We start from the raw sequence: 57,671 nt of genomic DNA, 5'->3' as shown, positions 1-57,671 counted from the left end.
GAATTTTTTTTAAGATTTTAGAGCCGATTGTCGTCGGTTTGTCCCTTAAATTCAATTCCATTCCTGCAATATTGCTGCCGTAGATTCCTACAGGATATATGACAGGTTTTACAGGTAAATAAGCGTTCGGATCACCTGAAGATGAAGGTTGGTTTGCATATTTCGGTACATCGTATACCAATACGAAGTTATCTACTAATTTGTAAAGCTGCTCGATTCTCGCTGTTTGTTTTACAGCCCATCCTATATCTGTCGCGTATTGATGGTCGCCTGGCTTTGCCGGATTCCAGCGCATTTTATATAATGTATCCTGTCCCTGGACAATATAGTCCTGGATAAAATCTGCGCCTCCGATGATAGCCGCTTCAGGCGTAAACCATTTTTTTTCAAAAGCTTTTTTGGCTCCGCAAGATTCCGGACATTTGTCTGTTGCCCCGATGCCGTACATATTATAGACGATATGGTCCGCATTTTTTGTGCTTACTATTTTCCCTTTATCGTCTACAGGAATACCAGTTGCTAGTTTGGAGCGGCCATTTCCGGTTTCTAGCAATGCATGCGCGATTAAGTATGCTTCGTTGACCTTATACTTTTTTCCTGCATTTATAAATGATTGAGCTTTTCCAGTTAAGATCCCATGGTTATATAAAACTTTCTGGTTCACTTCTTTTGCGTTGAGGCCTGCCGGCTTCGACAATACTAAAAATTGATAATAGTTTGTGCTATTTTTCTTAAAGTTTGACGGGTTTGCATAGTATTCTACTTGTTTTCTTGAAGCATCCATCCAGCCTCCCGTTTTTCCTGAAACTTGAGGATGAGCAAACAAGTTCAGCTGGGCATCTACAACTTTCTTGAAATCCGTTTGATATGAGACTGTTTTTGTGGAGATGCGATCTTCGCTTACATCGCCGTTATGGACATACGCCACAACTTCTTTACCGGAAATTTTAATTTTTACGGTATACCAATTGCGAGACAGTTTTTTGATTTCAAGCTGATCAGGTTTCGAGTAGGTCTTCAGCACTTTTGCGTTCTTGGATGCCAACGCATAAATTTTTGTCGGCGTTTTCAAGGCCACGCCTTTTACCGATTTGCTTGCAGCACTGAGTTTTTCAATATGGCTCGTATGTATATACCCTGTAGTTTTCTTGCCATTAATAGAAACAGTCGTTTCGTACCATTTGCTTGTAAGAGTTTTATAGCTAAGGATGGCGCCTTGCGCGTAAGTTTTTAATGTTTTGGAATTGGCAGAGGCACGCGAATAGATAGCAGTAGGGCTTTTTAAGCCAATGCCTTTTGACTCAATTTGCTTGTCTACCGCATTTTCGACATGCGCTTTGTAGATATAGCCTTTTGTTGCTTTGCCGTTTACACTAACGGTCGCTTCATGCCAATTTTTGCTGAAGGTTTTGTATTTCAATACGGTTCCTTCACTATACGCTTTTAAACTTTTTGAAGTTGTGGCGGGTTGAGAATAAACAACCGTCGACGATTTTAATGCTACACCTTTTAAGTTCTTTTGCTCCGTATAGCGATTTTCTACATCTTTCTTTGGTAAATACACCGTCGTCTTTTTCCCTTTAAGGTCAATTACGGCTGTATTCCAGTTTTTACTGAACGTTTTATACTTTAAAATTGTCCCTTTGCTATACGTCTTCAGCTTTTTGGAGCTAGTGGAAGCCAAAGAATAGACAGCTGTAGGAGATTTCACTGTAATTCCGCTTAAGCTTTGTTGAGTATTGTCTTGATTTTCAACATCTGATTTACTAATAAAGCCATTTCGGCTTTTTCCATTCACCACGACTGTCGTATTGTACCATTCACTTGAATAAGAAGTGTATTTCAAGTTTGTTCCTTGCGGATAAGATATAAGAACAGTCGATTTACTTGATGCAGCACTGTAGATTTTAGTCGAATTTTTTATAGCGATCCCCTTGTAAGACTCTGCTGCATAACTGGTCTCAGCCATAAAAGAAATACTTGTTAAAACAAGCAGCAGTAAAAAAATCACTGCAATACCTTTTTGTCTTCTATACAAATGTTTCAAACTTACCTTCTCCTTCTTGTTCCTTTTTCAATGAAGAACCTATCTTTTTTCCAATAATAGGTACTATTATTATGAACAAGAAATGGGCACATGTAAATAGATGGAAAAGAATTTCTGATTATTTATTATCAATAATTTGGTTTTTTTTGGTTATTAGCATCTTTTCAGCATCTGCTAATCTTCTAAACAAGTTCGGTTATGTGAATTTGACGGGCTATTCCACAGCCTTTTCTATGTTGAAAATAAAAAAGACGCGCTCTTCAGCACCTCAGACTACGAACAAACTTTCACTGACTTAGCGCATGTTACGTTCAATGCCTTTAAACAACTAAAGATCAATTAAAAAACATGAATCCAAGAAATCCTGGATTCATGTCTACAAGCAGCTAAACTTTTTGTTCAACTTCTTTGATCAATTTACAATAGATGTTTTTATGGTATTCGTTTGTTTGTTCATTCCTTCTCTGCTTCCTTCGTTATCGAAAATTCCACTTCAGTCGTATTTCCAGCTAAATCGGTCGCAATGAGTTTGTAATCGTTCGCCCCTTCCTCAAGCACCGGAATTTTGGCGGTTACTTCTTCATCGAAATTCTTCACTTCATATGGAGTGGAGAGTTTATGGGCATAGATTTCACTGTCGTAGACATATACCCGAATCTCATCAAAATTGTCTTTGACGTTAAAGGTGATTTCGGCTTCGTTCTGATCTTTTGGCACACTCTTTGGCACATCGACCAGCGTCAGTTCCGCTGCTGTCGTATCGACGAAGATTTGCCGCCGGATTTGCAGATCGTTGCCGCTGTCGTCGACTGCTGCCACGTTAATTTCTTGGACACCATCTTCGAGTGCCAGCGTGTGATTGAAGTTCCGGCCGTCGAATTGCAGCGCCGGTTCGCCGTTCACTGTAACCGATGCTACTTTCGATTCATCTTCCACATGCCCCGACACAATGATTTTGTCCGTGTTATGGATGGACAGAGCGGTTGGCGAATCGATAAAAATAGTCGGTTCCGAAGCGGCGGCGCTTGCAGCGGCATTAAGTTCAACTTGCTGGCGGTTGCCGGCGACGTCATAGAAGATGGCGACAAGTTCGTCTCCCGCTTTTAATGCCGCCGGAAGTTTGAAGTTCCGGGTTGCCGGCGCCAGAGATTCATCGGCTGGCGTCGTGGCATCTTCCGTCAGTTCGGTGCCGTTCAGGAACACTTCCCAGCGGTCGGGTCCAGCGCCTTCTTCAGTGTCGGTGAAACTTGCGACTTCCACTGTGGCAGTGTCCGCATTATAGGCTGCCTGCGCTTGCGGCGCCACGGTATCAACAATGACCGGAAATTCGATGGATTGCCATTCTGCGTCCGGATAGTCAATGACAGCGCGCAGCTGGATTTGGTAATCGCCATCCTCCACAAGTTTGCCGAGCACTTGGCCGTTCCAGCCATAAGCCGGATTCGCGATATAAGCTGCGAGCGGGCTAAAGTTTTTCGTCAGTTTTTTATCGCTTCGGATCGTCCGCAGTTTTTTGCCGCCGGCATCCAAAACGTTCACTTCCAGCGCTTTTGCATTGCGCAAAAGTGAAAAATACGGATAAATCATGTCCCACATGCCGTCGCCGTTTGGCGAGAAGGCAAATTGCTCCGGCACAAAATTCGCTTCATGGGTGCCGCCTTTCATGATCATCCCTTGGTTGTTCACAAGGACGGTAGTGCCGTAGAAAGTCATTGGATCCCAAGCAAATTCGTCAAAAATATCGGCATCGTTCCAATTGCCGTTAAAGCCGAAATACGGGACGACCAGTGCCGGATTGCCCGTCACTTCTTCGCTCGCATCGGTCAACGTAACAAAGCCGTCCACGAAAAAGCCGTTGGTAAATACGGTTCTTAACTGAGGGCTGACAGCAGACAAATCAATCGACACCGGTATTTCCATTTCGCCGTTCGCCGGAATGGTCACCGCTTGCGGCGCTGTTATGGAAACCGCTCCGGTGATGTTGTCCGAACCAAGTGTATTCGGATCGGTGACGAACCGGGTGCCGCCTCCATTCATTGTCTTGTCTACTTGGACATTAAGCGCCACGTTGTAAGTGGCGGCATCCGCCGAGAAGTTTTTGGCGGTCAGCGTGAATGCCAATTTGTCGCCAGTGATTTCTTTTAGCGCCACTTTCGCTTCGGCGGTTGCTTTGTCGGTAACCATGGCTTTGGCCGACAGCGCATCGTGCAGCTGCATGAGCCCTGCACCTTGCCGGCGCGGCGAGACGAACTGCCCTTGGGCGAATTCAATCGGATTGGCTGTATTCATCAGTAAGTTTTTAGCGAATTGGACACGGTCCACTCCATCTATCTTCAGTTCATCCTGCAAACGCTGGAACAATAATGCCGCGCCTCCGGAAACGTGCGGCGCTGCCATCGATGTCCCGCTCATGAGCCCATACTGGTCATCGTTGAAGGTCGAGAAAATATTGCCGCCAGGTGCGGTCACTTCCGGTTTGAAATCCAAGTTCGGTGTTGGGCCCCAAGACGTGAAATCGCTCATTTTGCCGGCTGTCGGACTGGCTACATCCAAGTACTCGCCGTCAAAAGCAACTGCCACTTCACTTCCTGCAGCTAATGCTTCTTTCATTTCCAAACCGTCACTCTGCAAAATCGACAGGAACGGAATCCGGATTGCCGGGTCGCCGGCCATGTTGATGATCCCTGGAACGTTGTTGTAAATGATGACGCCGACTGCACCAGCCGCTTGCGCGTTCAACGCTTTTTGCGCGAATGTGATTTCGCCGCGTGCGATAAGTGCGAATTTATTGACGAAATCTTTTCCTTCAAACTCTTCTGGTTTGCCAAGGCCCGCATCCAAAACCGGATACGTGTCTTGCGGCAACTCGACAGGATCGACATCGTTGGCAAGGAAATAAATGCTGCGTCCGGCATCAGCGCCGTTTATGTTTTTTGCAAAGCTTTTGGCGGTGATGCGGCTGTTTTCAAACGACGCTACGCCGAATGAATCATAAGAGACGCTTGGCGAGCCGGTCAAGCCGTAATCCTGGTTGATTGCAAGAGGCGGCGCAAATCCGGAGCCAAGCAAATTCGAGTTTCCCGCAGAGACGGAAACGAGAATCCCGTTGTCCGTTGCACGCTCGACCGCTTGCTGTTCCGGGTCCGACGAATCGACAAATCCGGCTGTTGCACCAATCGACATATTGATAACGTCGGCGCCAAGCTTGATTGCGTCATCGATTGCTTTAACATAAATGTCGCCGTATGTGGACGGGTTTAACGGATCGTTCGAAAAGACTTTCAGCGCGAGCAGCTGTGTTTCTGGCGCTACGCCTTTGACGCCGCCCGTTTCTTCGTTGCCGTTCGCTCCGACTGTTCCGGCGACGTGCATGCCGTGCATGGTGGCACCCGCTCCAATATCACGGATTTCATTATTGCCATCCATATAGTTATAGCCGAACGGCACTTTTTCCGTAAAGAACTTGCCGTTCAAAAGCGCCCTGTCAGCCACGAGCGCTTCCACTTCCGCTTTTGTCAGCTCTGCTGTCGTGTTGTCGCTCAGGACCATGTCTTTATGCGACGGATCGATGCCGGTATCGATGATGCCGACAACCGTCCCTTCCCCCCGCAAGCCGTAGTCGTTCCATACTTGCTGGGCTTGGACAAGCTCCTTGGAGTGAATCATCTCAGGATTAGCGGCCGGCCGTTCGTATTCGGTCGCCTTGAAAATCGCTTTGATCCCTTCTTGCTCCGCAATTTTTTCTACTTGTTTCGCTTCGAGTTCTGCTGAAAATCCATTAAAGACTGCCGAGAAACTTTCTAAATAAGTGGTATCCGGCGCTGTTTTCGAGATAGCGGCTTTGACGGTTTTTTGGCTTTCGGCTATGGCCGCTTCCAGACTTTCTTTTGTGGATTCAGGCATGGCCTTGTAAAGCATCCCTTTTTCGGTGGCATTGCTGATCGCCGGTGCGCCTTCGAGCTCGACGATGATCCGGACTTTCTCGTTCGGGTCTTCCGGTTTCAGCAATTCCGCCGAAATTTCCGCTTTCGGGTTTTCCGGATCAGGCGCCGCCGCGCTTTTGACCGAAATTCCGGCCAGCCCTGAACCTAGTGCAAGTAAAAATACCAATGTTATCAATAAAACCGTACGCCACTCTTTCACTGTGAGACCCCCTCAAGATTATGGAATGCTATGAGCAGAAAAGTATCATTACCCGCATAATAACATAAAATAAGGGAAGTTATTACTAATTATTTGATAATTTCGAATTTATTCTTTACGGAATGGCGGAGTACAGATAAAGAGGCTAATTTAACATGATAGCACGGAGAAAGTTCATGAAAGGAAAGCAACGTTGTCTGATAGAAGTTGAATAGTTCATCAAAGGAAGCGAAAACTTCATGAAGCAAATTTTCCCAGTCTTCCTTACATAAAAAACGGTGCAACATCAAATTAATGATGTTGCACCGTTTTTTCTCTTCGCTTTGGCCGGTAACTGATTTTCGTATACAGGTTCCAAAGGCTGAGCGCGATAAAGGCGCCGATGGAATCGAGTAAAACGTCTTGGCCGGTTGGCGTGCGGCCGCCAGTCAAAGATTGATGGAATTCGTCCAATACCGCAAGCCCGACGGTGATGGCGAATGCCATCCAAAATTTCGGTTTTGGCATTAACACGACTACTGCAATTGCGACAGCTCCGAACATGAACAGATGAGCGCCTTTTCGCAGCAAAAACTCGATAAATGCAAAATAGCCCCTTTCTTCAATCGATACCAATGTTCCATAGTACGGGATGTGCAGGTAGCTGAGCAGGCCTTCCAGCGGTTTGGCCGCCAAGTATTTCTCCAATGTCGGAATGAGAGTTTGCTGTTCGTACGTTTGGCCGGAGGAAATAAATAAAATACTGAGCAATAGTAGGAGCAGGATTATGTTTTTCATATGGAAATCATACCATAAGACCTACCTTTTCTGCACCATGAAGGTGAGCAAGAAAAAACCCCTTTTGCAGTTTTGCAAAAGGGGCAGGAATTAATCTCGATTGGTTTCTTCCCAACATTCGGCGTTTTTCAAGCCTGGGATGTCTTTCGCATAGAAAACAGGATTTTTGCCCGCTTTGCGTTGGGACGTGTAATTTGAAAGCACCTGGAACGCTGTTTTGCCGAGTATGGCAATGACCACCAAGTTGAGGATCGCCATAAAGCCCATGAACAAATCGGCCAAACTCCAAACAAGCGCTACTTGGGCAAGCGAACCGAACATGACCATAGCCAGTACGCCCAAACGGTAAGCTGTCAGCCATGAGCGGTGCGTATTGATAAATTCGATATTCGTTTCACCGTAATAGTAATTCCCGATAACCGAACTGAACGCGAAGAACAAAATCGCGATCGCCAGGAAATACGGAGCCCAGTCGCCGACGTGGACGTTCAGGGATGCTTGTGTCAGCAAGACGCCTTCCGCTTCCGATGTGCTGTAGATGTCAGCCAGGATGATGATGAAAGCAGTTGCTGAACAAATGATGATTGTGTCGAAGAATACGCCCAAGCTTTGCACAAGGCCTTGCTTGGCTGGATGCGAGATGTTTGCTGTCGCAGCGGCGTTCGGGACAGAACCCATCCCCGCTTCGTTCGAGAACAATCCGCGGCGCACACCTTGCATGATAGCGGCACCGATGCCCCCGCCCACTGCTTCTTCAAGGCCGAATGCGCTCTTGAAGATCAATGAAAAGACTGCCGGAATTTCGCTGAAGTTCATGATGACAACATAAAGAGCAACCGCAATATACATGATTGCCATGACGGGCACAAGAATTTGTGTGACGTGGGCAATCCGGCGGACGCCTCCAAAAATGACCATCGCAGTCACAATTACAAGTGCGACACCCACGGTCCAGTCCGGAATATTGAATGTTTCCCCGAACGATTGTGCAATTGTGTTTGACTGTACGGCATTAAAGATGAATCCGAAAACGATCGTCAATAGGATCGCGAAAATGATGCCGAGCGTCCGGTTGCCGAGCGCTTTTTCCATGTAATACGCCGGGCCACCACGGAACTGGTCGCCGTCGCGCACTTTATAGACTTGTGCGAGCGTGCTTTCGATAAACGCCGTCGACATTCCGATCAGCGCCACCATCCACATCCAGAAAACCGCACCCGGACCACCGATTGCGATGGCCAGCGCCACGCCGGTAATGTTCCCGGTACCGACACGCGATGCAGTGGAAATTGTAAATGCCTGGAACGCTGAAACCCCGCTTGTTCCATCTTTCCTTTCAGTGATGACGCGGAACATCTCACCGAACAATCGTACTTGCACAAATTTCGTGCGGATGGTGAAATAAACACCGAGCCCCAGAAGTAATGCGATTAAAATATAAGACCATAATAAGTTATTTCCTTCGTTGACAAGTGTTGTCAACCCTTCTAAAAATCCACTCATGTCCTTTGCCCCTCTACGCTTATTTTTTCTGTTTTCCTATACCCTATTGAACGGGAAGAAGAAACTTCCGCCCATCCTGCTAATGAACTATTAATCACTTTATTTTTCCTCCTTTGTTCATGTCGTCTTAAGCGTTTCAGCCAACACCCGAGCGCCAATGTCGAGCGCGTCGTGATTGAATGCCATATCGGGATGGTGGAGCCCCGGAGCGAGATCTGCGCCGACGCCGATCATCGCGGCTTTCAATTCCGGTTTTTCAATCGTGTAAAAATGAAAATCGTCCGCTCCCGTCGTTTCAACGGCAGGAGCGGCATTGGCATCCCCGATGACCGAGCGGATAGCCGCATCCGCAATCGCGAGCGCAGCGCCTGAAACTTCTGCGGCTGGCGTAAAGTCATGCCATTCCCACTCAATGGTTACGCCGTAAACAGTTTGAAGGGAAGCCAATCCTTCTTCTACGCGCTGCTGCAATTCTTTCATCAGCGCATTCGACTGTGACCGGAGATCCAGCGCAAACGTTGCGTTTCCTGGAATGATGTTCAAGCTCTCGCCGCCTGCCTGAATATTCGTAAGCTTGGCCGAATAAGACTCGAATGGAGAAAAGTAAATCGACTTGACGAACTGGTGGATCGCCGCGATCACATCGATGGCGTTTTTCCCTTGCTGCGGCCGCGCGCCGTGTGCATCAACGCCGATGATTTTCCCTTTCAGGAAAACGGCAGAGCCATGGTAAATCGCCGGCGCCACTTTGCCGAACGGCATTTCTTCAATCGGACGCAAATGGACGCCGTACAGGTGCGTCACATCTTCCGCCGCTCCCCGTTCAATCATGGCGAGCGCGCCGTTGCCTTTTTCCTCTGCCGGCTGAAAGATGAAACGGATGCGTTTCGACAGCGGTTCGCCCTTCAAGTAAAGAAGCGCCCCGAGCACCATCGCCATATTGGCATCATGCCCGCACGAATGGTTCGCCTGGAACTTGCCATTCACTTCCTGCCAAAGCGCGTCCATATCGGCACGGACCGCAACCACTTCCGGCCCTTCCCCGATTTCGGCAATCACCCCGGTAACATCATCAAATGTACGGTACGGAACTTGAAGTTCATCCATGATGCCCGCCAGTTTTTTTGTTGTTTCAACTTCCTGCCAGCTCACTTCCGCGTTTGAATGAAAGTGGTCAAAAAATTCCTGGATCTTCTCTTTATGGTCCATCTTGTTGTTCGCTCCCATCAAGCTTTGCTGATTTTCTGGTGAGTTTAGCCAACTGGGCTTCGTCCACTGTGATGCCGAGCCCCGGTTTGCCTGACAAGTGGACATGCGGCGGCTTGAATTCCAAGTCGCCGATTTCTTCTTTGAACAGAAGCGGTCCGGTCAATTCCGCCGACTGGATGTTGCGGCGCGACATGACAGCGTGGTAGCCGGCAGCGGAGCCAATGGACGATTCGACCATCGAACCGATCTGTGCAATGATGCCTGCACTTTCCGCCGCCTTTGCCATCTGCACGGCAGGGTAAATGCCGCCTGATTTCATCAGTTTGATGTTAATGAAATCCGCAGCCTCCAGCCGGATGATTTCAAGCACATCTTCCATCGAGTGGACACTTTCATCCGCCATGACAGGAATGGAGGTTTTTTGGCGAATTTCCGCCAAGCCGCGCAAATCACCCATGCGGATCGGCTGCTCAACCCAAGTCAAGTTCGCGTCTTGCAATTGATTGATTGTGTGGATGGCTTGGCCCGCCGTTTTCCAGCCTTGGTTGACATCAATCCGTATTGGCATCGCTTCACCGACCGCTTCCCGCACCGCGTAAACGCGCGCAATGTCCATAGCCGGTTCATCAAGGCCAAGCTTCAGCTTTAAGCTGCTGAAGCCCAAGTTTTTAGCAGCCACCGCTTTTTCCGCCATAACAGCTGGCGCTTCAATGCTCAGCACTTTGGCGTATTGGAGGGTTTCATGCGCCCGTCCGCCGATCAGGTTATAGACAGGCTGGTTGGCCGCTTTCCCCATCAAGTCATAGCACGCAATGTCAACTGCCGCTTTCGCAGCTGGATTGCGGGCAATCGAAGTGTCCATAAGAAAATGGATTTTTTCAATATCAAACGGATTTTGGTTCATAATTCGCGGCAGGAGCACATGCTTCAAGATTTCAAACGTCCCGGACACATGCTCTCCCGTGACGTGTTCATCAGGAACCGCTTCCCCGTAGCCTGTGATTCCGGTATCAGTTTCTAATTTCAAGATGACGGCCGGCATTGTGGGATAAGAAGCATACGAAATGATAAACGGTTCTTTTAACGGAAATTCCACTATGTAAAGGCTAGCTTTCGTGATTCTCATCCAGCTGCCCCCTTCCCCTTTGCTTATGTATAAATTTCATTGTACCTTAGTTGGCCGACGGGGTGAAGGGGTTCAATTTACTAGCTTTCTCATTGAATTGAAAACTGACAAAATCTCATTTCCGCCAATTTGCTTTATGAAGTATTGCGGCTCTTTCCCGGAGTGTAGCGGTTTCCGGATGAATTCATTGATTTTCAACCTGATGCATCAAGGTTGCTGCATGAAGATTTCGCTTTTTATCAGGAACTTTTAAAAATTCATCGCTATTAATAAAAAACCGCTTTGAAATCCACTTTACTGGTTTAGTTTTCACTGAAACAACACTTGCCAAAATTTTCTTCATGAAGTTTTGTGGTTCTTTCATGAACTACCCAAGTTTTTTCATAAACTTTTTAGTTGTTATCATGATGGATCGCGATCCTTACAGGAAGTTTTCACAATTCAACATGAAGCACTGAATTATCGCCTCATCAGAAAAAGGCTTTCGCTTACGCCAAAAGCCTTTTTCTCAGCAAGATTTTATTGTTTCGCGTATTGCCGGTGCCGCCTTCCCCCTCTTTCCTCAAGCCCCATCCGTTTCAATAGACGCTTGGCGGTGTCGCGGTCGGGAAGGTCCAGGAATTCTTGGCATTCGGCGGTTGTTATCGTGGATTTGTAAATCATAAACCATTCTTCAAGTGCTTCGAAATGCGCATCGCCGATTAAGAGAAAACAACTTTTGCACTCCCATTTCCGCAGGAAGCGGTCCATTTTTTTCAATCGGCAACGCGGGCAGAAGACACCATTCTCAATTTCATCTGGTGAAATATTGAATTTTGGTGCGAGTGGAAATGGATTGTAGTGGTCTTGGATGGAGAGAAGGTGATCACCCAGCGCTTTCATTTGGCCAGGAGAAATTGAGGCAGCAGCCATTTGCAGACGATCCAATTGGATAAGGACTTCATCGGCGCTCCACACCTTTATGCCAGAAGGGACGGCTTCAACGATTTGCGAAGGATAGGCGATGACAAGTGCGCTTTTCACGCGCAGCGGGCAATCCAGGTGTTTCAGTAATTTGGTGATTTTCATTTCAGCCGTTTCCATCTGGGTGATCGGGCTTTTGTACCCTTTTGTTTCTCCAGTAGGCGTCAGCTGGTGCAATGCGCTCGGGTTTTCGGTAAACCGCAACCGCCCTGCAATGTTTTTTACTTCCAGCAACATGATCCAACTTGGCGTAATCAGCATCAGGTCGATCTGGCATTTGCCCGGCAGCTCCACGCCTTGCAGCAATAAATACGGATACGGCGGATCAAACGATTCCAGCAGCTGGTCCAGGCGTTCTTCTCCACCAAGCCCTGCCCTCGCTCCGTTCAATTTTTCTTGTATCAGCCCCCGTTTCCCATGGTGGGCCGGCAACCTTTTTAATAGCGCTTCATAGCCGGCAATTTTTGCCGGCTTGTCTCGGTATTTGATAATCAAATCAACACCCCTCTTCCATAGTATCAGAGAGAAAATGCATATTCCATAAATATCCAAATTTGTTTTTTGAAGCTCCCATACGGGGCAAAAATGAGATTTGGAGTGGTTTTGAAAGCACGGGTCTTTAAAATAGAGGGGGGTCCACAATGTTCTATATGACGTATTTGTATTCTTTTATGCATTGTTCACGTTTTTACATGAACTTTTGGAGCCCTAACACGAAAAACCGGGTTTCCTACATGAAGTCTGCGCACTTTAAAAAGCCTTTCTAAAAATCTAACTCCAATTTAATTGCATGCTTTCGCTTCAGCGAAAAGCGCCAAACCCTTCAAACCTACACATTTCTTCATGGACTCCACTCACTCTTAGATGAAGTTTTGGCATTTTAACATGAACTTCCTTAGTTTTAACATGAACTTCCTTAGTTTTAACATGACGAAGCACGCTGCTTACATGAACTTCCCCTTCCCACCCCAACAAAAAAAAGCCGCATCAGCTGCGGCTTTTTACGGCTATCGAGAGAATCATGTCCTCCAGCAACACCGGCATTTCTTCGAAAGTGTTTTTGATGTGCAGGCGCTCGGTGCGCTTGTGTGCGTCTTTGCCGAACGGACCGACGTTCAGCACGGGCGCTTTCAGCAGTTTCATCGCTTCGAATGGGATGCTGTAGGAATCGCCGTAGATCGGCGTGTTGTTTTCATACACTTGAAAGCTGTCGCTGTTGTCGTCGTAGTTGACATAGCTCAAATCGGATATGCCGTTAAAGTAATGGACTTGTTTGATTTCCAAACCGAATCTGTCCTTTGCGTTTTCGGTCACTGCACCGACGCATCTTTGAACCAGCTCGTCTTGCGATGAATTGACGGCCGGATAATACGGCGGCGCGTACATGATGACGATGGCCGGTGTCAGTTCCTGGCAATTGATGAGCAGGATGTCGGTGATGTGCAGCGATTTTTCGCGCACGTCCCATTCCGGGTGCATCATCGTTTCGCGCAGCGATTCATTGACATATTCGACCCCGAACTTTTCGATGGCATAGCGCAGCAGTTCCTCGTAGCGCAGCACGCGTATGTCACCGACCGGCTCGACGTTTTCGCGTTCGCACATTGCCCGGTAATCGCGTGTACAATGGGCGGCCGCATCAATCGCCACTTGCTCGAAAATGTCAAACACCTCTGCAGCGCTGCGTTCCATCAAGAAGACGTTATACATCGCGGACGTCCGGTATGGCGTCTGCGCTGAGTATTCAAGCTTGATGTCACGCTGCGTAAGCGTCACCGGCAGCGGCGTTTTTTCGCCGTGAACCGTTTCTGTAAATTCCGTATTCCATTCCATGCGATGCGTTAAATACGTTGAGATATAACTCGACGTGATACCGGACAATGGTTCCCCGACATGAGTTTCCTTGCCGTAGAAAAAAGCGGTCGGCATGATTTTCCCGATGCTGCCAGTGTAAAGATAATGCGATTGATCGCCAGGCTTTTGCGCAAAAACCGGCTCCCCGTTCAAAAATAAAATAAAGTTCAACTCATGCTCGCGCTCCAAATCGAGCAGCTTCGAAACACCATAGCGCATGCCGGCAGAGTTGACTTCCTCATCCGGCACGGTCATGAGCAGAAGATTGATCGGCCAATTGTCCGTTGATGCCTTTTCAAGGAGCGCCATATGTAGGGCTAGCCCCGCTTTCATATCCATGGTTCCGCGTCCAAACAAATAATCGCCAGATTCAAGATCTGCCCGCGCTTCGGGATCCAGCTCATCGCTGACCGCTTTGAACGCCTCCGTCAGTTCGCGCGGCAAACAACTTAGCGGCTCCAAGTCCCCGTACTCTTCGGTCTGCACCGTATCAAAATGGCTGATCAAGACAATTGTGTCGGTTGCTTCAGGATGCTTGTAGAGCGCCGTCACATACTGCCGCCCCCAATTGACTTCCCCAAGTGATACGTATTCCGGATGTTCTTGGAAATATGGCAATATATTCAGTTTTTCCTGTAAGTTATAAGCGAAATCCACTTCGCCTTCGGATAATGTGATGCTGTTCCAGCTGACAAGTTCGCAGAGAAGTTCTTCTAATTTTTCTGGGGTGCCCCATAATGTTGTCACTTGTTAGCCCTCCTTTTAACCTTCTAATGTCTTGATCCATTCACCCATGCGCTCCATCGCCAGTTCAAGCGTCGGCATCGAATACGCGTAGGAAATGCGGAGGAACCCTTCGCCAAATTCGGTGAACGCCGAACCCGGTACAGCTGCGACACCGCCTTCTTTCAATAGACGCGTAGCAAATTCAAATGAGGTCATGCCGTATTTTGCGACTGACGGGAAAATGTAGAACGCCCCTCGCGGCTTGACGACATCCAGTCCCATTTCAGTCAATTTGCCATAGACAAAATCGCGCCGCTCTTTATATGCCCGGTTCATTTCCTCCGGTGCATCACGGTTGTTTTTCAGCGCTTCAATCGCTGCGTGCTGACTCGGCAATGACGCGCAGACCGAATTGTACATATGGACTTTCAAAATTTGTGCCATGTACTGCTCGGGACCGAGTAAGAAGCCCATGCGCCATCCTGTCATTGAATGGGACTTCGACAAGCCTTGCACCAGGAATGTCCGGTCTTTGATTTCCTCATAACCTGCAAACGATTCGTGTTTGCTTTCAAAAGAGTTCTCGCTGTAGATTTCATCAGACACAATAAAAATATCGTGCTGCTTCAATTCCTCTACAAGCGGCGCCATTTGTTCTTTCGTAATGGTGACACCGGTCGGGTTGGATGGGAAATTAAGCAAGATCGCTTTGGTTTTATTCGTGATCAGCGTTCTTAAACGCTCAGCTGTCGGCACAAGTCCGGTGTCCGATGTATTAAGGAGCACAGCTTTCCCCCCATTCAAACCGACGAGCGGCACATAGCCGGTATAGCAAGGCGCGGGAATGATCACTTCATCGCCCGCTTCCAAAATTGTCCGAAAGACCGAATCGAGCGCTTCGCTGGCGCCGTTCGTCACGATGATTTCTGTTTTCGGTTCATATGTAAGCCCGTAGCGGTCGCTGAAAAACGCCGCAACTTCCTGGCGCAATTCGATCAATCCCGCATTATGGGAATAGCTGGTCAAGTCTGCCGCGATGGCGTCCATGCCCGCTCGTTTCACTTTATCCGGCGTCGGAAAATCCGGCTGGCCGATCGTTAAATTGATCGCATCTGGATAGTCGACCAACTGGTTGAAAAATTGGCGGATTCCCGATACAGCGAGCCCCTCGGCCCGTGGATTTAATGTCAATGGCATAAATGGTCCCCGTTTCGTATTGTGACTTTCTTCTATTATATTCATATTTTTTTCAAAAGGAACAATTGCGGGTTATTTTAATAAAGAGAAACTTCACTCAGTGGATTTCTTCATCCCATCTGAGTGTTAGTTGATCCAATCGGGCTTTTACGGTCAGTTGATCTCCACTTATCGAAGCGGGATCATACTGACCGTTGAAGCGGGATAAAAAATGGCTTATGTGCTGAGCCGCTTTTTGCGCTTTCTTATGATGTCATCCGCTGCGCCAGAGCCAAAAACAACACCAATAACAATCAGGACAAGGCCGAAAAAATGGCGTGATGTGATTTGTTCGCCCAAGATGACACTGGCTCCGACAAGCGAGAAAAAGGTATTGAAGTTCATGAAAATAGCGGCCTTCGTCGGTCCGGCCTGGCCAATCGAATAATTGTAAAGCATATGGCCGACTGCTGTTCCAAGCATTGCCGAAAAACAGAACGCCAGCCAAAAAATCGGCGGCACCTCAGCAAAGGCGCGAATTTCGCCAGGTTCCTGAATGAGGGAAATGGCGAACAAAACCACGGAGCCGATTACGAACATATATCCAGTCAACAATCGCGGATCGAGCGTGTGCGCCATTCTAGCAATGATCAAATAACTGAACACTTGCGACAAGATTGACAGGAAAACAAAAACATCCCCGATATTCATGCCGTTCGCTCCCCCGTTGCCGACGAGCACCGTCGCCGACACCCCAATCATGCCGACCACTACGCCTATCCACTGCAGTTTCGACGGATAATTGCGCATGATGAGCGATACCAATACTGCTGTCAGCATCGGCCCGGTTCCAAGCACAAGTCCCGCGTTCGTTCCGCTGGTCAGCGCCAAACCGCTCGACAGGAAATAATGGTGGCCCACCACATTAAGCAGCGAGGCAAGCAAGATGTCCTTCCATTCGCTTTTTGCCGGCCAGCGAAACAGCTTGAAAACCGCAAGCAAAGCGAAAACCGAGATTCCCGCCGTCAGGATCCGAAACGACGTCAACGTCACCGGGTCTACAAACCCGACCATATATTTTACCGAGGGCAAATTAAACCCCCACATAAGCATAACTAGCGTTAATATGCCGTAAACCTTCCACTGATTCAAAGCAGCTTTCCTTCTTTCGGGTTTCGAATTAGCTTCCTATTTTACTCTGTTAAAGAGGAAAAGTAAACGGAGGCTGCATGTTAAAAATACGTAAACTCATGCTGAAAGATTGGTGTTTCTTGAGGGAAGCCAGCAGGTTCTCGTTGCAATTCGACTTGTTCATGCAGCAATGCAAAAACTTCATGTAGAAAGCTCGCTTCGTCATGTTAGGACCGCAAAAGTTCATGAAGCAATCCGAATACTTCATGTAAGAACTCAAAAACTTCATGAAGCAAATTTTGGCAGCTTGGTTTTTCGCTTTTCGCTTTTGGCGAAAAGCATCCATCTGGGTCTTGCTGCTTTGATTTTAAGAGTGCCCTTTTGACATATTTTATGTAGCAAGACGAAAACTTCATGTAGGAAACCCGCTTCGTCACGTTAGGACCGCAAAAGTTTATGAAGAACCCCGCATACTTCATGTAAGAACCCAAAAACTTCATGAAGCAAATATTCCCAGCCCTTCATCTTTCTATCCTATAAAACAAAAACCCCCGAAAAGCCGCAGCTTTCGGGGATCAATTCTTCTTTTATTGCCTAGCCAGCAAATACTCGACGTATTTGCGCCAATTTGTAGCTTTAGCCAATTCATAGTTTGGCCGTTCACTAAGGAACGGGACAAAGACTTTTGGAGACGTCTGGAAGTTTTGCAAAGTTTTTTCGTTAGCAACGATGGTGCCCGGCGCAATGCCTTCGGCCAGAACAGCTTTTCCGTCAACATCAAAGCTGACCGTGACGGGAATGGTTGCTGCACGGCCGTCTGGTTGCAGCTGCAGGACAGCGCCGGCATTTTCTGACCGGTCGAAAACCCAAGGCTCTGGAAGCGCCACCGCGTCCATGGCTTCATTCGTCGTAATTTCAGCGTTAGCCGTTGCGCCGAACGGAATAGAGCCCTCAACCGGGGAATCGGCCGCAATTTGGACTTCGTAAATCGCAATCGGATTTTTCTGGTCGACTGGATCGAGCGCGTTATAAGCCTCGAGCCACTTGGAATCGGTCGCCGGCAATGCAGAAACACTCAACACCGTTCCAGATACCGCCTGTTCCATTCCTTCCACGTGGACCATGGCGCGGTCTTGGGCTTCAACGTCCTGCCACTCGTCTTCTAAGACATAAGTTACAAAAATCTTATCGTTCGAATAAATTTCAATGCTCATTGGTTCGGATTCGCGATTGATGGAAGCGACGACGCCTTCTTCCGGGCTGATAAGCGCTGGGTTCGCTAAACTTTGATTGAGCTGAGCTTCCACAACTGCCAATTCAGATTCAATGGCGGCAATCCGCTGTTCGGATTCCGCAATGGCCGCCGCGTACGGGCCATCTTGCGGGACATCGACATTGACGTTCACGTCGGTAGTGTTGCCTTCCGCATCCGTAATGGAGTCATTATACGTTCCAGAGTCAGTGCCGCCTATAGGCCGTTCAAGCACCAAGTTGCTCAACGAGAGCTCCACTTCCGATAATTGCGATTGAAGCGCATCCCGTTCCGCTTCCCAAAGCGCGCGCTGCTCTTCGGTTTCCGCTTCGTTCAAAGAAGCAAGTTCGCTCCCTGCTTGGACCGCGTCGCCTTCTTTGACTAGCCACTGATCAATCGCTTCGCTGTCCTGCACATATATCTGTGTGGATTTGCCTGGTGCAGTCACCGCTTCTTTTGGCAGGTTTTCCGTGTATGCCGCGGCGTAGGTGCGCTCCGTTTCACCGATATAAACGGTTTTTGGGAGGACGCTTTTCTCGCCGAACAGCAAGAGGAAGTTTGCTGTGATAAAGGCCGTGATGGCAATAGATAAACCGATAAAAAAGAATCTGTTCATATAATATTGCCTCCTTCCGTAAACCCTCTAAGCATATCCGTAATCGGCAGCAGGCTAAACGCAGCCACCAAAAGCGCCGCCAAAATATGAAGCGTGATCAGGATAGCTAAAATTCCTTTCGGTGAAAACTCAGTAAAGCTCCTGACATAGCGATATTGGAACGCAATGATGAGCCCTGTGAAAATGGTCAGTTGGTTGAAGAAATAGGTTAAAAAATGGTTAACGTACTGGTTCGGGAATTCGATGAACGTAGCGGCCATTGGTCCGAAAGAAAACATCGATAACGTGGTGGTATAGCCAAAAAGCGCAAATACCAAGAAAACCAGCGCCTTCTCGATGATCAAAACGGCCACCACATAACTTTGCATAACGATTGCCGCGCGCCACGTCATTTTGGTCAACCTGCTGAACAAAAAAGCCGTAATATACAAATGGAACGCCAAGTAAAGACCTGCCCAGAGCAATGTGCCTACAAGAGACGTCCAGCGTGCAAGCGTGTATTCCTCCCATAAACCCGCTGCAAACAGCGGCGTCAACGAAGCCGTATTCATTCCCCAAATTTCGCGCAGCGCAAAAACCAGCACTCCCAGAACCAAAATCCAGGCGAGCCGACGATTAAAGTTCCGCACCTCGGTGTTTTGCAGATTATGTATTAATTCTCCCTGTCTGCCAAAGTAACGCCAGAATTTAAAGTCAAATATCATACTATGTAGTCCTTTCAGTGCTATCGGATGTCCTGCTTTCCTTTACTTTACCAAAAAACAGAAACCAATGAAACGCAGGGACAGAGGCAATTGGCTATATTTTTACTTTTGAGCCAAAAGGCATAGTAGAAGCACATTCGCTCATCAATCGAAGCAAAACCTCAGGATTTTTAACTTTAGCGCATTTTGTCTCCGCAAAAAGCAGGCATTTTCATTTTTTGTTTTTAGCCTGGGAGCGGAGCTATTGGCAGAAGTTCATGAAGAACACTTATCCATTCATGACAAAACTCCAGTAGTTCATGCAGAAAATGCGGCACTTCATGTAAAATCCAAAAAACTTCATGAAGCAGATTTTTCCATCCCAATTTTCTCTCTCTAAAACAAAAAAACTCCCGCCAGCAAGGCTAGCGGGAGTGTGAATTATGCTTCGATAACTTTATATTTCTTATGGGAAATCACGGTCATGCTTGATGCCGCGCCAATTTCTTTTGCATCTTCCGGAGATATCTCAACGATCACCGAGTTATCCATGATTTTGAAGATGGTGCCGTTTACTTCGACGCCATTGCGAGTGAAGGAAATCCATTCACCGATTCTGCGTGCTGCAACAAATTCTGATACTTCTTTTTCATGTGGTTGAAATGCCATTGTTAATCAACGCCTCTCTTTTATGAACCATATCATCTTATTATAACACAATTTTGACTGGATTTCACCTTAAAATTTTCGCAACGCTAACCTATTTCTTCTTTTATTGATAGAGATGGCACGCGACAAAATGGCCCGGCTCCTGTTCTTGCCAAACCGGCACTTTTTCTGCGCAGACCGCCATGGCGTTCGGGCAGCGGGTGCGGAATACACAGCCGCTTGGCGGATTGATCGGGCTTGGCAGCTCGCCTTGCAAAATGATGCGTTCGCGCGCTTCTTCAATGTCCGGGTCCGGAATTGGAATCGCCGACAACAACGCAGAGGTATACGGATGAAGCGGATTTTCATACAACCGGTCGGACGTTGTGAGTTCGACCATATGCCCCAAGTACATCACTGCAATGCGGTCGGAAATGTATTTCACCATGCTGAGGTCATGGGCGATAAACAAATACGTCAGCCCTTTTTCCTTTTGCAGCTTTTGCAGCAGTTTCACTACTTGCGCTTGCACCGACACGTCGAGCGCGGAAATCGGCTCGTCCGCAATGATGAAATCGGGATCGAGCGACAACGCGCGGGCAATGCCGATGCGCTGGCGCTGGCCTCCTGAAAATTCATGCGGATAGCGGTTTGCATGGTCGCGGTTCAAGCCCACATCTTCAAGCAGTTGATGGACACGCGCCTGCAATTCTTTTTTATTTTTATAAAGGCCATGCACCTGCATCGGTTCGGCGATAATTTCAAATACCGTCGAGCGCGGATTGAGCGAAGCATACGGATCCTGGAAAATCATCTGCATATTGCGAAGATAGTCAAAGCGTTCTTTTTCGGACATTTTGTGAATATCGACGCCTTCGTATTCGACTGTACCGTCTGTACTTTTATACAAGCCCATGATTGTCCGGCCGGCTGTCGATTTGCCGCAGCCCGATTCGCCAACCAAGCCGAACGTTTCGCCTCGTTTGATATCGAACGAAATGCCGTCAACCGCTTTTAGCGTCGTGTCTTTTCCTAAATCGAAATGCCGTTTTAAATCTTTTACGGACAATAAAGTATCGTTCGTCATCCTTATTCCTCCTGTGCAAACCGGCGGACTGCACACAATTCCCGTTCGTGCTTTGTGCCGGCCAGCTCGATGATTTCAATGGCTTTTCCTGGAGTCGGTGAATGAATCATCATGCCATTGCCGAAATATATGCCGACATGGTGCGGCTCCCAGCCGCCTTCTTCATTGGAAAAGAACAATAGGTCGCCGATATGCCATGAATCTTGTACGTCTTTATCGACCTCCTGGCCATCGCGCGCCTGGTCGTTCGCATCACGCGAAATGATGGCGCCATTCGCTTTCAACATATTGTAGGTGAATCCAGAACAGTCATAGCCGTAACTCGACATGCCGCCCCAGAAATATTGCAGATCCAAAAATTCTGTTCCAAGCCGGGCAATGTCCCTGCCACTTCCGGCAAGCACTTGATCGTAATCCGCTGCAAGTTCCACATCATCTTGCCAAATTAACGCGTCTCCATCCGGCGTATGAACGCGGAAGTATTCTCCTGCTTCTTTCACCGGCAGCATGGTATTAAACGGCACCGCCAACAGGGGCTTGAGGTCAAGCGTCCATAATTGGGCTTTGCCCGCGATAACGCGTGCATAGCCTTGTTCGTTTACTGCTTCAACTTCTGCGAGCTGCGCGACTGGCAACCAGCCCGGGTACCCGCGTTCGTCCTTGCCCGACGGCTGCCAGATTGCAACAACGTGTGCCCAGTCGCCTTCAACTTTATCCACTAACACCGGTTCACCGTATAGAAGCTGCGTCTGGACTCGCTTGCTCTTTGTTAAATCATGGTTCTCCTCTTCGTTCATCGACTCAAGCCATTTGTTGATTTTTACAGTTTGGCCGGTGCCGTGCGCATCGACTTCGCGCACTTTCTCAGGTGATGTCCAAATGGTACCCACCGGAACCCTGCATACCCAAACCGTCGATTCTTTCTGCATCATCTACTCATTCCCCCCATTAGCCGTTGTAAGAATTGTTCGCTCTCTATGCCGAGTCCCGGCTTTTCGGAAAACCGGATTTTATTGCCTGAATACTGAATGCCGCCTGGCAAGAGATCTTTCTTCAACATGAGCGGCGGATCAAAATCAAAGCGCGTGATGTTCGGCTGGCTGGCAGCAAAATGGGCAGCGGCCGAAACGCCTAATTTTGTTTCAATCATGCTGCCGGTCATGCATTTGACGCCATGCGCTTCGGCCAATGCATTGATTTTCAACGCCTGGTGAATGCCGCCTGCTTTCATTAATTTGATATTAATCAAATCAGCAGCGCGCAGCTGCAGCACCCGGACCGCGTCCTGCGGCGAAAAAATGCTTTCATCCGCCATGATTGGCGTTATGGTATGATCTGTGACATATTTCAAGCCATCGATGTCTTTCGCCGGTACCGGTTGTTCAATCAATTCAATTTCAAGCCCGGCATCTTCCATCAACCCGATAGCACGGACCGCCGCTTTTGGTTCCCAGCCTTGATTGGCATCGAGCCGAAGCAAAATGCCATAGCCAACTTTGTCACGGATAGCGCGGATCCGATTGATGTCTTGGTCAATCGTGTCGATGCCGACTTTAATCTTCAATACATCAAAACCATTTTCTATGTACGATGCGGCGTCTTCGGCCATTTCTTCCGGCGAATTGACCGATACGGTAAAGTCAGTTTCAATTTCATGCCGGTAACCGCCTAAAAAGTCGACGAGCGGCATGCCTGCTTGTTGGGCGATCAAATCATGGAGCGCCATGTCGACAGCGGCTTTGGCGCTTGTGTTGCCGACAATCGCTTTTTGCAGTTTTTCGAATAACACTTCCCGGCGCCGGATATCTTGCCCGATCAACTGATTCGCAATCAGCCCTACCGCGAACTCGATGCTTTCGAGCGAATCACCTGTTATCACATGGGTAGGCGGCGCTTCGCCGAACCCTCTTTGCCCGTCTTCCGTTAAGATATGGACAACGACCGATTCAGCTTGCGTGACGGTGCGGAGCGCTGTCTTGAACGGTTTGGTCAACGGCACCGCTGTGCGGTAAGTGGTGATGGCCTGGATTTTCGTCACTTTACTCCACCCCTGGCAAAATAGTTAATGTTTTCGCGTCTCCATCCAATCGTGCTTTAACGCCAAGCGGAACCGAAAAATGCGGTTCGCAATGGCCGATTTTAAATCCTTTTACGACCGGTACTTTCATTTCTTTGAAATAATCCTCGAATACTTGGTCAAGCGTCAATGATTTATCCGGTTTTTTCGGTTCGGGATTCTTGAAATCGCCAATGACAATACCGGCCACTTCGTCCAGCTTTCGCGCCATCCGCAAATGATTGAGCATTTCGTCGACACGATATGGCTCTTCGTCGATGTCTTCAATCAGCAAAATCTTGCCTTTAACATCGATTTCAAATTTCGTGCCAATGCCCGACCGCAGCAGCGACAAATTGCCTCCGACCAATTCACCTTCCGCAACGCCTCCGCGTATCGCTGTCAAGGGAGAGATTTCTTCACTGTAATGAAGTTCAAACGGGCTGAATAACTGGCCGAACATGCGCCCGCTTCGCTCGTGGAACTCATCTTTCCCGACATCAGATGCCAGCATCGGACCGTGGAACGTCACAAGCTCTGCATACTGGCCAATTGCGGTATGCAAAAACGTGATATCTGAATAGCCCCAGAACACTTTCGGATTTTCTTTGATCATCCCAAAATCAATGCGGTCGGTGTACCGGGCCGCTCCGTAGCCGCCGCCTGCGCAAATGATGCCCGCAACTTCAGGATCCTCGAACATCGCGTGGAGATCTGAAAGCCGTGCATCGTCATCCCCAGCCAAATAGCCGCGCTTCTCTTCCACCGACTTGCCCATCTTCACATGCAATCCAAGCTCTTCTAAAAAAGGCAACGCTTTCTTTAAATTCTCTAAATTCGGCGGGCTCGAAGGTGCAATCACACCAACGGTATCACCTTTTTTCAATCGTTTCGGCAACGTTCTCAAAAAAATCCACTCCTCATCTTTTCCATTCTTCATTCAATCAACCATTTAGGCGGATTCAATCAAAAAAAGAAAATAAAATGCGCGGCGCATGGCCGCGCATTGGTAAATTCTTATAGATTTTTACTAGGAACAATACCGCTTAGAGCGATTTCTTTCCAACTCCTATACTTCACATAAAATCCACTATCACTGCTTGTCCGCATTCTTCAGATCCAAATACCCGACCGGATGGCGCAATACTCCAGATACGCCTTCTTTTTGAAGCTGGACTTGGTTATAGAAATGAATTGGGAAAATCGGCATTTCGTCCATCAGGAGTTTTTCTGCTTCGATCAATTTTTCCCAACGTACTTGAGAATCTGTTTCTGTTTTCGCATCGGCAATCAATTGGTCGAATTCTGGATTTGACCATTGTGTGCGGTTCATCGACGAACCTGTGATAAAGCTTTCAAGTGCATTGACTGGATCCGCGTAATCGTGCAGGAACGAGCTTCGTGATGCTTGGTATTCGAACGCGGATTGCTCTTCAGCAAATACAGCACTCTCCACGCTTTGCAATTTCACATCAACGCCCAAAGTTTGTTTGAATTGGTCTTGAAGCGTTTCAGCGATGATTTGGTGCGTATCACTTGTTGAGAAAGTAAGCGTGACTTCCGGAAGAGTTTCCCATCCTTCTTCTTGCATACCTTCTTCAAGCAATTGTTTTGCCTTTTCCGCATCAAATTTCACCAAGTCGCCAGCTGTGTCACGGAAATCATTGCCATCCGGGCCTTCAAATCCGTATGAAGTAAATCCGTGTGCCGGTTTCTCGCCATTTTTTGTCACGTACTGCACGATGTCTTCTTGATTCACCGCAAAAGCGAATGCTTGACGGACTTTTTTGTTGGTGAATGGTTCTTCTTCTACATTATAGCGGTAGAAATAGGTTCCCGCTTGGTCCAATATGGAAATTTCCGGCGACTCCATCAAATCTTCCGATAGTTCAGCCGGCACGCTGGAAACATCCAGTTCGTCCGCTTGGTACATTTGGTATTCGGTATTGGTATCGTTTACCATCGCCCAGTGGACGCCATCCAATTTCACGTTCGCAGCATCCCAATATTCTTCGTTCTTTTCAAAAACAAATTCTTCGTCATGGCTCCAAGAAGCCAGTTTGAACGGCCCGTTTCCAACAAATGATTCCGCTTCCGTGTGCCATTCCGGATTTTCGGTTGCAGTCGCTTCGTGGATCGGGAAGAAGTTCGGGTTGGTGATGATATTCAGGAAAGCTTCTGTTGGAGCTGTCAGCGTAACGACCAATGTTTTATCGTCTTCAGCTACCACTTTGACATCTTCTGCAGAGCCTTCGCCAGTGTTGTATGCTTCCGCGCCTTCAATAAAGTAGCCAAGGAATGCCGCAGGTGAAGCCGTTTCCGGATCTAGCATATGGCGCCATCCGAAAACGAAATCGCTCGCTTTCACTGTTTCACCATTTGACCAGTTTGCATCTTCGCGAATTTTGAATGTATAAGTTTTGCCGTCTTCTGAGATGTCAATTGACTCAGCAGTCGCTTCGACAGGCTGCGAATTTTCATCCAAACGCGTCAAGCCTTCCATCAAGTTGTTCAATGCATTCCAAGAAACTGCGTCAAAACCAATTGATGGATCAAAAGACGTTGGTTCTTGCGCATTGTTCAACCGGAGAATTTTCTCTCCGCCCGTCTCTGCTGCTGTGCCTTCTTCTCCTTCTGCAGGCTCTTCTCCCGCATCTTGACTAGCGGTACATGCCGCAAGAACAAAAGCCATCATTGCCATTAAAAATAAAACCAGCCACTTCTTCATTCATTTTCCCCCTTTGTTTCGTATGTGTTTATGTGAATGCGCAATTGCGCTTTCAGCCAAATTAATGTGCAAATGCACCGTCTTCGATTAATTTCTTGGCCCGTTCATCCTGCAGCCAGCAATCGACTTTCTGGGTAGCCGATAAATGGGTCGGCTCGGGATAAACGTGTGCGCATACTTCCATTGCAAACGGACAGCGCGGCGCAAACGGGCAACCTTGAGGCGGCGAGAACAGATCCGGTGGCGTGCCGTCGATCGGCACCAGTTCTTCTTCCTTTAAATCCAATCGAGGCACCGAGTTCAGCAACCCTTTCGTGTATGGATGGTTTGCCGTATAGAAAATTTCCCGTTTGGTGCCGGTTTCGACAACTTTTCCTGCGTACATCACAGCGATTCGATCCGCAATTTTTGCAACCACTCCAAGATCGTGCGTGATCAAAATAATTGAAACTCCTGTTTTTGCTTGAATTTCTTCAAACAAGTCCAAAATTTGGGCTTGGATTGTCACATCGAGCGCCGTCGTCGGTTCGTCGGCAATCAGCAGTTCCGGTTCGCATATGAGCGCAATCGCAATAACGATACGCTGCCGCATCCCTCCTGAAAATTGGTGCGGATATTGCTTCAAGCGTTCTTCAGGGTTCGGAATGCCAACCAGATTGAGCATCTCGATGGCGCGTTTTTTCGCTTCCGCGCCGCTCAGATTTTTATGCTGCTTGACGCCTTCAGTCAATTGTTCCCCGATTGTCAGCGTCGGGTTCAGTGCGGTCATTGGATCCTGGAAAATCATCGAAATGTCGACACCTTGGATTTTCCGCATTTCTTTTTTGGATAGCTTTGTTAAATCCTTCGATTTGAAATGAACGCCTTTGGAAGTGATTTTGCCCGGCGGCTGCTGGATCAGCCCCATGATGGCATTGGACGTCACCGATTTGCCGCAGCCGGATTCGCCGACGATCGCCAGCGTTTCGCCTTTATACAAATCGAACGTTACCCCGCGCACCGCCTGTACCGTTCCGCCATATGTACTGAACGTCACATGCAAATCTTTCACTTCTAATATTTTCTCATCCGTCACTGTGCGTTTCCGTTTCGGCTTGGCCACTTTACCGCGCTTAGCGTCGTGTGCGACCGGATCGGATTCCGCTCCATCTTCTAAACGGGTGCGCGTCAATTCGTCTGCTATAGGTTTTGTCATATCGTCACCCCCTCATTTTCGGATCAAGCGCATCTTGCAGCCCGTCGCCCAATACGTTGAATGCGAACATCGTCAATGAAATGAATAAAGCCGGGAAGAACAATCTCCACCAGTCGCCTGATATAATGACCGGCAGCGCATCATTTGCCATGACGCCCCAGCTTGCAAAAGGCGCTTGAATGCCAAGACCCAGAAAGCTCAAGAATGCTTCGGCGAAAATTGCACTCGGCACTGTCAACGTCATTTGGACGATGATTGGCCCCATGGCGTTGGGAATCAGGTTTTTCCGGATAATCCGCCCTGTTTTTGCGCCGAAAGATTTGGAGGCGGTGACAAATTCGTAGTTTTTCACTTGCAGTACTTGCCCACGGACAATCCGCGCCATGCCGACCCAGCCCGTAATTGTCAAAGCGATGATGATCGTCGTCAAGCTTGGGCCCATCACTACAAGCAATAAAATTACAACAAGCAAATATGGCAAGCCATAAAGCACTTCCACGATGCGCATCATGACCGCATCTGTCCGGCCGCCTTTATACCCTGCGATGCCGCCGTACAAGATGCCGATAAAAAAGTCGATCAATGCTGCCATTAAACCAACGAACAAACTAATGCGGGCTCCGTACCAGGTACGGGTAAAAACATCCCGTCCGGATTCATCAGTACCAAACCAATGCGTGCTGCTCGGCGGCTGATTTTGATTCGGCAAATCTTGAATGGTCACTGAATGAGGCGAAAAAATCGGTCCGAAGATCGCCATTAGCGCCAGGAACCCTAAGAAAATCAATCCCCCCATTGCCAATTTGTTTTGCTTCAAGCGGCGCCAGGCGTCTTTCCAATAGGATAAAGATGGCCTGACAACTGTTTCTTTCTCATCCCCATCTTTTGCGAGTGGATGGAACCAATCATCTCGGATTTGGGTCATCACACGTCACCTTCTTTCTTATGAAGCTTAATGCGCGGGTCCAGAATGCCATAGACAATGTCGACAAGGAACAGCATGAAAATGAGAAATGCACTGTAAAATACGGTTGTTCCCATAATCACCGGATAATCGCGGTTGTTAATAGAGTCGACAAAGTATTTTCCCATCCCTGGAATTGCGAAAATCTTTTCAATAACAAACGTTCCGGTCAGAATTCCGGCAAGCAGCGTGCCCATAATCGTTACTACCGGCATCATTGCATTTCGGAGTGCATGGCGAAAGACAATGCGGACCGGCTTGATCCCTTTGGCACGGGCCATTTTTATGTAATCCTGCGTCAACACTTCCAGCATGCTCGAACGCGTGAGGCGCGCGATAATTGCCATCGGGCCAGTCGCAAGCGCCAGCACGGGAAGCACCATGTGCATTGGGCTTTTCCACGTAGCCGGCGGGAAGATATCCCACGTAACAGCAAGCTGCTGAATCAGCAATGTCGCCATGACAAAGTTCGGAATGGAAATCCCAATTACAGCAAACGCCATCGCTCCATAATCGAGCAGTTTGTTGTGGCGCAGCGCTGCTAAAATTCCAAGCAGCACCCCTGAAAGAACCGCAATGATAATGGTGATAATCCCCAGTTCAAAAGAAATCGGAAATCCTCGCTCAAGCAATTCATTGACTGTCCGGTTCGGATCTTTGATCGATGGCCCGAAGTCGAATGTCGCAAGGGACTTCATATAGTCGAAATACTGTATATAAAGCGGCTGATCCAATTTATAAAACTTTTCCAAGTTTGCTTGAATTGTCTCGTTCGTCGTCCGTTCCGTTTCCAAAGGCGACCCCGGCACTGCGTGCATCAAAAAGAATGTCAATGTCGCAATGATGAAAATGGTCATCAACATCATTAAAAACCGTTTTAAAATATATCGGCCCATCCTTCGATTCCCCCTTTAACAGAACTTCGCTTGCATCGCGAGTTCCGTCATGACTAGCATTGCCCGATAAGCTTCTAATATATCTTTTGCTTGGAAGCGGACAACGGTGGTGCCCTTTTCAATTTCACAGCCAGGCATCATCGCAGCAAGTTCCGCTTCTCCGTAATTTGTAAATTCGATTCGGAGCAACGGCTCGTCCGGCGGTACAAGCGGCTTGACGTGCTCACGGTTGTCGATTGCCTGATGCGTTTTTTCCAGCAAGAAAGCTTGAGCTTTTTTCGGATGCAATGTTTTAACGGCAGAGCGCGTCAGTGATTCTTTGACAGCTGCCGTGACGATATTCGGAATGAGGGCTTCCGCTTCTTTGCAGGCAGCGTCGTCTCCCGCCACCAACAATACCGGTACTCCATGAAAACCCGCCACATATGCATTAAAGCCAAGTTCCCCGACTTCCACATCGTTGATCCACATTGTCCGCACAGCGAAAATCATCGAATGTGCCATAACGCCTTTTTGGCCGGCACGTGCATGATAGCCGCCAAAGAATGCGCCATCATATGACTGGTCCAAACCTTCCACCATTGAATAGTTTTTGACTCCTCCTGTTATCAGCAAAGCATCTTCATGCAAATCTTCCGCAATCAAATTGTTCATCTTCGAATGGCTGTCGTTTACAAGAAAACCTTTTGCGCCTCTGTCAAATGCACCTGAAATAATGGCATTGGCATCCCCGGTCATTAACCTCCTGCCCCGCTCGTAATTTGCTTCTTTCGAATCCACGTATGTATAATCCGGTAATGCCGTTACCCCTTCCATATCCATCGATAAATAAAATTTCATGTGTTCTTCCCCTTAAGTCATTGTATTTTCCCATTAATTATGTAAAGAGCTTATTGATAATGTAACAATATTGTAAGAATATTTCAATATAATTCTCAATTCTATCAATTTTAAGTTTCACTATTTGCTAAATTAGTCATTAAATTTTATATATTTAGAATTTTTAGTCATTTAGATTCATGTTATTTTTTTACTTCCTTTTTATAATAAAAATATGTTACAGAAAGCGGCCAGATTTATAACTTGCCCTATAAGATCTTCTTAACATTGAAATTGAGAAAACGCATCATGAAGGGACGGATGAGGATGAATTTTGATAAAGTGCTTGAATTGGGATGGGAAGATCTTGCAATAGGAGTGGCCGGTTCAACGGTTTTGATGCTGGTCCTTAATTTTTTCACATTAATGTAGAGGTGACTTATGTTTACTTTAAACTTATAAAAGCCCTTTTCCGTAGACGCGGAAAAGGGCTTTTGACAGTTTTTCCTCACATAAAAACGTCTGCTCCTCTTGTTAACGGGCAGACGTTTATCCATAGGCTCCATTCACTTTATAAACCTCCAGTGTTTTGGCGTTCCAACAAGTCATGAAACATTTCTTCATCCCTGATTGACAAGGCATAATCAATCATTCTCTCAAAATTTTCATGCTCCAAAAACTCGATGGCATCCATTGCTTCTGTCTTTATTTGATCGTTCACTTCCGTCACTCCAGACTTCTCTTCCTGCAAGATCGCTTGAAGATGCATGTGGATATCAGATACCAACAATAATTGATAAAGCGGCAAGCGGATAAAGCGATTGCCTTTTTGGAACACAAATACTTCCGAAAGGTTTTCCACTTGGAATGTATTCAAGTTCACCACAATCTCTTTTCCTTCAACTGGGATAAAATGAAACAGCTCGTCATCTTTTAATATCGAGAAGTATTGATAAGCGAAAACAAATTTTATCAAATGCCCTTCTCTTTTCGTATAGAACGGTTTCAGCAACTTTATCTGCAGCATGTCTTCTCCCCCTTCCCCAGTTATTTGAATATTCTTACTACGATAACTATACCACATTTTTTTGCGTTTTAACATAAAAAAGCACAATGATTATCTCATTGTGCTCCCCTCTTTTCCGTTCAATTTTCCAGGCGATACGACAAAATGCATTTGGTCAGAACGGATGCGGATAAACGAATTATTCAGCACTTCCAAAAGAAACTTTTCAAATTCTTCGCACCTAACCTCGCCTCGAAAAAAAACAATGCGCTTGTTTTGAAAATCGATTTTTATCGTTTTCAGGCGGCCATAGAAGACGAGTTCTTGTTGCAATATGCCGCTTTTATCTATAAAAGAAGCTTGCCACTTGATCTTTTCATACTGTTTGGCTGCATCCAGCAAAAATACTTCCCAACGCTTCACATCCTCGTGATTTAATACATAATCTAAATCCGGAATTTCCAAAACATATGAACCTTTCAAGGACATTCTCCTATCCAACTAATTAAGTATTTTTAACTACTAAATCACCATTTATTTTACATCAATCTAGCTGATTCATATATTAAATGCCAAATTGGCAATTAAAACCGCCGATTCATTTATTTTTCGTACAGTGAAATCAAGAGGAAGGTGATCACTCTGAGATTTCACGAAGCATTAAAGTCTTACCGAGCCTATATGAACGTCCAACAAAAAGAAGTGGCAAAACGCTTAAACGTCCACCCTTCTCTAATATCGCGCATTGAAAGCGGTGAACGCACCATTGTCGTCGACCGGCTGCCGGAAATTCAAAAAGCCTACAATATTCCAGACGACCAATTCGCGAAAATGATTTTGAATATGGATTCGAAGAGCCCCCGCTTACAGCCAGCAGAAGCAAAAGAACTGCAAGCCTATTACAATGAATCTCTTTATACAGCCCATAAAGATCTTCTATATTCCGAGTCCTTCCGGTATCTGTTCGTCTGCTTGACCACATTGCCGGTCCCCCTCCAAGCGGAATTCATCAAAAATGCAACAAAAGAAATCGAACAACTTATAACTGCATATAAAAAGAAAGACGACGATTAACTTTCCTTCAACGTTTACGGAGCCGCCTGAAAGCCGTATAATAGAAGGAAAGTTTTATTTTTGGGGCGATGCATATGGCTACGGTTCAATCCTTGGCACAACGATTCGATGATACTATTCACAACTATATGGCTGCTATCGACAAATCGCTTCATCCAACGCGCGAGCTGGATGAAGAAATGGTTCGAAAAGCAGTCTTTTTAGTGCGCCATGATGGCGTGCAAATCCAGTCTTTCAATGAAGAAAAGCTGATTTTAGAAGCAATTGTAAAAGACGCCCACACAGTCAAAGTTTTTCTTAATTTCGATAAACTCACCGCAATTTGCGCATGCCCGCAAGAAGAAATGTGCCGGCACAGATTAGCGGTTATTTTTGCGCTTTACCAAAAAATCGGCTCTCTTACCCAATGGGTAGCGGACTGGCGCTCGCGCCCGAACGATCAACTGGCCCTTCTATCAAGCAAACGCTCTCCCGCACAGTGGACAGCCGTTATCCGAAATGCGTGGCGTGAACCTGTTCCAGATTATACGACTCGCAATTATTTCTACTTTGAGCAAATGTATGAAGGGCGCTTAAAAAACGCATTGTCATTTGTTCCGCTTGAACGTGAATGGAAAGTGCTTTACCGAACTTATGCCCATTTTATTTCTTTGACGGAAGTTTGGGACACTTACATCAGCGGCACAAAAGAAGTGCATCATTCGTTTTTTAAAACGTGGTTTGAAGACGAGCTGCACGAATTGCATGACTTGCTTGAGCAATTGCGGACGCAGCATCGCACATTTGAATCAGATGCTTTTTTTGATCATCTCAGACTGATGGTCCGCTCTTTTGCCGCAGTGAAAGATGGTTCGTTTTCCCAGCGGTTCTCGCTGTACCAACTTTTTTGGACAAGCCTGTTTACTAATCACAAAATGCGGATAGAAGAAGCTGCGGCTTTTTCGAGACCAGATGAACGAATCAGTGCGTTTTTTGCAATTTTGCTGAACGAGTCGGTAAAGGAATTGAAAATATCGCCCAACGAAGTGCACGACTGGATTGGGCTTGCAATTCTTGCAGAAAGCGAAGGGCATGACCAGGCACTTGCGGCCATATTGATGGCCGTCAAACCGCATGTAAAAACTTTTTTGTTCGAAGGCCTTTACTCGCAGTACCGCCAGCAATATGTGCGTACGCTAAGCCGGCTTTTTTCGCTTATCTATTTGAGTGAAGCGGATTGGGAAGATTTGTTCAAGCAATTCGGCCATTACGGCTTGCCTGCCTACTCTATATATTTGATTGAAAAACAATTATACAAACAGTGGGCGGAGCTTCATCACTTGCATAACTCCCCGCTCTATTTTGTAGAAGAATGCGGGTTGAAGGAAGTGCAAAACGCCGCTCCCAACTACGTCTTGCCGCTTTACCACCGCTACGCGATGGCGCATCTTGAAGAACGCAACCGCACCAGCTATAAACAAGCCGTACGGATTTGGAAAAAGATGAAAGCCGCTTGCAAAAAAAGCGATCAACTGGATTTTTGGAAAGCCTATATGAATGAAATTCAAACTCAAAACAAACGCCTTCGTGCGCTTCAGGAAGAAATCGAGAAAGGAAACCTTTTATGAATCAATTCCAAACAGAAGGAAGCCGCACTTATTATTTGAAAATTAGACGTGCCGAAGAGTTTCGCATCCAAGCGGTCAACGAAGCCGGGAATCGGATTCCCCCGGAAGTTTGGAAACCGTATTTGTATTTCCTGGATAAGGAAAGCTTTTTCGGCTTAACCTCTGTCACCGATGGGCTTGACCTTATTTTGACGCCCGGGGACTTTGTCCGTCTGTTCCAACGGGAGCCGCACCACTATGTAACCTTTTCAGGGCAGCGTGCGGAAGATGAAGCTTGGCTGAATTTGGCTGGCAAAGTCGCCAATTCCTTGAATGATGCTTCCCTTTGGGACCATGTCTCCGTTACAGGAGAAGACATCAATATTGACGGCAATTATGGCGATGAAGACATCCGAAGTTTTCTTGGCGATACAATCCGCCATCAGCTGCGCCAAAAAAACTTAACCCCTGCCCAGTTGCCGTATCTTCAGCATTTTGTCCAAAAAGTCGGCTGGGACGGACTTCCTGCGGCGGATGATTACGTCATCGCTGTGCAGTTGAGCGAACCGGACAGCACAGATTTATGGTCCTTAAAAATTGCGCTTCGTTCAAAACGCGGATCGGTGTATTGGACACCTTCTAAACGCCGTGCTGATGAACCAATCGATAAAGTGTTGCCGGAAAAATGGCGCACTCATGCGAAAGAAATTGCTGAGAAACAGGCTTTGATCCTAAGCCTCTGCCCTTCTGTCGACCGATTTGAAGAAGAACGGTTATTTTATACAGACTGGACCGATGCCGAAGTTCTTGAGTTTTTGCGAAACGATGCTGAAATTTTGCAGGCTTTCGGTGTAGAAGTATCTATACCATCCTGGCTGAAAGCTGTTCAGGAAGCGAAAGTCCGCGTCAAAGCGAATGTTCATTCACCAATCAAAAAAGCTTCTGTGGTCGGCCTTGATCAAATTATCCGTTTTGATTGGCAATTTTCATTGAACGGCCATGAACTCAGCATGCAGGATTTCCAGCAATTGGTTTCAGAAAACAAGGAATTTATCCGCGTTGGCAATGAATGGGTGCGGATTGACTCCAATTTGCTCCTTCACCTGCGAAAGCTTATTGAAGAAGCGGAAGACGCGGATTGGACAATCAAAGATATGCTGTTCCAAAACGTCCCGGAAATCATGCTTGAAGATGCAGGAGACGAAGAAGATCCGCTCATCGAGTTTCAGCTGAACCGTTCGTTGAAAACTTTGCTCGACAAACTTTTGGATAAACGCGATTTGCCGGAGACGCCAATACCAGAAAACCTGCAAACAGAGTTGCGCCCTTACCAGAAAGTCGGATTCGATTATTTGGTCTTTATGCGCGAAGAAGGCTTCGGCCTTTGCCTCGCCGATGATATGGGTCTCGGGAAAACGGTGCAGCTGATTGCGTACTTGCTCCACGTCCACGGAAAGAATCCCGGCAAGCCGTCTTTAATCGTTTGCCCGACTTCCGTTCTTGGAAACTGGCAAAAAGAATTGAGCCGTTTTGCCCCTAATTTGAAAGTAGCTACCCATTACGGCAGCACACGCCCGAAAGGCGACGACTTTACAAAATTCCTGTATATCGAAAACCCGGATGTGGTGTTGTCGACCTATGGCATTGCGTCTTCAGACGCCGAGGAAATTCAAGGACAGCACTGGGCAAGCATTACGCTTGATGAAGCCCAAAACATTAAAAACATGTATACAAAACAGTCGCGCACTATCCGGAAATTCAAAGGCGACCACCATATCGCATTGACAGGTACGCCGATTGAGAACCGCTTGTCTGAGCTTTGGTCGATTTTCGACTTTATCAACAAAGGCTATTTGTATCGAATCAAGCAATTCCAGGAAAACTTCATGATTCCTATTGAACGCGACGACTCAGAAGAAGCGAAAGAAAAACTGCGGCAGCGCATCCAGCCTTTCCTTCTCCGACGCACGAAAAAGGATCCGGATTTGCAGTTGAACTTGCCTGAAAAACAAGAGCAATTGGAATATTGTCCGTTGACTCCGGAGCAGGCTGCTTTATACGAAGGCCTTGTCCAAGATACGGTGCAGAAAATGGAGACGCTCACAGGGTTTGAGAAAAAAGGCCTTGTCTTGAAGATGCTCAGCAAGTTAAAACAATTATGTAATCATCCAGCACTTTATTTGAAAGAACCTTATTCTTCTGCTGAAGAAATACTGCCTAGATCTCAAAAGCTGGAGCGCATAGTGACTCTCGCCGGGGAAATAGCAGAACGCGGGGAACAATGTTTGATATTCACCCAATATATTGGGATGGGGCATTTATTGCAGCAAGCGATCAACGAGCTATATGGGCACGAAGTGCCTTTCTTGACAGGAAGCATGCCAAAACAGCAACGGGATACATTGGTGGCAAAATTCCAGGCCGGTGATTTCCCGATTTTCATTTTGTCATTGAAAGCGGGCGGAACAGGGCTTAACTTGACGGCTGCCACACATGTTCTCCACGCTGACAGATGGTGGAATCCTGCTGTTGAAAACCAGGCGACTGACCGTGCATACCGCATTGGCCAAACGCAATTTGTCCATGTGCATAAGTTTGTTACAATTGGAACCATTGAAGAGAAAATCGATGCTTTGCTGACGCAAAAACAGGCAATGTCAGATCAATTTATCCAATCGAGCCAGTGGATGACCGAACTGTCCGATGATGAATTGAAAGACCTTTTCACCTATACGTTATAATAATTCGGCCAGGCCCCCACCTGGCCGAATCCCCTCTTTTAGACATGAAACCGGTCAGTCTTTTTCGGCAGAACGGAATATGGCTTTCAACTCGCTTAGCTCCCGCTCCGCCTCTGCCAATCGTCTATGAAGCAACGCAGTCAAACGGATCAACTGCTCCATATGGACTTCTAACTGCAATTGTACGTCTTTCGGCATGGCTAAGCGCCCCCTTTAATGTTTGTTATGCATTCACTTGTTCCGTCCCTGGCGGCTGGAAGTCAAAGTCTTCTTCAGACTCTGGCTCATGCTGCTTGTGGGCGGTTTCTTCATTTTCTTTTCTTTTGTCCAAGAAGCGGATTTGATCGCCTAACACTTCAGTGACGTAGACCCGGGTCCCATCGTCTTTGTCATAATGGCGCGATTGCAAACGGCCCGTCACCGCTACAAGCGAACCTTTACGGCAGTATTTCGAGACGTTGTGCGCCGGCCTGCCCCAGGTTGAACAAAGAACAAAATCGGTCTCTACATCCCCTTTCTGGTTTTTGTAATTCCGGGAAATCGCAACTATGAAGGAAGTATGTACACGGCCTTCGTTCATTACCCGCGTTACCGGATCTTTCGTCAAGCGTCCCACAATTCCGACTTGGTTCATCTTTTCACCTCCTCTCTTGTTTAAACATCATACTAAGAAGAGTAAATTTTGCGCAAAAACGAAAAAATGATTTATGGTGCGTTTTCGCATTTTAAAATTTGTTTTTACGAGAGGGATGAAAAATATATTGCAATTTTTTATTGATATGCCAAGGAAACGGGAAGCAATTGCCTGAAAGTAAAAAATGAAATTTTGCAGCTTTTCCATTTTATTTACGCAGTAAAACTCGTAGCCTGATAATTTTTTGGCTATGCTATACTTAAAAAAAGCAACGTTTGGAGGGATATACTTGAAGACATTTAAAATGCTGTCATTGGGAGTCGTCGAAGGTGAGAATGTGGTAGATTTTCCTCTCCACGACGGAATTATTATCAATCAAGAAAACAATGACCGTTCGTGGCTGCTCGAAATGCTTGTGGATTTGAAATACCGGGAAACGTTTGAAAAAATGAAGGAAGCCGGTAAAATGGTTGATGTTAAAGTGGTAATTTCCTATCCAGGCAACGAACCGGCCCCTTTCCAAGTGAGCATTTACAGCGTCAAAGTCATCGGTGAACACTTTTCTGTGTTGATGAAAGGCACTTTAAAACTCGGCCGCCGAAAATACGCTGAAACCCTATTATCCGAGCTTCTTGAAGATGGTTTGGAAGGCCAAGAACTGCTTGAGCGGTTTGAAAACGACATGCGGTCGCGCCCAGTCCTGCGAAAAGACGAAGCAAATTCCCAATCATGAAAAAACCAGCGTGGATGCCTTTAGAAATTGGCTCCCACATTGGTTTTTTCTTTTTTAACATTCTCTTATTCTTATTTTTCTACTACTGGCCCCAAAGCAAATAGGATATCGCATTCACAAGCAATTTCGCCGTCCACTGTTGCAATCGCATGCCCTTTGCCCATTGATCCGCGCAACTTTGTCAGTTCCACTTCCAAGCGCAATTGATCGCCTGGTACAACTTGGCGTTTGAACCGGCAATTATCGATGCCCGTGAAGAAGGCAAGACGCCCTTTATTCACTTCCAACTGCAAAACCGCCGCTGCTCCTACTTGGGCTAATGCTTCAACGATCAGCACGCCTGGCATAACCGGGTAACCCGGAAAATGGCCATTAAAAAATTCTTCGTTTACTGAGACATTCTTTAAACCGACCGCTTTTTTTCCGGCTTCAATCTCCAAAATCCGGTCTACCATCAAAAACGGTTGGCGGTGTGGCAAAATTGCTTGAATTTGTTCTACTGTCAACATATGTCCAGCTCCTTTTGAAATACAGTAAGTTTGCAGGCAGGCGTTATTTCTGGCCGCTCATGATATCGATAATATGCTGCCATGTACGCCATTTTAAGGCATCTGACGGCTCGCCGTCCCCTATTACCCCGTATCCGACCATTACGCCTAAAACCATCGCTACAGCGATGATGGCAAGGACCATTAGAATACGCAGCCAAATCGGGAACAAGCGGATTCGGACCCAAGAGCTGGAATCAGCTTTCGTGTCCGCTTGTTCAGTTTCTTTAACTTCTTTAACTTCTCTTCGCAGAGGTCTTTTATGCTTCCATTCAGCCATTCGCTTAGTCAACCTTTCTATTGATGGACGTCCTTTTTCTGTTTTTACAGGCAGGCCTTCATCGTCCAGAATATCCATACAGGCAGTGGCGCAACTTTTTTTGGCATTACCATTATATTGAAATAAAACTATATATCTTAAGCGCTCTTAAGCACTGCTTTCATCCAATGCTTTTTCTTCTGGCTCTTTTATCCATGCTGTCTAAAATGATGCCAGTCCCTAAAGCTACACAATCCATAGGATTATCCGAAATCGTAACCGGCACTTTCAACTCAGCCGCCAGCAACTGATCTATGCCGTGAAGCAGCGCACCGCCACCAGTCAAAATGATTCCTCTGTCGATAATATCAGCGGATAGCTCCGGTGGTGTATGTTCAAGTACATTTCTAGCAGCAGCGACAATATGGCTAACTGATTCTTTCATCGCTTGTTGGACTTCCGCTGATTGAATTGTAACGACTTTTGGAAGACCCGTCACCAAATCACGCCCGCGAATTTCCATCTCTTCTTTTCTGCCGTTCGGGGAAACTGTGCCAATCGCTATTTTCAACGCTTCTGCTGTCCGGTCCCCGATCAATAATTTGTGGTGCCGTTTAACATATTGAAGAATGTCATTGTTAAATACATCCCCAGCCACTCTAATCGATTCGCTTGTCACAATATCCCCCATGGATAACACCGCAATATCAGATGTGCCGCCGCCGATATCAACCACCATATTGCCAGTCGGTTGAAAAATGTCCATACCTGCACCAATTGCAGCTACTTTAGGCTCTTCTTCCAAAAACACTTTCTTCCCTCCTGATTTTTCAGCCGCTTCCCGGATCGCTTTTTGCTCCACACTGGTGATATTTGTCGGACAGCATATCAAGATGCGAGGTTTTGTCATAAAACCTTTCACTTTTAATCGATCTAAAAAATATTTAAGCATAATTTCCGTGACTTCAAAATCTGCAATGACGCCATCTTTCAAAGGACGGATCGCAACGATGTTTTCCGGTGTTCTGCCCATCATTTCTTTGGCTTCTTTTCCAACTGCTACAACCCGGTTTGTAGTGCGGTCTATGGCGACTACAGATGGCTCATTCAAAATAATCCCCTTGCCCTTGACATGGATAAGAACGTTGGCCGTCCCTAGATCAATTCCAATATCTTTCGAAAACATTTAAGCGTTTCCCCTTCCATCTTTGCCGCACCTTATATGTAAATAAAAAGACTCTCCTAAGTGAACATTTTAGCATAGACAAGATGGGAATTGCATTATTTTTTCGCGGCTGTTCAGGCTTTACACCCTCTGTTCAGTCGAGGAACGAAGAAGACTTTTTACCCGCTTCCCCACGAGAAATCAAAAAGCCTGCGGGCTAGACAGCTCGCAGGCTTAAATAAATAAAAAGTAAAAGTATTAGACCAGTTGTTCCACTTTTGCTTCTTCAGTTGTGACACGTTCGATATCAGCGCCTAAAGCAGCCAATTTTTTATGGAAGTTCACGTAACCGCGATCCAAATGGTAAAGGTTGTTTACTCGAGTGATGCCTTCAGCTGCAAGTCCTGCCAGGATAAGCGCTGCTGCTGCACGCAAGTCTGTTGCTGCAACTTCCGCCCCCTGCAACTTCGATGGACCTTCCATAATAACAGAACGGCCTTCAATTTTAACCGATGCATTCATGCGGCGGAACTCTTCCACGTGCATAAAACGATTTTCAAAAACTGTTTCTGTCAGAATGCCATTGCCTTGGGCTGTCAACATCAACGACATCATTTGCGATTGCATATCTGTCGGGAACCCTGGGTGCGGCATTGTCTTGATATCAATCGAACGGAGCGGACGTGAAGCACGGATGCGAAGACCCTCTTCCACTTCTTGAATGTCGACGCCCATTTCTCCAAGTTTTGAAATCAAAGCAGCCATATGTTCAGGCACCGCATTTTCGATAATAACATCGCCTTCAGTGATCGCTGCAGCTACCATGAAGGTACCAGCTTCTACACGGTCAGGAATGATATAGTGTTCTGCTCCATGAAGTTCTTTAACGCCTTCGATGCGCATTGTGTCTGTTCCAGCGCCGACTACGCGGCCGCCCATTTCATTGATGTAATTTGCCAAGTCAACAATTTCAGGTTCTTTCGCAGCGTTTTCGATAACCGTAACGCCTTCAGCCAAAGCTGCTGCCGCCATAATATTTTCTGTAGCTCCCACACTTGGGAAATCCAGATAAATTTTAGCGCCGCGCAAACGGCCGTTTGTTTTTGCTTCAACAAAACCATTGCCGAAGGAAATTTTAGCACCCATCGCCTCAAACCCTTTTAAATGCTGATCAATCGGACGTGAGCCAATTGCACATCCTCCTGGAAGAGCAACACGAGCGAATCCATTACGTGCAAGGACCGGCCCCATTACCAAAATTGAAGCACGCATCTTTCTAACATACTCAAATTGCGCTTCACTTGATAATGTCTGGGATGCGTCAATCACCATTTCATTTTTTTCCGGGAAATACTCGATTGACACGTTCAAACTTTTCAGCACTTCTTGGATGGTATAAACATCCGCTAAATTTGGTACTTCTTTAAGGATACTTTTTCCATTAGAAGCCAATAATGCGCCGGCAAGAATTGGTAGTACTGCGTTTTTAGCACCTTCCACCCGAACTTTCCCTTTTAATTTTTGACCGCCTTTTACAATAATCTGATCCACTGATATGCCCTCCATCTGTAAAGTAATATCTATATGTACATAACGTACGTTATAAAGTCCATTGTCATTTATTAGAAACAAAACCTTACTTATAGTACCTGTTTTCCAGCATATTCTCAAGTATCTTTACACCTATTTGTGGTATTTTTTTGAGATTGCTATAAGATTCGAAGCTCCTAACCTTTTTATGTCGGTCGTTTGTAAAACTTTATATGGTATATTACATTCTCATTACATACAACAATTCCCGTGAAACTAGGATATAAACCTAAATGGCATTAATTATTTCCCAGGAAATGCGAACTAGTTAGCCAAGTTGGCGTTTTGCCATAGGCACGAAGTTCGCGGCCATGGCAAAACAACAAGTTTCAAAATAAATACTGCAATTGCCGAGACCATAACGAAATGTTCAAGAAAAAAGTCGATACAGCCAGTCCGATTGCAATGCTTAGGAAAATATAGAGAATTTGCGCTTGCAATACGTGCTGCTTGCGGATCCACTTTTCAAACATGACGGCACGAAGCGCATAAAAGGCAACACCGGTAAAAAAGATATGGCTGAAAATTGAAATGAGCGCCTGTTGTCCAACGACGGTTTCCAATAGAATCCTCTCCTTTTAATTAGTAACAGGATAGTGAAAAGCAAAAAAGAAAAAGAAAAAGAAAAAGAAAAGGCGGACAGAAGTTGACTGCCTTCTGTCCGCCTGCTTCGTTTAAATGTTACCCTCATAAACGTTGATACGATTCATCGCACGTTTTAAAGCCAGTTCTGCACGTTTAAAGTCAACTTCATCTTTATTCGCCTGAAGTCTCGCTTCTGCACGTCTAGCAGCTTCTTGAGCACGGGCCAGATCAATATCTGTCGCACGCTCTGCAGACTGTGCTAGAATCGTCACTTTTTCAGGACGAATTTCAAGAAATCCGCCATTTACAGCAACCAATTCCGTTGAGTTGTCTTTCTTCAATCGGACTGCGCCGATTCCAAGAGGTGCAACTGTCGGGATGTGGCCAGGCAAAACGCCCATTTCACCGGTCGCTGTGACTCCAATCACCATAGAGACTTCTGAATCGTATACCGGGCCGTCGGGAGTGACAATATTGACTGCAATGGTCTTCATTTTTTTCCCTCCTGGTCCCTTATATTAGACTTCTACGCCCATGCTTTTCGCTTTTGCGATTACTTCTTCAATGCGTCCGACTAGACGGAATGCATCTTTAGGCAAGTGGTCGTATTTGCCATCAAGAATTTCTCTGAATCCTTTGATCGTTTCCTGAACTGGAACATAAGAACCTTTTTGGCCCGTGAACTGTTCAGCAACGTGGAAGTTCTGAGATAGGAAGTTTTGGACGCGGCGTGCACGGTTAACCGTAAGCTTGTCCTCATCACTCAACTCATCCATACCAAGGATTGCAATGATATCTTGAAGTTCTCTGTAACGCTGAAGCGTTTGCTGAACTTGACGGGAAATTGCATAGTGTTCTTCACCAACGATTTCAGGCGACAAAGCGCGTGAAGTCGAAGCCAAAGGATCCACCGCAGGGTAAATACCCATTTCAGAAAGTTTACGCTCAAGGTTCGTTGTAGCATCCAAGTGGGCGAAAGTTGTAGCAGGAGCCGGATCCGTATAGTCATCGGCTGGTACATAAATCGCTTGGATGGATGTAACTGAACCGGCGCTTGTAGTCGTGATACGTTCTTGCAATTGACCCATTTCTGTAGCAAGTGTCGGCTGGTAACCAACGGCAGATGGCATACGGCCTAAAAGCGCTGATACTTCAGATCCTGCTTGTGTGAAACGGAAGATGTTATCGATGAACAAAAGAACGTCTGCGCCTTGTTCGTCGCGGAAGTATTCAGCCATAGTCAAACCAGTCAAAGCAACACGCATACGTGCACCAGGCGGCTCGTTCATTTGGCCGAAGACCATTGATGTTTTCTTGATAACGCCAGAATCGCTCATCTCGTGGAACAAGTCGTTTCCTTCGCGTGTACGCTCTCCAACACCAGCGAATACAGACAAACCGCCGTGTTCTTGAGCAATGTTATTGATCAATTCTTGGATTAGAACGGTTTTACCAACTCCGGCACCACCGAAGAGACCGATTTTACCGCCTTTGATGTAAGGAGCTAGCAAATCGACAACTTTGATCCCTGTTTCAAGAATTTCAACTTGAGTAGAAAGGTTTTCGAAAGTAGGTGCTGCCCGGTGAATCGGGTTGCGGCGCTCTGAAGCTGGAATTTCTTCCCCTAAATCGATTACTTCGCCAAGTACGTTAAATACACGGCCTAATGTTACATCTCCAACTGGAACAGTGATTGCACTGCCCAAATCGGTTACTTCTGATCCGCGTTGTAATCCATCAGTGGAATCCATCGCAATTGTGCGTACTGCATCATCACCAAGGTGCAAAGCCACTTCAAGAGTTAAAGTAGTCGGCGTTTGTCCGGGACGATTAATAGTTACAGTTAGGGCGTTGTAGATTTCTGGAAGTTGACCTACGGAAAACTGTACGTCTACAACCGGACCCATAACTTGAAGAACGTGTCCTGTGTTCATGCTGTTCCCTCCTGTCTTACTTTTATCTTTCGATAGTTCTATTTACAGCAGCAGGACTCCCGCTTTATGAAGCGGGAGGTAGACTGGCTGCAAGTTTCTTTTTAACTACATATGTTGAAATAAAGAAATCGTCTTTTTGCAAATCGCTTCGGACGCTTTGGGCATAGCTCCCGCCAGAAGCCGGAAAAATCTTCCGTCTCCTGGCTTCGCGTAGCCCTTAGGCGCGCCGAAGCTAAGAAACTTCTTACTAGTAAAAGAACCGACCTGTATAATTGCTATTTTACAGCTAGCGGCCTAGAAGATATGGAGCAAAACAGCGGAGAAAGCAGGTGCTCCTGCAGCGCTGCGCGCTTCGTCGCAAAGCCATCGGCCGAATACTGTTCGGCCAATAGCTTCGAAGCTGTTTTGCGGAATATCAGCAACCCTTTACTAGCTACTTCAACTAATATAAATCTATTCCAGAGCCGCTGCTCCGCCGACGATTTCTGTGATTTCTTGAGTAATCGCAGCCTGGCGTGCACGGTTGTATACAAGTGTTAATCCATTGATCAAGTCGTTCGCATTGTCGGTTGCGCTCTTCATTGCTGTCATGGATGCAGCATGTTCGCTTGCTTTGCCATCAAGGACAGCACCAAAAATCAAGCTTTCTGCATATTGAGGAAGAAGAACTTCCAAAATCGCTTCTGCTGATGGATCGAACTCATACGAAGCAGTAGACGTTGACGGTTGGATATCCGTCAAAGGCAGAACTTTCTTTTCAGTAACGTCTTGTTGAATAGCAGAAACATAGTGATTGTAGTACATGTAGACTTCGTCATACGTACCATCAGAGAACATACCAACAGCTTTGTGCGTAATTTCTTTGATATCCGCAAACGTAGGATGATCCGGAAGAGCAATTTTGCTCTCTAAAATCGTCATTCCCTGCTTAGCAAAGAAATCCCGACCTTTACGGCCGATACTAAGGATTACAAACTCGTCATTGGATGTATGGCGCTGGCGGATTTTAGTCGTTACAGTACGCAGAATGTTACTGTTATATCCACCTACTAATCCACGATCCGACGTGATTACTAAGTATGCAGTTTTCTTCACCGGACGTGTAGTCATCATTGGATGACTCGTGTCATTTGACCCTGCAGCAATTGCAGATACTACGTCTTGAATTTTACCCATGTAAGGAACGAATGCTTTCGCATTTACTTCCGCACGGTTCAATTTCGATGCAGAAACCATTTGCATGGCTTTCGTAATCTGGCTTGTTTTCTTTGTAGACGTAATTCGGTTTTTTATATCGCGTAAAGATGCCACTGGTATTTCACCACCTTATTATTTTTTGTTCTTATCCGTAGGAAACTATTGGTCTGATTAAGCGAATGTGCGTTTGAATTCGTTGATTGCAGCAGCAAATGCTTCATCAGATGGCAATTTTTGCGTTGTGCGGATATGATCTAAAATTTCTGTGTGGTTCAAATCCAGCCAGCTAGTCAATCCAGCTTCAAAACGGCGAATGTCACCTACTGGAATATCGTCAAGGAAGCCTCGAGTCAATGCGTAGAAAATAACAACTTGTTTTTCAACTTTGATCGGATTGTTCAAATCTTGTTTCAATACTTCAACAGTACGTTTCCCGCGCTCAAGTTTCGCTGCAGTAGCCGGATCCAAATCAGAACCGAACTGAGAGAATGCCTCAAGTTCACGGTACGCTGCCAAGTCAAGGCGCAGCGTACCAGCAACTTTTTTCATTGCGTTGATTTGTGCTGATCCACCAACACGAGATACAGAAAGACCCGCGTTGATCGCTGGGCGTACACCCGCGAAGAATAAATCAGACTGAAGGAAGATCTGTCCATCAGTGATTGAAATTACGTTTGTCGGAATATAAGCTGAGATATCGCCTGCTTGTGTTTCAACGAATGGCAATGCTGTAATTGAACCTGCTCCAAGAGTTTCGTTCAATTTCGCAGCGCGTTCCAATAACCGGGAGTGCAAGTAGAAAACATCCCCTGGATATGCTTCACGGCCTGGAGGACGGCGAAGCAATAGAGACAATTCGCGGTAAGCTGAAGCTTGTTTAGTCAAGTCATCATATACGATCAATACGTGTTTGCCATCAAACATGAACTCTTCCGCCATTGTAATACCTGCGTAAGGAGCAAGGTACAATAATGGAGCTGGTTGAGATGCTGATGCAGTAACAACGATTGTGTAGTCAAGAGCGCCATTTTTGCGCAAAGTTTCAACTACGTTACGTACAGTTGATTCTTTTTGTCCAATTGCTACGTAGATACAAATCATGTTTTGGTCAGCTTGGTTCAAGATCGTGTCGATCGCTACAGAAGTTTTACCTGTCTGGCGGTCACCGATGATCAATTCGCGCTGTCCGCGGCCGATTGGAACCAATGCGTCAATCGCTTTGATACCAGTCTGAAGCGGTTCGTGAACCGATTTACGGGCCATAACGCCTTGAGCTGGGCTTTCGATTGGACGAGTTTTTGTTGTGTTGATTGGGCCAAGGCCGTCAACTGGCTGGCCGATCGGGTTTACAACACGGCCGATTAGTTCTGGTCCTACTGGCACTTCCATGATACGTCCAGTACGGCGCACTTCGTCGCCTTCTTTGATATCAGTGTAAGGCCCAAGGATGATGATACCAACATTATTGGCTTCTAAGTTTTGTGCAATACCGACTACGCCATTCGGGAACTCGACAAGTTCTCCGGACATAACGTTATCAATACCGTAAACGCGAGCGATACCATCACCAACTGTGATTACTGTACCGACTTCGTCGACTTTAATCTCAGATTGATAATTTTCAATCTGCTGCTTAATTAAACCGCTGATTTCTTCAGCTCTGATACTCATGTATGTCACCCTCTCAAAATTTCTGATATTAACCGATCAATCGACGTTGTAGTCGCTCAAGTTTCGAGCTGATGCTGCTGTCATAAATCTGGTTTCCGATTTGAATGCGCATTCCACCAATAAGAGACGGGTCAATGATATTTTCAATTCGCAATGCTTGTTTTCCAACTTTCTTTGCAAAAACGGAAGAGACAGAAATGCTTTCTTCTTCTGACAAAGGGCGGACGGAATAAACTTTTGCATCTGCAATTCCTTGTTCTTCGTTAGCTAAGCGGACATAACCATCCACTAATCCGACGATTTCATCTAAACGCTTACGTTCTGCCATCAAAAGCAGCGTGTTTACTACAAACACATTTGCTTGTCCGAACAATCGAGTAATGATATCTCTTTTGTTTTCAGACGTCAGATTGGGAGAATCGATCAATTCTTGGAGTTCTGGATTTTCAACGAAAGATTTTTTAATTTCGCGTAAATCTTCTTCAACTAAAGCCATTACTTCATGTTGTTTTGCTGTTTGGAACAAAGCAAGTGCGTAACGTTCTGAGACTTGGCTCATCGTACGTCGCCTGCCTTCGCAATCGTTTCGTTTATCAACTGACGGTTGTCTTCTTCAGAAATTTCTTTTCCAAGAACTCGAGATGCAGCAAGCATAGACAATGCAACAACTTCTTCACGAACTGCAGAAAGAGCTTGTTCTCTTTCGTTCGCAATTTCCTGAACAGCAGATTCTTTAATGCGGCCAGCTTCTGCACGAGCACTTGCAATGATATCCTCACGAGAAACTTCGCCTTGTTTCTTAGCGTTTTCAACGATTTGTTGAGCTTGTGTACGCGCTTCTTTCAACAAGTTGCGCTGCTCTTCAAGCAATTTCTGTGATTCTTGACGGCTTTTTTCAGCCGTTTCAATTTCCCCAGCAATCAAGTCTTCGCGTTCCTGCATTATTCCCATCAACGGGCCCCAAGCGAATTTCTTCAGCAATAACATCAAGGCGATGAAGACGACAAGCGTTGCAAGGATGTCTCCAGTGTTCAAAAACTCAGCAGCATGCGACTCCGCAGCACCAAGTGCAAGATGATCAAAAAACACGATTGTTTCACTCCCTTCAAGAGCCTAAATTCCAGTCTTCTATAGTAAGATCTAATGTTTCAGATGTTTTTTCAATATAAAAAATTGAATAGATAAGCATAAATGGCGAAAAATATGCCTAAGCAATCCCGCCATTTAGCTTCTTATTGTCCAGACTTCAGAGCCCAGATTCAACGGGCGCTTCCGCTTTTCGTTATTACTATTGGTTCATTACGATGAATGCGATAACTACGGCGATGATTGGAAGTGCTTCAACCAATGCAACCCCGATGAACATTGTTGTTTGTAGAACTCCGCGTGCTTCTGGCTGGCGAGCGATACCTTCAACTGTGCGTGAAACGATAAGACCGTTACCAATACCTGCGCCTAGTGCTGCTAAACCTACTGCGATTGCTGCTGCTAATAAACCTAATGAACCTGTCATTGTAATGTGTCCTCCTCAGGATAGTTGTTTTTTTGTTTTTTCTTTTGCTCAGTTGAGCATTTTATACTTAATGGTCGTCGCTTACTTTATGCGATATATAAACCATCGTTAACATAACGAAAATGAAAGCTTGGATAGCCCCGATAAAGATCGAGAACCCTTGCCATGCCATCATCGGAACCACAGATGCGGCAAATCTGATTGCACCCGCACTCCCGAGGCCTGCCAACAAACCTAGCAAAATTTCCCCGGCATAGATATTCCCGTAAAGACGCAGACCAAGTGTCAACGTATTTGCGAAATCTTCAATGATGTTAAGCGGCAATAAAAACGGCATCGGTTTAAGATAGCCTCCCGCATAACTCTTCAAACCTTTCATCTTGATGCCATAATAATGGCTCAAAATGATGATTGTTGCGGCCAGCGTCATCGTTACCGTTGGATCAGCAGTAGGTGATTTCCACCAAAGCTCTCCATTGATAGCGATAGAGAAAGGCAATCCCAACATATTCGATACAAAGATAAACATGATCAGCGTAATTCCAAGAACATGGAATCGGCCGCCGGTTCTCCAGTCCATATTGCTTTTGATAAGACCTTTTACAAAGTCCATTATCCACTCCATGAAGTTCTGCATGCCCGTTGGTTTGAGCGACAGTTTCCGTGTAGCAATAAAAGCAATTAGGAACACGATAAGAGCGGCTACAAGAAGCATCATAACGTTCGATAAGTTAAACCATAAACCGAACAGTTGATACATAGGAGCGCCATGACCCACGATAGTTTCACCTCTCTTTCCACATTCTTAATAGTGTTTCACGTGATAAACAATTCGTTCTGCAAGCAGCAGAACATACGGAATCATTAAGCCGATGACCGTACTGGCCACATGGATGTGCTCAGCGAACAATAATGCGATCGCCACAGCTGCAACTCCTGAGCCAAACCGTAATGCCGTTCCAAGCGAACGAACTTTCGAGCCTTCTGCCACCGCCCGGTCAAAACTTTCCATCCGGCGAACCAGAATCCACATATTATAAATGCCGAACAAAGTTCCGATTAAAAGACCGGCAAAAATCGTTTGGTACGGAGTGAACCCCCAGCCAATAACGAGCGCCGCAAGGACGAAATAAATCATTCTTTTTAGTCTTGTATAAATCTCCCTAAGTCCATCCATTTTTTAGTTGTCTCCTGATTCGAATTTTTGGACGGTTTTAAGCATCGCCCACACGCCGATTGCTAAGCCCGTGAGTAAGCAGATGATTAAGAAAAGCGGGGCGGTTCCGAATTGTTCATCGAGCCACATACCTGTGAACAAACCGATGAGCACGGACCCGACAAGTTGTGAGAGAATGGCACTGTAAAGCGCCATCGCTTGTAAGGGACTTTTTGTTGGGCGCATGATAAACCCCTCGAAATTCGTTTTGATTTGACAATATATCTCTTAAAAAGAGCCGTCGCATCCGGCTTTCAGAACAACATCTTTATGTATGAAAACCTTCTCATGCATACCCTTTGTAAGCATACAATAGGGGTAAAACCCTGTCAATTAGTAGAAGTGAAAAACTTCACAAGCGATTTTGTGTCGACATATTGTCGACAAATTTAGCATTGCTTGTAAAATCTTTCGTTTATTTCTTGCTTTTTTTCTCATTTAGGTACTCACAGAGTGCCGCGACAATCCTTCGCGAAGCTTCCCCATCTCCATAAGGATTAGAAGCATGCGCCATTTGTTCATACACTTCCGGGTCCGTCAGCAGCTCTTTCGCAAGCCGGTAGATGTCTGCTTCCAAGGTGCCTGCCAACTTCAGCGTGCCAGCCTCTATGCCTTCAGGACGTTCGGTTGTATCCCGCAGTACAAGAACCGGTTTGCCCAGTGATGGAGCTTCTTCCTGAACGCCTCCGGAATCCGTCAATATAATGAAGGAACGCGCCGCAAAATTATGGAAGTCCATCACATCAAGAGGTTCGATCAAATGGATTCGCGGATCACGGCCAAGCACTTCATCCGCTACTGTTCTTACAGCAGGATTCATATGGACCGGATACACCACCTGGACGTCATCATGTTCTTCAGTCAGCCGTTTTATGGCCCGGAACATATTGCGCATCGGCTCTCCCCAGTTCTCCCGCCGGTGGGCCGTCAGCAAAATCATGCGATCTGAACCGACTTTTTCAAGGACCGGGTGGTGATACGTTTTGCGTATAGTTGTTTTCAGCGCATCAATTGCCGTATTGCCGGTGACATAAATCGACTCTTCCCGCTTGTTTTCCGTCAGCAGGTTTTGCGCAGACTTTTCTGTGGGCGCAAAATGAATATCCGCTATGACGCCTGTCAGCTGACGGTTCATTTCTTCCGGATAAGGCGAATATTTATTGTGTGTGCGAAGACCCGCTTCCACATGGCCGACCGCAATCTGGTTGTAAAAAGCGGCGAGGCTTGCCACAAATGTGGTCGTCGTATCGCCATGAACCAGCACAATGTCTGGCTCCGCTTGCTTCATGACCTCATCCAAGCCATGCAGTCCGCGGACTGTCACATCACTTAGCGTTTGCCGGTCTTTCATAATGTTCAAATCATAGTCCGGCTGGATTTGAAAAGCATTCAGAACTTGATCGAGCATTTGCCGATGCTGTGCCGTTACGGTCACAATCGGTTCGATTGTTTCAGGATGCTTTTGAAGTTCCAATACAAGGGGCGCCATCTTGACTGCTTCCGGCCTCGTGCCGAAAATCGTCATTACTTTCCACTTTTTCGTCAAAAGGACCAGTCCTTTGCTTTGTCTTCTAAACACCGGCACCTTGCCCCTTGGCGCCAACTCGCCGTAGCCGGCGATTATACCGGCGCTGTTCGGGGCTATATTAGCCGGTGCCGCGTTCTTCTATCTTATTTTGTTCCAAACAAACGGTCGCCGGCATCGCCGAGACCCGGAACAATATAGCCGTGGTCATTCAGTTTTTCATCCAAAGCCGCAATGTAGACATCGACATCCGGATGCGCCGCTTGAAACGCTTCTACGCCTTCCGGTGCAGCAATGATGCACATAAAACGGATTTTTGTGGCCCCCCGCTTTTTCAAGGAATTTACAGCTTCAATGGCAGAACCCCCTGTTGCAAGCATCGGGTCAACGACGATAAATTCACGCTCTTGCACATCGGAAGGCAATTTCAAATAATACTCGACTGGCTGCAAAGTTTCCGGATCGCGGTATAAACCGATATGCCCGACTTTAGCTGCAGGAATCAGCTTCAAGATTCCGTCGACCATGCCGATGCCGGCCCGAAGAATCGGCACGATGCCTAATTTTTTCCCTGCAAGCACTCGAGACGTTGCCACCTGGACAGGCGTTTCCACTTCAATTTCTTTTAAAGGCAAATCGCGTGTGATTTCAAAAGCCATCAACGTCGCAATTTCATCCACTAATTCCCGGAATTCTTTTGTTCCTGTCGACTTGTCACGAATATAAGTTAATTTATGCTGGATCAACGGATGATCAAAAACATATACTTTACCCACGGCACATCTCTCCTTTTCAAACATTATCTTCAATAGTATAGCAGAAAATTGGCACGCCGAGGGATTCCAAAAAGCAATGAAATTATTCAGTTTTCTTTCATTCCCCGTGTGTGCAAAAAAACCGGAGCCAATTGGCTCCGGTTTATAAAAGGCGGGCTTCGTCTAAAGGCATCGGCCGATAGAACAAATAGCCTTGGCCAATTTTGCATCCGAGTGTAAGCAAAACTTCCCGCTGGGTTTCTGTTTCAATTCCTTCTGCAACTGCCTTCAAATTCAAATTTTCCGCAAGTTGGACAATTGTGCGGACAATGGCGAGTGTTGTCGGTTCGTGCATATTGGAAATGAAAGAACGGTCGATTTTGATTTCACTGACTGGCAGCTTTTGCAAATAGCTGAGCGACGAATAACCTGTGCCAAAGTCATCGACTGAGCTTGTAAAACCAAAAGCTGTCAATTGTTTGAAAACTTTATGGGCCGTTTCGATATCAACAAAACCGATTCGTTCTGTTATCTCCAACTGAATCCATCGATGCTCGATTTCGTATTCGGCCATTGTATCAACCAAATGAGGAATAAACGAGTGATGGAAAAAATGATCGGAAGACACGTTGATGGCCACTTGGTACATTTGTGCGCCTTGGTCTTGCCGGCTCTTCAGCCAGACAAGCACCCGTTTCAAAACGGCTTGTTCCAACACACGAATTTTGCCGTTCTTCTCCGCAGCTGGAATAAAGACGTCAGGGGAAATTGTGCCAAGTTCCGGAGAATTCCATCTCGCCAACGCCTCGAAACTTAGGATGTTGCCCGTCTCCAAGTCCACTTTCGGCTGAAGGTGGACGCCAATTTCCTCTCGGCGCAAAGCCGCCGTCAATTCATTGGCAATCCGCAAATCCTTCATCATAAATTCATCGTGCTCATTTTCGTAATAGCAGAATGATTCTCCTGCCTGAAGCTTAGCTTTGGATAACGCGCTATCTGCGTAACGGATCAACTCGTCGGCATCCCGCTGTTTCGGTGTAATGATTGCAACGCCAATTTTCAAAGTGACAAACAGCTCCAAGTCCCGAACGATAATCGGTTCTATTGTCGTCTGGTTGATAAGATCCAGATAATCCGGAATTTTATCAAGCGGTGTTTTGCTGTACAAAGCGATGGTTGAACCTGAGAACCGGGCTATCAGCGGGTCATGCGGCAAGCGTATACGGGCAAACCGCCTCCCCAGTTCAGCAATCATCATATCTCCTGCGCCGTGGCCATATTGGTCCACCACTTTTATGTATTCACCAGCTGAAATGAAAGCAATAAACCCTTCTTTTTTCTCTTTAAGGAGTTCCATCAATTCATTTTTGAAAAAATGGCGATTTGGCAAGTCGGTTTCTTTGTCAGTATAGGCGAGCTTTAGAATTTCCACTTGTTGTTGGGAATATTTAACTGTAAGCGCCACGATAGACGAGATTTGCTTGAGAAAATCAAGATCTTTTTCACTAGGACCCATCGGCAAAGGGAAATAAACCACAAATGTTCCAATCGCCTGTTTTGAAGCGTCTAATATTGGAGTTGACCAACTTGCCACTAAATCGAACTGTTCCACTACATCTTGGTAATCCCGCCACAAAGAATCTGTTTTTATGTCGGTGACAAAAACCGCTTCTTTTGAGAGAATGGCCGGTCCGCAAGTTCCCGCAGTCCTGTCTATTGGGAAGCCGTTCACTTTCTCATGAAATTCTTTTGGAAATGAATTCCCTGCTCCTACATGCAAACGCTCATTTTCATTTATCAGCATAATCGTGCACCTGGTATTGTCCAGGAAAAAAGATTCTGCCGTATCGCAAGCTTTTTGAAGCAGCATGCTTAACATATAGCCTTGTTCAATGCCGGTATACGTTTCCTGCTGCAACTTAATGAGGGCGTCCGACCGTTTCCGGTCTGTAATATCACGCTGCAGCATAAGCGTCAGCTGCAGTTCTCTATCGGGAAATGTCAAAGGTTGGATGCTAATCTCATTCCAGAATGGAGTACCGTTCTTTTTGTAGTTGATAATCTCAAAAATGCCTGGTTCTTGAGATTCTGAACATTCCCTGATTTGGCGGCTAACTGTCATATCCGTTTTATCTCCATGCAAAAAACGACCGTTTTTTCCGAGAACTTCCTCTTCTGAATAATCGATCATGTCATAAAAAGCTTGATTTGCAAAGACAATCGGATGATGGTCTGTCCCTGAATTCACCACCAGAAAACCAGTATGGAACTCAACACCAATACGGCGCAGCCAATCCATGATTAATTTTTTTTCTTTTTTCAATTCATGTGTGTGCATGCGCTGCACCTCTTTCGCCTATAAATTCGGAAAAAAATACAGCTGCCGGCAATCCGTTCAGTGGCAGGCAGCTGCACTTTTTTACTTGGTTAAATTCTCTTATTTGTATAACGGGAAACTTGCTGTCAGCTTTGCAGTGCGAGCAGCCGCTTCTTGTTTTACGGCGTCATCTTCCGGATTTTTCAAGAGTATTGCCATAATGGCCGCAATTTCTTTCATTTCCGGTTCTTTGAAACCGCGTGATGTTACTGCAGGAGTCCCAAGGCGGATGCCTGAAGTGACGAATGGGCTTTCCGGATCAAATGGGATGGTGTTTTTGTTTGTCGTAATGCCGACTTCATCAAGAAGGTGCTCCGCCAATTTTCCTGTCAGATTCAGTGAACGAAGGTCAATCAATAGCAAGTGGTTATCTGTTCCGCCTGATACGATTTGCACGCCTTCAGCCATTAGCGCTTCAGCTAAAGCTTTGGCATTTTTCACCACTTGATCGATATATGTTTTGAATTCAGGTTCCAACGCTTCGCCAAATGCAACAGCTTTTGCTGCAATCACGTGCATCAATGGACCGCCTTGAATACCCGGGAAAATCGTTTTATCGATTTTTTTCGCGAATTCTTCTGTGCATAGGATCAGTCCTCCACGAGGACCGCGCAATGTTTTATGAGTTGTGGAAGTGACAAAATGGGCATGCGGCACTGGGCTTGGATGTGCCCCAGTGGCTACTAGTCCGGCAATATGAGCCATATCCACCATTAATAATGCGCCGACTTCATCTGCAATTTCGCGGAATTTAGCAAAATCGATTGTCCGGGAATAAGCGCTGGCACCCACAACAATCAATTTAGGCTGGTGTTCAACTGCGATTTCACGAACAACATCATAATCAATCATCTGTGTTTCTTCACTGACGCCGTATTCAACGAAATTATAAGTCATGCCGCTAAAGTTTACACGGCTGCCATGCGTCAAGTGCCCACCATGGTTCAAATTCATTCCGAGTACTGTATCGCCTTGCTTTAAAATTGCTGTATAAACGGCCATATTGGCTTGGGATCCTGAATGTGGTTGAACGTTTGCATGATCCGCACCGAAAATTTCTTTCAGGCGATCCCTAGCAATATTTTCGACAACATCAACATACTCACAACCGCCGTAATAGCGTTTTCCAGGGTAGCCTTCTGCGTATTTATTAGTCAAAACCGACCCTTGAGCGTCCATAACTGCTTGTGATACAAAGTTTTCCGAGGCAATCAGTTCAATATTCGCTTCCTGCCGTGCTTTTTCTGCTTCCATTGCTTCAAATACTGCTTGGTCCTGCACTTTAATCAATTCCATCCGTATATCCCTCCTGTAATTGAACAAGCTCACGAGTATATCGTGCGCGCTCCCCGCCAATCAATTTTGGCCGTGTGGTAGCGGCGGATATAATCGCATCTCCTATTAGTTTAACAGAAGTCCGCACCGGAACGGCTACTCTTTTTAAATGCATACCAATCATTGTTTGGCCAATATCAATTCCGGCATGAGCCTGAACTTCTTCCACAACAACCGGATCTTTCATATTCATGAAAGCATAGGCACTCATCGAACCTCCCGCTTTAGCGACAGGAATGACCGATACCGGCTCCCAGCCATACTTTTCAGCAGTTTGCCGCTCCACTGTCAAAGCACGGTTAATATGTTCACACCCCTGGAAAGCCAAATGGATTTTGTGCCGGGCCGCGAACTTCTCAAACGGCTCGAACAAACTTTCCGCAATATCTAATCCACCGCCGGTGCCGATGCGTTTACCCGCTATTTCAGATGTCGAGCAGCCGATTACAAACACTTGGCCTTTTCTGAATTGAATCTGCTGCTCCAGTTCACTCAAAATTTCTTCTAACTGCAATTGCCATAACGTTTGCATATCGGCCACTCTCCTCAGTTTTCTAAATCTGAAACTTTTTGGATACGCGTTTCGTGTCTGCCGCCTTCAAATTCTACTGTCAGCCAAGTCTTTGCAATTTCGCGGGCAAGTCCGGGACCGATAACCCGTTCACCCATTGCCAAGATATTGGAATTGTTATGCCCTCTTGTCGCTTTTGCACTAAATACATCATGGACAAGCGCACAGCGGATGCCTTTAACTTTATTAGCCGCAATCGACATGCCGATGCCCGTCCCGCAAATTAAAATTCCCCGATCAAATTCACCGCTCGCTACACGGTCGGCTACCGGTTTCGCATAGTCCGGGTAATCGACCGAATCATCTGTATGCGGGCCAAAGTCTTGGTAGTCCATCCCAAGTTCGTTCAATAGATTGACAATTTCTTTGCGCAGAATATTTCCGCCGTGGTCTGATGAAATAGCGATTTTCATGAAAAGCCCTCTTTTCTTTAACTGTTTAGTTGCCAGCACGCTTGGCGCGCATCCACTTTTCTCCATTCTATCATTTTTGTACTTAAAAGCCTAGAATCCGCTGTTTTGAGCACTTTCCTGAATTTCTTAAACAGTTTGTTTTGAATCAAAAGAAAAAAGCAGGGTGTCTGCATATTCGCAAACACTTTCTGCTTTCCCTTTACTCTTCTTTAATTTTAAAAACAAGTTTATCGATCAACTGGTTCAACTCGTCAAAAGTTTGCTGATACGCCGATAAAGAACCACCATAAGGATCGGAGACATCTTCTCTCGAGCCATCGGCAAATTCTTTCAGCGTATAAATTTTACTGGCTGCTTCGGGATAGCTTTGCATTAACATATCCCGATGGGCAGCTGTCATGGTCAATATAAGATTTGCCCACTCGACATCTTCGGGTCTGACCGGTTTAGCCATATGCGAGAATGGAATTTTTTGTTCATCCAATACGGCTTGAGCATTTTTTGATAAAGGAGCGGCACCTGCAAAAATACCTGCAGAACGGACTTCGATGCCAGGTAATTCTTTCGCCGTTAAAATCGCTTCAGCCATAGGGCTGCGGCATGTATTCCCCGTACATACAAAGAAAATCTTCATTTTGCACCACCTTCTACAGAATTCAACTGAACCATTTATGGTCAGCGGCTTTTTCCAATCGATTCAATACGGCAATATCCTTTTGTTTATCGGAAGCTACGGCCGCTAGAATAATATTCACATCAATCATATCGCATTTCCGCAGACTGTTATAAAGCGTCTCTGCGGATAACGGAAAATCAAAATCTGCATCCGGAAAATCGTAATGACTTAATACCGCAACTTTCTTCCCTTCGTTATGGACATGATTGATCGCCATTTCAATTAGCCGGGCATCTTCTTCTATTAAATAGACCGGAGCTTCCGGTGCATAATGTGTATATTTCATGCCAGGTGACTTGGGTGCATTTCCTTTGATATCGGATGATGAACGTACCATTCCGATAACTTCCTCAAGTTGCTCTTTCGTCACTTGTCCCGGACGCAAAATACAAGGCGGTTCGCAAGTCATATCGAGCACAGTGGATTCAATGCCGATGGCTGTGGCTCCGCCATCTAGAACTAAAGGAATTTTCCCATTCATATCATGATAAACATGTTCAGCCAGAGTCGGGCTCGGTTTCCCGCTGGTGTTGGCACTTGGCGCCGCTACAGGTATTTTGAGCTGTCTTAACAACTGTAGTGCCACAGGGTGATCTGGAACTCTAATTCCGACGGTATCAAGACCCGCCGTAACATTACTGGCAAACATATCTGGCTTTGCATTCAAGATTAAGGTCAGCGCTCCCGGCCAAAAAGCATCCATACATTTTTCCGCTTTTTGCGTAACATTTAAAACATACTCAAGAGCTGTCTCTTTTGAGTCAACATGAACAATCAATGGATTGTCCGAAGGACGCCCTTTTGCTTTAAAAATTTTATCCACCGCTTCTGCATTGGTTGCAATTGCCCCAAGCCCATATACAGTTTCGGTTGGAAAAGCAACAACTTCCCCGCTTCTCAACATTTCCACAGCTTGTGAATAACTTTCTTCGATATTATTATTTTTATCCACAAGAATGGTTTTCGTC

General features: G+C 46.2%; 55 protein-coding genes (2 of these 55 cut by a window edge). 5 read left to right on the top strand and 50 right to left on the bottom strand.

Annotation, left to right across the window (positions count from 1 at the left end):
• From FQV28_RS11145 to FQV28_RS11085, 13 genes are all read right to left on the bottom strand, one after another.
• Nucleotides 1-2,047: the 5' portion of an SH3 domain-containing protein gene (locus FQV28_RS11145; protein ID WP_146496516.1), read on the bottom strand. It extends 308 nt beyond the left edge of the window; 2,047 of the gene's 2,355 nt are visible here — the first part of the coding sequence; the start codon lies at nucleotides 2,045-2,047; its stop codon lies off the left edge, out of view.
• Nucleotides 2,048-2,500: 453 nt separating this feature from the next.
• Entirely contained in the window at nucleotides 2,501-6,190 is a 3,690-nt protein-coding gene (locus FQV28_RS19640; RefSeq protein ID WP_146496514.1) for a S8 family serine peptidase, read from the bottom strand.
• A gap of 291 nt (nucleotides 6,191-6,481) precedes the next feature.
• Entirely contained in the window at nucleotides 6,482-6,967 is a 486-nt protein-coding gene (locus FQV28_RS11135) for a VanZ family protein (RefSeq protein WP_146496512.1), read from the bottom strand.
• Nucleotides 6,968-7,057: 90 nt separating this feature from the next.
• A complete protein-coding gene (locus FQV28_RS11130) occupies nucleotides 7,058-8,470 on the bottom strand; it encodes an alanine/glycine:cation symporter family protein (RefSeq protein WP_146496510.1) in 1,413 nt (470 codons plus the stop codon).
• 117 nt (nucleotides 8,471-8,587) lie between these two features.
• The gene (locus FQV28_RS11125; RefSeq protein ID WP_146496508.1) at nucleotides 8,588-9,679 is read right to left on the bottom strand and encodes an amidohydrolase; all 1,092 of its coding nucleotides are present in this window, start codon (nucleotides 9,677-9,679) and stop codon (nucleotides 8,588-8,590) included.
• Nucleotides 9,669-10,805, bottom strand: a complete 1,137-nt coding sequence (locus FQV28_RS11120; protein ID WP_146496506.1) for a mandelate racemase/muconate lactonizing enzyme family protein — start codon at nucleotides 10,803-10,805, stop codon at nucleotides 9,669-9,671. Before FQV28_RS11120 ends, FQV28_RS11125 begins: the two co-directional genes overlap by 11 nt.
• A 184-nt stretch (nucleotides 10,806-10,989) precedes the next feature.
• Complete coding sequence (locus FQV28_RS11115; protein ID WP_146496504.1) at nucleotides 10,990-11,169, bottom strand: hypothetical protein; 180 nt, start codon at nucleotides 11,167-11,169, stop codon at nucleotides 10,990-10,992.
• A gap of 155 nt (nucleotides 11,170-11,324) precedes the next feature.
• Complete coding sequence (locus FQV28_RS11110; protein ID WP_146496502.1) at nucleotides 11,325-12,263, bottom strand: nuclease-related domain-containing protein; 939 nt, start codon at nucleotides 12,261-12,263, stop codon at nucleotides 11,325-11,327.
• A 492-nt stretch (nucleotides 12,264-12,755) separates the two neighbouring features.
• Entirely contained in the window at nucleotides 12,756-14,369 is a 1,614-nt protein-coding gene (locus tag FQV28_RS11105; RefSeq protein WP_146496500.1) for a M20/M25/M40 family metallo-hydrolase, read from the bottom strand.
• Nucleotides 14,370-14,384: 15 nt separating this feature from the next.
• A complete protein-coding gene (locus FQV28_RS11100; RefSeq protein ID WP_146496498.1) occupies nucleotides 14,385-15,545 on the bottom strand; it encodes an aminotransferase class I/II-fold pyridoxal phosphate-dependent enzyme in 1,161 nt (386 codons plus the stop codon).
• Nucleotides 15,546-15,761: 216 nt separating this feature from the next.
• Nucleotides 15,762-16,676: a DMT family transporter gene (locus FQV28_RS11095; protein WP_146496496.1), complete on the bottom strand. Its 915-nt coding sequence runs from the start codon at nucleotides 16,674-16,676 to the stop codon at nucleotides 15,762-15,764.
• A gap of 566 nt (nucleotides 16,677-17,242) precedes the next feature.
• Nucleotides 17,243-18,523 (bottom strand): efflux RND transporter periplasmic adaptor subunit, encoded by a 1,281-nt coding sequence (locus FQV28_RS11090; RefSeq protein ID WP_146496494.1) that lies wholly within the window; start codon nucleotides 18,521-18,523, stop codon nucleotides 17,243-17,245.
• Nucleotides 18,520-19,227 (bottom strand): hypothetical protein, encoded by a 708-nt coding sequence (locus FQV28_RS11085; RefSeq protein WP_255472903.1) that lies wholly within the window; start codon nucleotides 19,225-19,227, stop codon nucleotides 18,520-18,522. The genes FQV28_RS11090 and FQV28_RS11085 overlap by 4 nt, the downstream gene beginning before the upstream one ends.
• Nucleotides 19,228-19,471: 244 nt before the next feature.
• Here FQV28_RS11085 and FQV28_RS19500 point away from each other — a divergent pair, with 244 nt between their 5' ends.
• A complete protein-coding gene (locus FQV28_RS19500; RefSeq protein ID WP_255472902.1) occupies nucleotides 19,472-19,606 on the top strand; it encodes a hypothetical protein in 135 nt (44 codons plus the stop codon).
• 41 nt (nucleotides 19,607-19,647) lie between these two features.
• Here FQV28_RS19500 and FQV28_RS11080 read toward each other — a convergent pair whose 3' ends face one another.
• The 12 genes from FQV28_RS11080 to FQV28_RS11025 all read right to left on the bottom strand — a co-directional run bounded on the left by FQV28_RS11080 (nucleotide 19,648) and on the right by FQV28_RS11025 (nucleotide 31,088).
• Complete coding sequence (locus FQV28_RS11080; RefSeq protein WP_146496492.1) at nucleotides 19,648-19,875, bottom strand: DUF2187 family protein; 228 nt, start codon at nucleotides 19,873-19,875, stop codon at nucleotides 19,648-19,650.
• A gap of 103 nt (nucleotides 19,876-19,978) precedes the next feature.
• Nucleotides 19,979-20,941, bottom strand: a complete 963-nt coding sequence (locus tag FQV28_RS11075) for an ABC transporter ATP-binding protein (protein WP_146496490.1) — start codon at nucleotides 20,939-20,941, stop codon at nucleotides 19,979-19,981.
• Nucleotides 20,942-20,943: 2 nt separating this feature from the next.
• Entirely contained in the window at nucleotides 20,944-21,873 is a 930-nt protein-coding gene (locus FQV28_RS11070; RefSeq protein WP_146496488.1) for a C40 family peptidase, read from the bottom strand.
• The gene (locus FQV28_RS11065; RefSeq protein ID WP_146496486.1) at nucleotides 21,870-22,979 is read right to left on the bottom strand and encodes a dipeptide epimerase; all 1,110 of its coding nucleotides are present in this window, start codon (nucleotides 22,977-22,979) and stop codon (nucleotides 21,870-21,872) included. The genes FQV28_RS11070 and FQV28_RS11065 overlap by 4 nt, the downstream gene beginning before the upstream one ends.
• A 1-nt stretch (nucleotide 22,980) precedes the next feature.
• Nucleotides 22,981-23,904, bottom strand: coding sequence for a S66 peptidase family protein (locus FQV28_RS11060; RefSeq protein ID WP_146496484.1), 924 nt, complete (start codon nucleotides 23,902-23,904; stop codon nucleotides 22,981-22,983).
• Nucleotides 23,905-24,090: 186 nt separating this feature from the next.
• A complete protein-coding gene (locus FQV28_RS11055; protein WP_146496482.1) occupies nucleotides 24,091-25,725 on the bottom strand; it encodes a peptide ABC transporter substrate-binding protein in 1,635 nt (544 codons plus the stop codon).
• Between the two features lie 61 nt (nucleotides 25,726-25,786).
• Complete coding sequence (locus FQV28_RS11050; protein WP_146496480.1) at nucleotides 25,787-26,920, bottom strand: ABC transporter ATP-binding protein; 1,134 nt, start codon at nucleotides 26,918-26,920, stop codon at nucleotides 25,787-25,789.
• A gap of 4 nt (nucleotides 26,921-26,924) precedes the next feature.
• Nucleotides 26,925-27,845 (bottom strand): ABC transporter permease, encoded by a 921-nt coding sequence (locus FQV28_RS11045; RefSeq protein WP_146496478.1) that lies wholly within the window; start codon nucleotides 27,843-27,845, stop codon nucleotides 26,925-26,927.
• Nucleotides 27,845-28,780 carry an ABC transporter permease gene (locus FQV28_RS11040; protein WP_146496476.1) on the bottom strand — a complete coding sequence of 312 codons (936 nt, stop codon included), beginning with the start codon at nucleotides 28,778-28,780 and terminating at the stop codon, nucleotides 27,845-27,847. Before FQV28_RS11040 ends, FQV28_RS11045 begins: the two co-directional genes overlap by 1 nt.
• A gap of 15 nt (nucleotides 28,781-28,795) precedes the next feature.
• Nucleotides 28,796-29,620, bottom strand: coding sequence for a M55 family metallopeptidase (locus FQV28_RS11035; protein WP_146496474.1), 825 nt, complete (start codon nucleotides 29,618-29,620; stop codon nucleotides 28,796-28,798).
• 550 nt (nucleotides 29,621-30,170) lie between these two features.
• The gene (locus FQV28_RS11030; protein WP_146496472.1) at nucleotides 30,171-30,626 is read right to left on the bottom strand and encodes a transcriptional regulator; all 456 of its coding nucleotides are present in this window, start codon (nucleotides 30,624-30,626) and stop codon (nucleotides 30,171-30,173) included.
• Nucleotides 30,627-30,716: 90 nt separating this feature from the next.
• The gene (locus FQV28_RS11025; protein ID WP_146496470.1) at nucleotides 30,717-31,088 is read right to left on the bottom strand and encodes a hypothetical protein; all 372 of its coding nucleotides are present in this window, start codon (nucleotides 31,086-31,088) and stop codon (nucleotides 30,717-30,719) included.
• A gap of 150 nt (nucleotides 31,089-31,238) precedes the next feature.
• Between FQV28_RS11025 and FQV28_RS11020 the strand changes: the two genes are divergently transcribed.
• The 3 genes from FQV28_RS11020 to FQV28_RS11010 all read left to right on the top strand — a co-directional run bounded on the left by FQV28_RS11020 (nucleotide 31,239) and on the right by FQV28_RS11010 (nucleotide 36,006).
• Nucleotides 31,239-31,679, top strand: coding sequence for a helix-turn-helix domain-containing protein (locus FQV28_RS11020; protein WP_146496468.1), 441 nt, complete (start codon nucleotides 31,239-31,241; stop codon nucleotides 31,677-31,679).
• 74 nt (nucleotides 31,680-31,753) lie between these two features.
• Nucleotides 31,754-33,286 (top strand): hypothetical protein, encoded by a 1,533-nt coding sequence (locus tag FQV28_RS11015; RefSeq protein WP_146496466.1) that lies wholly within the window; start codon nucleotides 31,754-31,756, stop codon nucleotides 33,284-33,286.
• Entirely contained in the window at nucleotides 33,283-36,006 is a 2,724-nt protein-coding gene (locus FQV28_RS11010; RefSeq protein WP_146496464.1) for a DEAD/DEAH box helicase, read from the top strand. Before FQV28_RS11015 ends, FQV28_RS11010 begins: the two co-directional genes overlap by 4 nt.
• A 54-nt stretch (nucleotides 36,007-36,060) precedes the next feature.
• On the opposite strand, the gene FQV28_RS19225 is transcribed toward FQV28_RS11010, so the two are convergent.
• Both FQV28_RS19225 and FQV28_RS11005 read right to left on the bottom strand, forming a co-directional pair.
• On the bottom strand, nucleotides 36,061-36,204 hold the full coding sequence (locus tag FQV28_RS19225) for a hypothetical protein (RefSeq protein ID WP_181313590.1): 144 nt from the start codon (nucleotides 36,202-36,204) through the stop codon (nucleotides 36,061-36,063).
• Between the two features lie 25 nt (nucleotides 36,205-36,229).
• Complete coding sequence (locus FQV28_RS11005) at nucleotides 36,230-36,640, bottom strand: single-stranded DNA-binding protein (protein ID WP_146496462.1); 411 nt, start codon at nucleotides 36,638-36,640, stop codon at nucleotides 36,230-36,232.
• A 289-nt stretch (nucleotides 36,641-36,929) separates the two neighbouring features.
• On the opposite strand from FQV28_RS11005, the gene FQV28_RS11000 reads away from it, so the two are divergent.
• A complete protein-coding gene (locus FQV28_RS11000; RefSeq protein WP_146496460.1) occupies nucleotides 36,930-37,373 on the top strand; it encodes a YwpF family protein in 444 nt (147 codons plus the stop codon).
• 71 nt (nucleotides 37,374-37,444) lie between these two features.
• Here FQV28_RS11000 and fabZ read toward each other — a convergent pair whose 3' ends face one another.
• The 23 genes from fabZ to FQV28_RS10885 all read right to left on the bottom strand — a co-directional run.
• The gene (gene fabZ, locus FQV28_RS10995; RefSeq protein ID WP_146496458.1) at nucleotides 37,445-37,882 is read right to left on the bottom strand and encodes a 3-hydroxyacyl-ACP dehydratase FabZ; all 438 of its coding nucleotides are present in this window, start codon (nucleotides 37,880-37,882) and stop codon (nucleotides 37,445-37,447) included.
• A gap of 43 nt (nucleotides 37,883-37,925) precedes the next feature.
• Nucleotides 37,926-38,201, bottom strand: a complete 276-nt coding sequence (locus FQV28_RS10990) for a DNA-directed RNA polymerase subunit beta (protein ID WP_146496456.1) — start codon at nucleotides 38,199-38,201, stop codon at nucleotides 37,926-37,928.
• Nucleotides 38,202-38,361: 160 nt separating this feature from the next.
• On the bottom strand, nucleotides 38,362-39,366 hold the full coding sequence (gene mreB / locus FQV28_RS10985) for a rod shape-determining protein (RefSeq protein ID WP_146496454.1): 1,005 nt from the start codon (nucleotides 39,364-39,366) through the stop codon (nucleotides 38,362-38,364).
• A 237-nt stretch (nucleotides 39,367-39,603) separates the two neighbouring features.
• Nucleotides 39,604-40,896: a UDP-N-acetylglucosamine 1-carboxyvinyltransferase gene (gene murA, locus FQV28_RS10980; RefSeq protein WP_146496453.1), complete on the bottom strand. Its 1,293-nt coding sequence runs from the start codon at nucleotides 40,894-40,896 to the stop codon at nucleotides 39,604-39,606.
• A gap of 368 nt (nucleotides 40,897-41,264) precedes the next feature.
• Nucleotides 41,265-41,498: a DUF1146 family protein gene (locus FQV28_RS10975; RefSeq protein ID WP_146496451.1), complete on the bottom strand. Its 234-nt coding sequence runs from the start codon at nucleotides 41,496-41,498 to the stop codon at nucleotides 41,265-41,267.
• Between the two features lie 111 nt (nucleotides 41,499-41,609).
• The gene (locus tag FQV28_RS10970; RefSeq protein ID WP_146496449.1) at nucleotides 41,610-42,014 is read right to left on the bottom strand and encodes a F0F1 ATP synthase subunit epsilon; all 405 of its coding nucleotides are present in this window, start codon (nucleotides 42,012-42,014) and stop codon (nucleotides 41,610-41,612) included.
• A 24-nt stretch (nucleotides 42,015-42,038) separates the two neighbouring features.
• Nucleotides 42,039-43,454, bottom strand: a complete 1,416-nt coding sequence (atpD, locus tag FQV28_RS10965) for a F0F1 ATP synthase subunit beta (protein ID WP_146496447.1) — start codon at nucleotides 43,452-43,454, stop codon at nucleotides 42,039-42,041.
• 453 nt (nucleotides 43,455-43,907) lie between these two features.
• Nucleotides 43,908-44,765 (bottom strand): ATP synthase F1 subunit gamma, encoded by an 858-nt coding sequence (atpG, locus tag FQV28_RS10960; RefSeq protein ID WP_146496445.1) that lies wholly within the window; start codon nucleotides 44,763-44,765, stop codon nucleotides 43,908-43,910.
• 57 nt (nucleotides 44,766-44,822) lie between these two features.
• Nucleotides 44,823-46,322, bottom strand: a complete 1,500-nt coding sequence (gene atpA / locus FQV28_RS10955; protein WP_146496443.1) for a F0F1 ATP synthase subunit alpha — start codon at nucleotides 46,320-46,322, stop codon at nucleotides 44,823-44,825.
• A gap of 28 nt (nucleotides 46,323-46,350) precedes the next feature.
• The gene (locus FQV28_RS10950; RefSeq protein WP_146496441.1) at nucleotides 46,351-46,881 is read right to left on the bottom strand and encodes a F0F1 ATP synthase subunit delta; all 531 of its coding nucleotides are present in this window, start codon (nucleotides 46,879-46,881) and stop codon (nucleotides 46,351-46,353) included.
• Nucleotides 46,878-47,411: a F0F1 ATP synthase subunit B gene (atpF, locus tag FQV28_RS10945; protein ID WP_146496439.1), complete on the bottom strand. Its 534-nt coding sequence runs from the start codon at nucleotides 47,409-47,411 to the stop codon at nucleotides 46,878-46,880. Before atpF ends, FQV28_RS10950 begins: the two co-directional genes overlap by 4 nt.
• A gap of 199 nt (nucleotides 47,412-47,610) precedes the next feature.
• Nucleotides 47,611-47,835 carry a F0F1 ATP synthase subunit C gene (gene atpE / locus FQV28_RS10940; RefSeq protein WP_146496437.1) on the bottom strand — a complete coding sequence of 75 codons (225 nt, stop codon included), beginning with the start codon at nucleotides 47,833-47,835 and terminating at the stop codon, nucleotides 47,611-47,613.
• Nucleotides 47,836-47,902: 67 nt separating this feature from the next.
• A complete protein-coding gene (gene atpB / locus FQV28_RS10935) occupies nucleotides 47,903-48,595 on the bottom strand; it encodes a F0F1 ATP synthase subunit A (RefSeq protein ID WP_370455131.1) in 693 nt (230 codons plus the stop codon).
• A gap of 45 nt (nucleotides 48,596-48,640) precedes the next feature.
• Nucleotides 48,641-49,012: an ATP synthase subunit I gene (locus FQV28_RS10930; RefSeq protein ID WP_146496433.1), complete on the bottom strand. Its 372-nt coding sequence runs from the start codon at nucleotides 49,010-49,012 to the stop codon at nucleotides 48,641-48,643.
• A gap of 3 nt (nucleotides 49,013-49,015) precedes the next feature.
• Complete coding sequence (locus FQV28_RS10925; protein ID WP_146496431.1) at nucleotides 49,016-49,237, bottom strand: AtpZ/AtpI family protein; 222 nt, start codon at nucleotides 49,235-49,237, stop codon at nucleotides 49,016-49,018.
• 229 nt (nucleotides 49,238-49,466) lie between these two features.
• Nucleotides 49,467-50,597: a non-hydrolyzing UDP-N-acetylglucosamine 2-epimerase gene (gene wecB, locus FQV28_RS10920; protein WP_146496748.1), complete on the bottom strand. Its 1,131-nt coding sequence runs from the start codon at nucleotides 50,595-50,597 to the stop codon at nucleotides 49,467-49,469.
• 125 nt (nucleotides 50,598-50,722) lie between these two features.
• Entirely contained in the window at nucleotides 50,723-51,352 is a 630-nt protein-coding gene (gene upp, locus FQV28_RS10915; RefSeq protein WP_146496429.1) for a uracil phosphoribosyltransferase, read from the bottom strand.
• A 142-nt stretch (nucleotides 51,353-51,494) separates the two neighbouring features.
• Nucleotides 51,495-53,669 (bottom strand): bifunctional diguanylate cyclase/phosphodiesterase, encoded by a 2,175-nt coding sequence (locus FQV28_RS10910; RefSeq protein ID WP_146496427.1) that lies wholly within the window; start codon nucleotides 53,667-53,669, stop codon nucleotides 51,495-51,497.
• A 99-nt stretch (nucleotides 53,670-53,768) separates the two neighbouring features.
• Nucleotides 53,769-55,004, bottom strand: coding sequence for a serine hydroxymethyltransferase (glyA, locus tag FQV28_RS10905; protein ID WP_146496425.1), 1,236 nt, complete (start codon nucleotides 55,002-55,004; stop codon nucleotides 53,769-53,771).
• Nucleotides 54,991-55,575: a TIGR01440 family protein gene (locus FQV28_RS10900; RefSeq protein WP_146496423.1), complete on the bottom strand. Its 585-nt coding sequence runs from the start codon at nucleotides 55,573-55,575 to the stop codon at nucleotides 54,991-54,993. Before FQV28_RS10900 ends, glyA begins: the two co-directional genes overlap by 14 nt.
• A gap of 14 nt (nucleotides 55,576-55,589) precedes the next feature.
• A complete protein-coding gene (gene rpiB, locus FQV28_RS10895; protein ID WP_146496421.1) occupies nucleotides 55,590-56,027 on the bottom strand; it encodes a ribose 5-phosphate isomerase B in 438 nt (145 codons plus the stop codon).
• Between the two features lie 199 nt (nucleotides 56,028-56,226).
• A complete protein-coding gene (locus FQV28_RS10890) occupies nucleotides 56,227-56,661 on the bottom strand; it encodes a low molecular weight protein arginine phosphatase (RefSeq protein ID WP_146496419.1) in 435 nt (144 codons plus the stop codon).
• Nucleotides 56,662-56,683: 22 nt separating this feature from the next.
• A protein-coding gene (locus tag FQV28_RS10885) for an L-threonylcarbamoyladenylate synthase (RefSeq protein WP_146496417.1) crosses the window boundary here: on the bottom strand, nucleotides 56,684-57,671 show its 3' portion. The gene runs 5 nt beyond the window's last position; the window shows 988 of its 993 coding nt (coding positions 6-993); its start codon lies beyond the right edge, outside the window — the gene reads right to left on this strand; the stop codon is at nucleotides 56,684-56,686.

The organism is Planomicrobium sp. CPCC 101079 (genome assembly GCF_007859275.1).
In the GTDB taxonomy this organism is placed as follows: Bacteria; Bacillota; Bacilli; order Bacillales_A; family Planococcaceae; genus Planococcus.
The sequence above is the reverse complement of the archived record's forward strand: the minus strand, read 5'-3'. Positions and strand labels throughout refer to the sequence as shown.

Coding starts and splice junctions, on each gene's coding strand:
- FQV28_RS11070 (WP_146496488.1), bottom strand. CDS start 21,873: ATGATGCAGAAAGAATCGACGGTTTGGGTATGCAGGGTTCCGGTGGGT.
- FQV28_RS11030 (WP_146496472.1), bottom strand. CDS start 30,626: ATGCTGCAGATAAAGTTGCTGAAACCGTTCTATACGAAAAGAGAAGGG.
- FQV28_RS11115 (WP_146496504.1), bottom strand. CDS start 11,169: ATGAAAGAACCACAAAACTTCATGAAGAAAATTTTGGCAAGTGTTGTT.
- FQV28_RS11040 (WP_146496476.1), bottom strand. CDS start 28,780: ATGGGCCGATATATTTTAAAACGGTTTTTAATGATGTTGATGACCATT.
- FQV28_RS11135 (WP_146496512.1), bottom strand. CDS start 6,967: ATGAAAAACATAATCCTGCTCCTACTATTGCTCAGTATTTTATTTATT.
- rpiB (WP_146496421.1), bottom strand. CDS start 56,027: ATGAAAATCGCTATTTCATCAGACCACGGCGGAAATATTCTGCGCAAA.
- atpA (WP_146496443.1), bottom strand. CDS start 46,322: ATGAGTATCAGAGCTGAAGAAATCAGCGGTTTAATTAAGCAGCAGATT.
- FQV28_RS11090 (WP_146496494.1), bottom strand. CDS start 18,523: ATGAACAGATTCTTTTTTATCGGTTTATCTATTGCCATCACGGCCTTT.
- FQV28_RS11005 (WP_146496462.1), bottom strand. CDS start 36,640: ATGAACCAAGTCGGAATTGTGGGACGCTTGACGAAAGATCCGGTAACG.
- FQV28_RS10970 (WP_146496449.1), bottom strand. CDS start 42,014: ATGAAGACCATTGCAGTCAATATTGTCACTCCCGACGGCCCGGTATAC.
- FQV28_RS11050 (WP_146496480.1), bottom strand. CDS start 26,920: ATGACAAAACCTATAGCAGACGAATTGACGCGCACCCGTTTAGAAGAT.
- FQV28_RS11080 (WP_146496492.1), bottom strand. CDS start 19,875: ATGGCATTTCAACCACATGAAAAAGAAGTATCAGAATTTGTTGCAGCA.
- FQV28_RS10930 (WP_146496433.1), bottom strand. CDS start 49,012: ATGGATGGACTTAGGGAGATTTATACAAGACTAAAAAGAATGATTTAT.
- FQV28_RS11130 (WP_146496510.1), bottom strand. CDS start 8,470: ATGAGTGGATTTTTAGAAGGGTTGACAACACTTGTCAACGAAGGAAAT.
- glyA (WP_146496425.1), bottom strand. CDS start 55,004: ATGGAATTGATTAAAGTGCAGGACCAAGCAGTATTTGAAGCAATGGAA.
- atpB (WP_370455131.1), bottom strand. CDS start 48,595: ATGTATCAACTGTTCGGTTTATGGTTTAACTTATCGAACGTTATGATG.
- FQV28_RS11015 (WP_146496466.1), top strand. CDS start 31,754: ATGGCTACGGTTCAATCCTTGGCACAACGATTCGATGATACTATTCAC.
- FQV28_RS10990 (WP_146496456.1), bottom strand. CDS start 38,201: ATGGCTGAATGGAAGCATAAAAGACCTCTGCGAAGAGAAGTTAAAGAA.
- FQV28_RS10925 (WP_146496431.1), bottom strand. CDS start 49,237: ATGCGCCCAACAAAAAGTCCCTTACAAGCGATGGCGCTTTACAGTGCC.
- atpD (WP_146496447.1), bottom strand. CDS start 43,454: ATGAACACAGGACACGTTCTTCAAGTTATGGGTCCGGTTGTAGACGTA.
- FQV28_RS19225 (WP_181313590.1), bottom strand. CDS start 36,204: ATGCCGAAAGACGTACAATTGCAGTTAGAAGTCCATATGGAGCAGTTG.
- fabZ (WP_146496458.1), bottom strand. CDS start 37,882: ATGTTGACAGTAGAACAAATTCAAGCAATTTTGCCACACCGCCAACCG.
- FQV28_RS10950 (WP_146496441.1), bottom strand. CDS start 46,881: ATGAGCCAAGTCTCAGAACGTTACGCACTTGCTTTGTTCCAAACAGCA.
- mreB (WP_146496454.1), bottom strand. CDS start 39,366: ATGTTTTCGAAAGATATTGGAATTGATCTAGGGACGGCCAACGTTCTT.
- FQV28_RS11055 (WP_146496482.1), bottom strand. CDS start 25,725: ATGAAGAAGTGGCTGGTTTTATTTTTAATGGCAATGATGGCTTTTGTT.
- atpE (WP_146496437.1), bottom strand. CDS start 47,835: ATGACAGGTTCATTAGGTTTATTAGCAGCAGCAATCGCAGTAGGTTTA.
- FQV28_RS10910 (WP_146496427.1), bottom strand. CDS start 53,669: ATGCACACACATGAATTGAAAAAAGAAAAAAAATTAATCATGGATTGG.
- FQV28_RS10900 (WP_146496423.1), bottom strand. CDS start 55,575: ATGCAAACGTTATGGCAATTGCAGTTAGAAGAAATTTTGAGTGAACTG.
- FQV28_RS11100 (WP_146496498.1), bottom strand. CDS start 15,545: ATGCCATTGACATTAAATCCACGGGCCGAGGGGCTCGCTGTATCGGGA.
- FQV28_RS11120 (WP_146496506.1), bottom strand. CDS start 10,805: ATGAGAATCACGAAAGCTAGCCTTTACATAGTGGAATTTCCGTTAAAA.
- FQV28_RS11045 (WP_146496478.1), bottom strand. CDS start 27,845: ATGACCCAAATCCGAGATGATTGGTTCCATCCACTCGCAAAAGATGGG.
- FQV28_RS11085 (WP_255472903.1), bottom strand. CDS start 19,227: ATGATATTTGACTTTAAATTCTGGCGTTACTTTGGCAGACAGGGAGAA.
- FQV28_RS11075 (WP_146496490.1), bottom strand. CDS start 20,941: ATGACGAACGATACTTTATTGTCCGTAAAAGATTTAAAACGGCATTTC.
- FQV28_RS11010 (WP_146496464.1), top strand. CDS start 33,283: ATGAATCAATTCCAAACAGAAGGAAGCCGCACTTATTATTTGAAAATT.
- FQV28_RS11035 (WP_146496474.1), bottom strand. CDS start 29,620: ATGAAATTTTATTTATCGATGGATATGGAAGGGGTAACGGCATTACCG.
- FQV28_RS10890 (WP_146496419.1), bottom strand. CDS start 56,661: ATGAAGATTTTCTTTGTATGTACGGGGAATACATGCCGCAGCCCTATG.
- FQV28_RS11125 (WP_146496508.1), bottom strand. CDS start 9,679: ATGGACCATAAAGAGAAGATCCAGGAATTTTTTGACCACTTTCATTCA.